Below are 53,465 nucleotides of genomic sequence, written 5' to 3' on the forward strand. Positions count from 1 at the left end.
GGCCGGCAGCATTCTTGATCCAGATCAGGCGCTGTCCGCCGAACATGGAGATGGTGCGGGCTTCGTCGGCGAGTTTCGCCGGATCGGCCTCGATTTCGTCGGCTTCCATGCGAATGACGGCAAACGGGTCATCCAGCGGCAATTTGCTGGCTTCGGCAAAACGGCGCGCGCGTTCGCTCACCAGGCCCTTGTCGGGGCCGTAAAGCAGCACGACCGGGAAAGAGCTGGGCGGTCTTGCCAGAAAACTATCGACTTCATTTGCTTTCTTCTGCGCCATGCAAACTCACTAGCGCAATTCGCCTTCAAACAAAACAGCCGCCGCTCAAACTGAACGACGGCTGGGAAACAAAGCTGTTTGCAAAACCTGAGTTCTGTTTGAGCCTGTCCTATTCGATCAGCAGCGCGTCATCGTCCAGCGTCTGGCCGCGCACCTTGCGGAACATGTCGATGAGGTCCTCGACGCCCAGCGTCTTGCGCTTGTCGCCGGTGACATCGAGCAGGATCTTGCCACCGTGCAGCATGATCGTCCGGTCGCCATAATCGAGCGCCTGACGCATTGAGTGCGTGACCATCAGCGCGGTCAGCTTGTTTTCGGCAATCAGTGTGCGGGTCAGTTCCATGACGAATTCGGCCATGCCGGGGTCAAGGGCCGCCGTGTGTTCGTCGAGCAGCAGAACCTCCGAGCCGGAAAGCGTCGCCATGATGAGCGACAGGGCCTGACGCTGGCCGCCGGACAAGAGCTCCATGCGGTCATGCATGCGGTTTTCAAGCCCGAGATTGAGGCTTGCCACCCGCTCGCGGAACCAGGCGCGGCGTTTGGAATTGAGTGCGTGGGTGAGGCCGCGCGACTTGCCGCGCGAAGCTGCCAGCGCAAGATTTTCCTCGATGGTCAGCGTGCCGCAGCTTCCGGCCAGCGGATCCTGGAACACGCGGGCCACCAGCCCGGCGCGGTCGGCGGTGGATTTGCGGGTCACGTCCTGCCCGGCGATGACGACCTTGCCGGCGGTGGGGATCACATCGCCCGCAAGAACGCCGAGCATGGTCGATTTGCCGGCACCGTTCGACCCGATGACGGTGACGAAGGAGCCCTTATCCATGGTCAGGCTGATCTTGTTCAGGACCTGTTTTTCAAGCGGAGTGCCGCGACCGAAGACGACATCGAGATTGGAAAGTTCGATCATGCCGATGCTCCTCCGCGACGCAGGCGCGGCAATATCAGGGCGAAGGTGACGAGAAGGGCGGTCGCGATGTTGAGATCGGATGCCTGCAAGCCGAATGCCGATCCCTTGGAAAGCGCAAACTGGATGGCGATGCGATAGATGATCGAACCGAGCACGCAGCCAAGCAGGATGACCAGGATGAACCGGCTGCGCAGCAGCGTTTCACCGATGATGACCGCCGCAAGACCAACCACGATGGTGCCGGCACCCGACGTCACATCGGCAAAGCCGTTGGTCTGCGCGAAAAGCGCGCCGCCAAGCGCCACCAGAGCGTTGGAGAGCGCCATGCCGAGATAAATCTGCCGGTCGGTGCGCACACCCTGCGCGCGTGCCATTTTCGGATTGGCGCCGGTTGCTCGCATGGCAAGCCCCATGTCGCTTTCCAGAAAGCGCCAGACGATGAACACCGCAATGGCAACCAGCACGAACAGGAACAGCGGACGCACATAATATTCGGGGATGCCGTGGCCGAAGAACGGCGTCAGCATGGTGTCCTGGCTGATGAGCGAAATGTTGGGCGCGCCCATGACGCGCAGATTGACCGAGAACAGCGCGATCATGGTCAGAATGGAGGCAAGAAGATTGAGAATCTTGAAGCGCACATTCAGCGTCGCGGTCACGAGCCCGGCGGCGGCACCGGCAATCATGGCGATGATCGCGGCGAGCCATGGATTCATGCCTCCAAGGATCAGCACGCCGGTTACGGCGGCGCCCAGTGGAAACGAACCGTCAACCGTCAGATCGGGGAAATCGAGGACACGGAACGCCAGATAGACGCCGATGGCTACAAATGCAAAGACGAGGCCCAATTCGACCGCACCCCAGAAGGCGATCTGACTCACAATGTCATTCCTTGTTTCTCGCCGTGACCAAACGAACGATTTCCGCTTCGGCGCGGCATCGATCATCGGCGTTGCGGAAACCGGAAATCCGGGTGTTCCGCTCGGCCAGCTTCAGTCACGACCGGTTTGTTCTGAGTTCGCTTCCGGTGTTCCTGCCACCTGAAACATTTCCCCGGTTTATGCTTGCAGCGAACCCGCATCCGACCGGGCGCAGCGCACTGCAAATTCCATTCACCGCATTGCTTGCGGTTTCTTGCTATATCGCTCTGGCGATACAACGCAAAACGCGGCAGCGCGCAAGCATTATCGCTGCAAGGCCGCTAAAAAGCGCTATTCTGTGGGAGTGATACAACATCTGGCCCGGCTGATTTGGGTCACACTTCGGCGCGCGCTCGCCACAGCTCCCATGCGAAACGCGCCCGCACGCCGAGATCGAGGAAAGGCCGTGGCGGCAACCCGGTCGGGCTGCCGAGCTTGAGCATGTCGTCGATCAGCGGATTGTCGATATCGCAAGCCATGTCGGCGGCAAGAATGCCGCCTATCGTGCCCTTGGTGATGCCGACGCCGTTCTGGCAGAGTGATGTGTAGACATTCTTCGCAATCTGTCCGAAACCCGGTGCGCCGTTGCGCGACAGGCAGATGAAGCCCGTCCATGTATGTTCCATATCGACATTGGGCAGCATGGGAAAACGCTCGTCGAAGAGGCGCTTGTGCTCACGCCCGACCGTTTCACGGCGCGCATCCGACTGGCGGAGCGACGGGCAGAAATGCACGTTCTGCCGCACCAGTATGCGCCGGTCCGAGGTGAGGCGCATGGTGATGCCGGAAAAGGAATTGGCGGGCGTCAGCCCCCATGGCGCGATTTCGCCAATGGCCTTGTATTCGTCGTCGGAAAGCTTGCGGCTCAAGCTGGCATGGGCGGCGAAGTTGAGGAGCTTTCGCCTGAAAAAGCCGAACTGCTCGCCAAAGCCATTGACCGTCAGGATCATGGCCGACGCCTGAATGCTGCCCTTTGCCGTCGTGATGTGGATGCGCTCGCCGTAATCGATCCTGGTGACCGCGGAATTTTCGTAAAGCGTGACATTGCCGGGCAGGCTGTCGGCGAGGCCGCGCACCAGGGCAGCCGGGTTCAGAAGCGACGTGCCATAGGTGAAGATTGCCGCCTTGAAATGGTTCGTGCCAAGCCTTTTGGCCAGTGCATCGCCTTCGAGCCAGTCGAAGGGTTCCTTGAGGCGTTCCAGTTCCCTGACGGTCGGCTCAAGAACCTCGCGCATGCCCTGATCGGAAACCGCTGCGTGAAATTTTCCATCCTGCCGCCAGTCGCAGTCGATCCCATGCCGGTCGATCTGCTGTTTCAGATGATCGATGGCGGCGCGGGCCAGCGCACGATAGCTTTGCGACTTGGCCAGTTCCTCCATCGAGGAGCTGACATTGTGCGGCAGGTCGATGGCAAAGCCCGCGGCGCGGCCCGATGTGCCTTTCCCGACCTCCTGCGCATCGATCAATGCAATCCGGTCATTGGGACGGTTCCCGGCCAGCCGTCGCGCGGCCGCCACGCCCGCATATCCCGCGCCGAGCACGATCCAGTCGGCCTTGATATCGCCTGCCAGCGCCGCCTTCGGCGTGCGGACTGGCAATATCCTGCTCCAGCCATTGGTATTGTCGTCTGCGGGAAGAATGCGGATAGCGGGCATTTCGAAAACTCTGATCAAATCCTGTCAAAGAAAAAGGCGGGGAGCGACCCCGCCTTTTTCCGTCATGCTGTATGTTTAGTCGATCTTGCTGGTGGCGCGGTCGATCACGGCCTGCGGGAATTCGACGCCCATCTTCTTGGCGGCGCCAAGATTGATGACGAGATCGGTGCCCTTGGCGATGTCGACCGGAATGTCGCCCGGCTTTTCACCCTTGAGAACCTTCACCACGACGGCGCCGGTCTGCTTGCCGACATCGTAATAGTTGAAGCCGAGCGCTGCCAGCGCGCCGCGCTTGACCGAATCCGTATCGGCGGTGAAGAGCGGCAGCTTGCTTTCCTCGGCGACGCCGACGGCGCTTTCCAGGGCCGAAACGATGGTGTTGTCGGTCGGCACATACATGGCATCGGCACGGCCGACGAGGGCACGGGCCGCGCCCTGGACTTCCGCCGACTTGGTGGCGGCCGATTCAACGATTTCGATGCCTTCGGCGGCAGCGGCTTCCTTCAGTGCCGCCAGCAGCGACACGGAATTGGTTTCACCGGAATTGTAGAGATAGCCGAGCTTCTTGATGTTCGGCATCACTTCCTTGATGAGCTTGATGTGCTCAGCCACGGGCGACATGTCGGACAGGCCGGTCACGTTGCCGCCGGGCTTCGCCATGTCCTTGACGAGCTGCGCGCCGACCGGATCGGAAACGGCGGTGAAGACAACAGGAATGTCGCGGGTGGCCGAAACGACGGCCTGCGCCGACGGCGTGGAGATCGGCACGATCACGTCCGGAGCTTCGCCGACGAACTGGCGGGCGATCTGCGCTGCGGTCGCCGGGTTGCCCTGTGCGGACTGATAGACGAATTTGAGATTTTCGCCTTCCTTGAAGCCGGCTTCTGCCAGCGCGTCCTTCACGCCGTCGCGGGCGGCGTCGAGGGCTGGATGCTCCACGATGGCGGTCACGGTGACGGTGACGTCTTTGGCCTGTGCCGAGGTGGCGAGGGCCGTTGCGGCCAGCAAGCCCAGAAGCATAGCCTGAAATTTGGAACGCATGAAAATCTCCCCTGTTTTGGTGCGTTGCTTATCGGCAAACACCTTTTCTCCAATAACCTCAGATTGAAGGTTTATCCGCCTGTTTCGAGGCTTAATCCGGTCTGTTTGGGCTGTCAACGTACGTGCCAGGCAATTTGTGGGCGGTCGATGAAGGGCGAACTCTGCCTCTTTTTACCGGCACCGTTCTGCGGGTGGTACGGGTGCAATTCCCTGATGTTATTTGATTTGCTTCGTGAATGCTACAACGGCGTTGACGAGGTATTGTTTCTCTGAAGGATATAATCTCCGTGGAGTAATCGATGCCTCTTCAACAGGCAGCTCGTTTCCGATACTTATAACGACTGTTCGATTTAACAGGGATAATTTCCTCAGGCGGTGTGTACTGTTCCTCAGCGAAACCAATTGATGTGGTGACGCGTAACAAACATTAATTTTCAGAGGAAACCATGGCAACGTCAACGTACTTTTTCAATAACAATGAAAACATAAAATATAATGATGTATTGGATAAGATGGTAGAAGGATTTCCTTTCAGGACCAGTATTAACTGGCAATCTCTGCCTCTCGCTTTTCAGAGTAATATAGACGATATCATCAATGCGAATGACTATCTGTATTTGTTCAAAAAGGATAAATACATCAAGTTCTCGCTTATCCATGAAGAGGTTGTAGCAGGCCCTGCGCCGATCACTGACGGTTGGCCTGGTCTGGCTGGCACGGGTTTGGAGGCCGGTATCGATACGGCTGCGGAATGGCCTGATGCTGACGACAGGAGCAGTATCAAGACTGTATTGTTTACAAAGGGGGCAGTTTGCATACTATATAATTTAAATGATAATACTATTAATAAAACGAATATAGCAACCCAGTTTGCAGCGAGCAATTACCCGGAATTTTGCTCCAATCTAGATACTATTCTTGTATGGAAGTCTTTAGATGCATCTTTTGTGTATCTGTTTAAAGGGAATTATTATATCAGGTATAACCTCAATAGTAATATTATTGATAAAGGGAAACAGGTTATTTCTGCATATTGGCATGACGTTACTTTTACTCAAATTCAAGCCTCCGTTTCAGTCGATAATGAAGTCATGGGAAGCGGCTGTCGGTGTGGCGAGGTCGAAAACGGCCAATATAATTTCCAGATTTCACCAGATACGGAATTCGGTTTGATTGCCTATGCTAACAGCGAGCGCCTGCAGACTGTATCTATCTATGTCGATGATCTGCCCGTGGATGCGTTTTCAGGAAAAGGAGATGGCAATACCGTCATAGGTATCCGGACCTATCTATCAGGCACCGGAAAGATCGGCATCCAGATACAAAAGGAGGGCGCTGAACCGGGGAGGGTGAATTTCATTTATGGCCGACTGGAAAGCAAAGCCAGTTCTATTATGGTCAGTTCGGAAAGCGATACCGATAATGGCGCACCGGATTGCACGGTCGTGATCAATACGCCCCTATCTTGATAGGAAGCTCAGACTGGGCGGCAGACTCCCAGCCTGGGCGCGACCGCAAATCCTGAATTCGTAGGGAAGCATGTCGGGTAGGAAATGCTGAACAGTGTGTTCCTTTCCGCGCCCTTCCATTCCTGGCGCGCGCCGCCATATTGGGCAGGAACAATCCTCTTGCCCGAATTCAGGGAACATCAACATGAAGAAGATCGGCTTTCTTTCCTTCGGCCACTGGTCGCCGTCTCCCCAGTCGGGAACCCGCTCGGCCAGCGACGCGCTTCTCCAATCCATCGATCTGGCGGTCGCCGCAGAGGAGCTGGGCGCGGATGGCGCCTATTTCCGCGTGCACCATTTCGCGCGCCAGCTTGCATCGCCCTTTCCGCTGCTTGCAGCCATCGGCGCGAAGACCAGCAGGATCGAGATCGGTACCGCCGTCATCGACATGCGGTATGAAAACCCGTTCTATATGGTCGAGGATGCCGGTGCCGCCGACCTGATTTCCAAGGGTCGCTTGCAACTCGGCATCAGCCGCGGCTCGCCGGAACAGGTTATCGATGGCTGGCGTTATTTCGGCTATGCGCCGGGAGAGGGCAAGAGCGATGCCGATATGGGCCGCCAGCATGGTGAGGTGTTCTTCGAAGCGCTGAAGGGGCAGGGCTTTGCACAGCCGAACCCGCGTCCGATGTTTCCGAATCCTCCCGGCCTGCTGCGGATCGAGCCGCATTCGGAAGGTCTTCGGGATCGTATCTGGTGGGGTGCGGCTTCGGATGCCACGGCTGTGTGGGCGGCAAAGCTCGGCATGAATCTGCAAAGCTCGACCTTGAAGAAGGACGAGTCAGGTGAGCCGCTGCACATCCAGCAGGCGAGGCAGATCCGCGCCTATCGCGAGGCCTGGAAGGAAGCCGGACATACGCGCACGCCGCGTGTTTCCGTGAGCCGCAGCATCTTCGCGCTGGTCGATGATCGCGACCGGGCCTATTTCGGCAATGGCGGCAAGGAGCAGGATTCCATCGGCTATATCGAGGAAGACCTGCGGGCCGTCTTCGGACGGTCCTATGCTGCCGAGCCTGACCGGCTGATTGAGGAACTGGCGAAAGACGAGGCGATTGCCGAGGCCGATACGCTGCTTCTCACCGTGCCGAACCAGCTTGGCGTCGAGTACAATGCCCATGTGATCGAAGCGATCCTCAAGCATGTTGCACCGGGGCTTGGCTGGCGGTGATTTGGCGGGACAGGCGGCAAGAGCCGCCTGTCTTTAAGATATGCCATGAACGGCCAGAAGCTGCCTCATGCGGTGGATGGCCAGCTCCGGCTGGTCGAGCACATCGGCCTTGTCGGCAAGGCGGAATATGTCGGCATAATGCAGGATGCCGCGTGCTGACTGCATTCCGGCAGGCATGGTGAAATGTCTCTGGTGGCCGTTCAGCCAGGCGAGGAACACGACGCCCGCCTTGTAATATTGCGTCGGTGCTTCAAAAATCTTGCGCGATAGCGGTACGGTCGGCTCGATGATTGTGCGGAAGCGGGCGTTGTCGTCTGCGGCCAGCGCTGCAAGCGCGCTGGATGCCTGCGGGGCGACCGCATCGAAAATGCCGAGCAGCGCATGGCTGTGCCTGTTTCCGTCGCCTTCGATCAGCGGCGCATAGTTGAAATCATCGCCGGTGAAACACAGCACGCCTTCCGGCAGGCGGTTGCGCAAGGCGATTTCGTAGCGCTCTTCCAGCAGCGAAATCTTGATGCCTTCCACCTTGTCGCGGTTGGCCTCGATGATGCCGATGACGGTATCCAGGGCTTCATCGAAATTTTGTGAACCCCAATAGCCTTTGAGCTGTGGGTCGAACATGTCGCCCAGCCAGTGCAGCACGACCTTTTCGCGAGCCTGCGCCAGAATATGCCCATAGACTTTGGCATAATCGTCGGGCGATCTGGCGATGCGTGCCAGCGCCCGGCTTGCCATCAGGATGAAACGCCCGCCGTGCTTTTCGATGAAGCCGGCCTGTGTCTCATAAGCCCTGATAATGTCATCGAGGCTTTTGGCTTCCGCCGGATCGAGGTGGTCGGTGCCAGCGCCAGAGGCAAGATCGGCACCCGCTACGCCTTTCGCTTCTGCCAGCGAGCGGCGGATCAGTTCCTGCGCGCCAGCCCAGTTCAGGCCCATGCCGCGCTGTGAGGTGTCCATTGCTTCGGCGATCCTGAAACCGAGGCACCACAGGTGATGGCGGAAAGCCATGGTCGCGTCCCAGTCGATGGCCGGGTCGTTCCACGGGCGGGCATCTTTCAGCGGATCGGAAACCACATGCGCTGCCGCATAGGCGATGCGGTTGAACTGCGGCGGGCTTGCCGGGCGCGGGGTTGGCGTGCCGCTCAGCGTGTAGGAAACAAGGCTGCCGTTGCCATCCGGCAAGATCAGTTGCTGGTCGTTCATGCCCATGATCGTTCCTCCGCTTGTTAGCCGATTTTTAGTTTAGAACGTTCCAAATGGCAATCCCGTCGAAAAAGGCGGCAGAAATGTGATTTGGGAGTGTTTGCACCTGAAATACGTGTTTCGGCAGAAAATCTGCACTAAAAACCAACGCGAATTGTGGCGAACACATGGCAAATGGCGGCTTTCCGCTCTGCTCTTGACAGTATTGGAACGTTCCAATTTAATGAACGGGATAAACCGGAGCAGGTCATGAGCAAGAGCAGCGTCACCGTTATCGATATTGCACGCGAGGCTGGCGTGTCGAAATCGACCGTGTCGCTGGTGCTGCGTGACAGTCCGCTGGTTCATGCTGAAACCCGGGTCAAGGTGCAGGAGGCGATCGAGAAACTGGGTTATGTCTATAACCGTTCCGCCGCCAATCTGCGCCAGGCGAATTCAAGGATCATCGGTCTTGTGGTCAATGATCTGACCAACAGCTTCTTTGCCGAACTGGCTGTCGGCGTGGATCGCGTCATGCAGTCGGCTGGCTATGTGCAGTTTCTGGCCAATACGGCGGAAAGCATCGATCGCCAGCGCGAGGTGATTGCCTCGATGCGCGAGCATGGCATTGCCGGGCTGATTGTTTCGCCAGCGCGCGGGACCGAGGCGAACGATCTGAAACCATTGGCGAAAAGCGGCCTGCCGGTTGTGCAGATGGTGCGCGATGTGCCGGGATCGGGTGTTTCTTCCATCGTTTCGGACAATCGCGGCGGCGTGGCAAGGGCGGTCGAGCATCTGGTGTCGCTGGGGCATCGCGCCATCGCTTTCATGGGCGGTTATGCCGATACGGCGGTGTTTGCGGAGCGTGTCGCGGGGTATCGCGCCGGACTGGAGCAGGCCGGAATTGCCTTTGATGATGCGCTGGTCTTCGCCAGCGCTCCATCCCGCGCCGGCGGCGTTGAAGTGGTGGAGCAGATGCTGCGGCATGGCATGAAGCCCACGGCGGCGGTGTGCTTCAATGATGCGGTTGCTTTCGGCGTCTGCGATGGGCTGCGGGCCGCCAATCTTGAGCCGGGCCGGGATTTTGGCGTGGTTGGTTTTGACGATGTGATCGAAGCCAAAACCGCTGTTCCGGCGCTGACGACTGTGGCTGTGGATCCGCAAGGTTTGGGAGAACGTGCGGCGCAGCTTTTGCTGAAGCAGATCAATTCGGAACGGGTGGAGGCGGAGGCGCAGCGCCTGTCGGTGCGCCTTGCGGTGCGGGCAAGTTGCGGTGCGCCGTTGCGAAAACAGGAGGAGAAACTCGAATGGCAAAGTGGGGCCTTATAGGCGCAAGCACCATTGCAAAAGAATGGGTGATCGGGGCCATTCGCGCCACCGGGGGCGAAGTCGTTTCCGTTTACAGCACCAATGCCGTGCGCGGTGAAACTTATGCCCGCGAAAACGGCATAGCCCGCTCGGTGACCAGCCTTGAAGCGCTTTTGTCCGACCCTGAAATCGATGCCGTTTATATCTCCACCACCAATGAACTGCACCGCGATCAGGCGATTGCCGCAGCACAAGCGGGCAAGCATATACTTTGCGAAAAGCCGCTGGCGCTGACGATTGATGACGCACACCAGATGCTGAAAGCCGTGCGCGAGGCGGGTGTCGTGGCCGGCACCAATCATCATTTGCGCAATGCTGCAAGCCACCGCGCAATGCGGGATGCCATTGCTGCGGGCAAGATCGGCAAAGTGCTGGGTGCGCGGGTTTTCCATGCGGTTTATCTCCCGCCGCATCTGCAAGGCTGGCGCATCGAGCGGCCCGATGCGGGCGGCGGCGTGATCCTCGATATCACCGTGCATGATGCCGATACGCTGCGCTTCGTGCTGGGTGAAAACCCGGTTGAGGCGGTGGCTTTTAGCCAGCAGGGAGGCCTAAGCGGTCACGGGCTGGAAGATGGTGTGATGGGTGTCCTGCGTTTTCCTTCCGGCGCGATTGCCCAGTTCCACGATGCCTTTACCACCAAATATGCGGAAACCGGCTTTGAAGTGCATGGCAGTGAAGGCTCGCTGATTGCGCGCAATGTCATGACGCAAAAGCCGGTTGGAAGCGTCATCCTGCGCGATCAGAACGGCGAGCATGAACTGCCGCTCGACCAGAAAAATCTCTACGAAACCGCCTTGCATTCTTTCCACAATGCCATCGAGGGCAGGGGCCAGCCATCGGCCACTTTGGAGGATGGCATCTGGTCGCTGGCGACCGGGCTTGCCGTCATGCAAGCCGCAAAGACCGGCAAGGCAACCGCCGTTCATTCAGGACTTTGAGAATTATGAGCAAGCATATTTCATTTGCAGAAGCCGCCTCACTTATTCCCGACAATGCCGTTGTTTCGGTTTCTTCATCGAGCGGGCTCGGCTGTCCGGATATGATGCTGAAAGCCATTGGGGAGCGGTTCGATGAAACCGGCCATCCCAAAAACATCACCACGCTGCACCCGATTGCGGCGGGCGACATGAGCGGCATCAAGGGTGTCGATTACATCGCCAAGAAGGGGCTTTTGAAAAAGATCATCGGCGGTTCCTATCCGTCCGGGCCGTCAAGCGCCGAGCCGCCGCTGATCTGGCAGATGATCACCAATAACGAGATTCCGGCCTATAATATCCCGTCCGGCATTCTGTTCGACATGCATCGCGAAGCTGCTGCCAAGCGCCCCGGCGTGTTGACCAAGGTGGGGCTCGATACATTTGTCGATCCCAAGCGTCAGGGCACGGCGATGAACGACAAGGCGCGTGAGGAACCGGTCGTCAAGCATGTCAGCTTCGAGGGTGAGGACTGGCTTTATTTCCCCAATATCGTGCCGCATGTCGCGATCATCCGCGCCACCACCGCGGATGATCGCGGCAACCTCACCTATGAACATGAGGGCGCTTATCTGGGCGGTCTGGATCAGGCGCTGGCGGCGCGCAACAATGGCGGCATTGTCATTGCGCAGGTCAAGCGCATCGCCAAGGAAGGAACGCTGAAGCCGCATGATGTGCGGGTGCCGGGCGTTCTGGTCGATTATATCGTGGTTGACCCCGACCAGAAGCAGACGACGCAGACACTTTATGATCCGGCGATTTCCGGCGAGATTTTCCGCCCGCTCGATACGTTCCGTCTGCCTGAATTCAATATCCAGAAGGCGATTGCGCGGCGTGTCGCACAGGAGTTGCAGGCGGGCAGCGCGGTCAATCTTGGTTTCGGCATTTCCGCCAATGTGCCGCGCATTCTGCTGGAAGAGGGCCTGCATGGTGCCGTGACATGGGTGATAGAGCAGGGGGCGGTCGGCGGCGTGCCGCTTCTGGATTTTGCCTTTGGCTGCGCCTCCAATGCCGATGCCTATATGCCGTCGCCCTATCAGTTCACCTATTTTCAGGGCGCGGGCTTCGATGCTTCGCTTCTCTCCTTCCTTGAGATCGGGCGCGATGGTTCGGTCAATGTGTCGAAGCTGTCATTCCGTCCGCATGTGACGGCGGGTGCGGGCGGCTTTGTCGATATTACATCAAGGGCGAAGAAGATCGTCTTTTCCGGCATGTTCAACGCCGGTGCGAAATTGTCGGTCGCTGATGGAAAACTGGTGATCGAGAAGGAAGGCAAGCTCAAAAAGCTGGTCAATGAAGTAGAGCATGTCACTTTCTCCGGCCCGCGCGGCGTCGAGCAGGGACAGGACATTACCTATGTCACCGAACGCGCGGTTCTGAAGCTTGCGCCGGAAGGCATTGTGCTGACCGAAATCGCGCCAGGTGTGGATTTGCAGGCGCATATTCTGGATCAGGCCGAGTTTCCGCTGATTGTTTCGGACAAGCTCAAGACCATGGATGAGGCGCTATTTCGCGAAGCGCCAATCGGGCTTGAATTGCCGCAAAAGCCTGCGCGAAAGCTGGAGGCTTGAGATGGCTCAACGGATAGAAATATCGGTCGAAAACCACATCGCGGTCATGACGATCAGGCGACCCGAAAAGTTCAATGCGTTCGATATCGAGCTGTTGCAGGAATTGTCTGCGGCCTGTGACCGGGTGGAGGCTGACAGCAGCGTCCGGGTTGCGATCCTGACCGGCGAGGGCAAGGCCTTTTCCGCCGGCGGCGACATCAAGGCATGGGGCGGCATGGAACCGCAGGAGTTCGGCCATGCATGGGTGCGCTATGGTCATCGTGTGTTCGAGCGGCTGGCGACTTTGCGCATGCCGATGATTGCGGCGATGAACGGCCATGCGCTTGGCGGCGGGCTGGAACTGGCAGGAGCTGCCGATATCCGCATTGTTGAAAAGCAGGCAAAAATCGGCCTGCCGGAAACATCGCTTGGCATGGTGCCCGGCTGGTCGGGCACGCAGCGCCTTGTGCGTCGTTTCGGTGCGCAGATCGTGCGTCGTATGGTGCTGGGCGGCGAAATGTTCACCGCCGAAGAAGCGCTTTCTCACGGGCTCGTCGATCATGTGGTGGAGACGGGCGCGGCCTTGCAGGCAGCAAAGGATTATGCGGCGCGGGTGGCAAAACGCGGGCCGGCTGCGCTCGAAATTTCCAAACTGATGCTGTCCGTCGCCAATGGCGAGGACAATGGAACGGCGGTTGAGGCGCTGGGTTCCATCCTTGTCGCCAAGACCGGCGATTTGAAGGAAGGCGTGCGCTCCTTTGCCGAAAAGCGCGAAGCGAATTTTGAAGGGAAATGGTAATGAGCACGATCGTAAAGCCGCAGCCGTTGACCGGGCTGGAAGTCCGCGAATTCTCCATGCTGATCGATGGCAAATGGGTGCAAAGTGAGAGCGGCCAGACGATTGACCGCGCGGCCCCCGGCCATGGCGTTACCGTCAGCCGTTATCCGGCGGGAAACAAGGCCGATGTGGAACGCGCCGTGGCGGCTGCGCGCAAGGCGTTTGACGATGGGCGCTGGTCTTCCAAAACCGCCTCGCAGCGTTCGCTGGTGCTGCTGAAAGCTGCCGATCTGATCGAGGCGCGGGCGGAAGAGCTTGCCTATCTCGATGCGATTGAAGCCGGCAAACCAATTTCGCAGGTGCGCGGCGAGATTGCCGGTTCCGTCGACATCTGGCGCTATGCGGCAGCGCTTGCGCGTGACCTCCATGGCGAAAGCTACAACACGCTGGGCGATGGCACTCTGGGCGTCGTGCTGCGTGAGGCGATCGGCGTTGTCTCCATCATCACGCCGTGGAATTTCCCGTTCCTGATTGTCGGCCAAAAGCTGCCTTTCGCGCTTGCCGCGGGCTGCACGGCGGTGGTGAAGCCGTCCGAACTCACTTCCGGTTCGACGCTGGTGCTGGGCGAAATTCTGGCCGAGGCAGGGGTTCCCGACGGCGTGGTCAATATCGTCACCGGAACCGGTACCGATGTCGGCCAGCATATGAGTACGCATGCGCAAGTCGATATGGTGTCGTTCACGGGCTCCACTGGCGTGGGCAAGCTCACCATGGCCAATGCGGCGCAGACGCTGAAAAAAGTGTCGCTGGAGCTTGGCGGCAAGAACCCGCAAATCCTGTTCCCGGATGCGGATATGGATGCCTTCATCGATGCGGCTGTGTTCGGCGCCTGGTTCAATGCGGGTGAATGCTGCAATGCCGGGTCGCGGCTGATCGTGCATCGCTCGATTGTCGATGAGATTGTCGGGCGGGTGGCCGATCTGTCTAAAAAGGTGATCGTTGGCGATCCGCTCGATGTCAGCACGCAGGTCGGCGCGATCATCACGCCGCAACATCTCGCCAAAGTCGGCGCCTATGTGGATCAGGCCAAAGAGGCGGGTGCCGCAATCGCCCATGGCGGCGATGTGCTGGATCTGGGCCTTGGCCAATATATGGGGCCGACCATCATTGCAGGCGTGAAGGCGGATATGGCCGTGGCGCGTGAGGAAGTGTTCGGGCCGGTTCTGTCGGTGCTTTCCTTCGATAGCGTGGATGAGGCGATCTCGATTGCCAATGCGGTCGATTACGGCTTGTCAGCGGGCGTGTGGAGCCGTGATTTCGATACCTGCATGAGCATCGGCCGCAAGGTGCGGGCGGGCACTGTCTGGATGAACACTTTCATGGACGGCACGCCGGAATTGCCTTTCGGCGGCTATCGCCAGTCGGGTCTGGGCCGCGAGCTGGGGCGTCATGCGGTGGAGGACTATACCGAAACCAAGACGCTCAACATGCATATCGGTGCGCGAACGGGCTGGTGGATGCCGCAGGCTAAGTAGGAGTGACGGCTTTGGGAGGACAGCCGGATATCGTCATCATCGGATCGGGTATCGGCGGCGCAACCATGGCCGCCGGGCTTGCCGCATCGGGTGCTGACATTCTCATTCTGGAAGCGGGGGAGCGCTTGCCGGACAGGCCGGAAAACCGCGATCCACGCGCCATTTTCCAGCGCGGTTTCTTTCGTCCGCAAGAGTTCTGGTATGAGACCAATGGTGCGCCGTTCAACCCCGGCAATTATTACAATGTCGGCGGCAATTCCAAATTCTTCGGCGCGGTGCTGATCCGCTATCGGCGCGAGGATTTTGAGGAGCTTGCGCATCTGGAAGGCATGTCTCCGGCATGGCCCTTTGCCTATGACGTGCTGGAACCATGGTATTGCAAGGCGGAAGAACTGTTTCAGGTGCGCGGTGAACTGGGCGATGACCCGACCGAGCCGCATCATTCAAAGGTTTATCCTTATCCGGCTGTCCGCGATGAACGCCCGATTGCCGATGTGCGGGCGCGGCTGAAGAAGGCGGGCCTGCATCCGGCATCACTGCCGCTTGGCGTCGATATTGACCGTTGGCTTGCCAAGGCAAAAACGCCGTGGGATGCGCATCCCAATTGCGATGATGGTAAGATGGATGCGGAAAGCTGCCCGCTTGCGCAGGCGCTCCAATATCCGAATGTCCGGCTGGAAACCTCGGCGCGGGTAACGCGGGTGGAAGCGGGGCCGGACGGCAAGGCGATCACCGCCGTTCATTATGTGAAGAATGGCGAAGTGTTGGTTCTACGGCCGAAGCTGGTCATTCTTTCAGCGGGTGCGGTGCAGTCGGCGGCAATCCTGCTGCGTTCGGGGCTGGCGAACAGTTCCGATCAGGTTGGCCGCAATTTCATGAACCATAATTCCAGCGCGGTGATCGCTTTCGACCCACGCTATCGCAATGACAGCGTCTATCAGAAGACATTTGGCTTCAACGATTACTATCTGTCGGATGGGGCAGGCGGGCCACCGCTCGGCAATGTGCAATTGCTGGGCCGTGTATCGGGCGCGATCCTGAAATCCAACATGCGCCATGTGCCGGAATGGCTTTTGCACCGCATTGCCGGACACACGATCGATTTTTACGCCATGAGCGAAGACCTGCCCTCGCCGGAAAGCCGCGTGAGCGTGGATGGCGACCGCATCGTCCTGCATTGGGTGCGCACCAACTGGAAAGCGCATCTGATGCTGGTGGAAAGGCTCAAATCAGCTCTCAGGCAGGCAGGTTTCCCGGTGGTGCTGTCGCGGGCCTTTGACCGGCGCACGCCGTCGCATCAATGCGGCACGGTGCGCATCGGCAATGATCCGGCAACCGCGCCGCTTGATCCCTGGTGCCGAGCCTATAACCACCCCAATCTCCATGTGGTCGATGCGTCCTTCCTGCCAACCTCGGCGGCGGTCAATCCGGCGCTGACCATTGCCGCGCAGGCCTTGCGCGTCGCAGACCATTTGAACCGGGAGGTGCTGGCATGAACCGTCAAAGACCTGTTGCGCTGGTTACCGGCGGGCGACGCGGGATCGGGCTTGGCATCGCCCGCACGCTCGCCGCCAAGGGTTTCGATCTGGCGATCACCGACCGCGAGCGTGACGATGCCGTCATTCATGAACTGCGGGTGCTGGGCGGAAAGGTGGTCTTTCTTGAAAGCGATCTTGCAGCTGTTGGAAAACATGAGGAGACGGTTGCCACGGTGATGAAGGAATTCGGCGGCATTGATTGCCTGGTCAACAATGCGGGCATGGGTTCGGTCGAGCGCGGCGATTTTCTCGGGCTGAAGCCTGAAAACTTCGACACGATCATGGATGTGAACCTGCGGGGCACGGTGTTTTTCACGCAGGCAGTCCTGAAAGCCATGCTGGCGGCAAATGAAGTGCAGTTTCCGCGCAGCATTATAACCATCAGCTCCGTTTCCTCCGTGATGACGTCGCCGGAACGGCTTGATTACTGCATCAGCAAGGCGGGGCTGACCGCCTTCGTGCAGGGGCTGGCGCTGCGGCTTGCCGAAGCGCGGATCGGCGTGTTCGAGGTTCGCCCCGGCATTATCCGCACCGATATGACCGCAAAGGTCGCAGAGCGTTATGACGGGCTGATCGAAGGTGGGTTAGTGCCGATGAAGCGCTGGGGCGAGGCGGGCGATGTCGGCGCCATCGTTGCCGGGCTTGCCGGTGGCGATTTCATCTTTGCGACGGGTTCGGCAATCAATGCCGATGGCGGCCTGTCGATTGCAAAACTGTAGGGGTAGGGCGATGGAATACGATTATATCATCGTGGGCGGCGGGCCTGCCGGTTGCGTTCTCGCCAATCGCTTGAGCGAAGATGCGTCCGTAAAAGTGCTGCTGCTGGAGGCAGGCGGCAGCGACTGGAATCCGCTGTTTCACATGCCCGCCGGTTTTGCCAAAATGACCAAGGGCGTCGCAAGCTGGGGTTTTGAAACCGTTCCGCAGAAGCACCTGAAAAACCGCGTGCTGCGCTACACGCAGGCGAAAGTCATCGGCGGTGGCTCCAGCATCAATGCGCAGATTTATACACGCGGCAATGCCGCCGATTATGATCTCTGGGCTGGCGAGGATGGCTGCACCGGCTGGGATTATCGCCATGTGCTGCCCTATTTCAAACGCGCCGAAGACAATCAGCGCTTCAACGATGATTTCCATTCCTATGGCGGGCCGCTTGGCGTTTCGATGCCATCCGCGCCACTGCCGATCTGTGATGCCTATATCCGCGCGGGTCAGGAACTGGGCATTCCGTATAATCCAGATTTCAACGGTCGCGAACAGGCGGGCGTCGGCTTTTATCAGCTCACGCAACGCAATCGCCGCCGTTCCTCCGCGTCGCTTGCCTATTTATCCACGATCAAAGATCGCAAGAACCTCACCGTGCGCATGAATGCGCCGGTGCGCAACATCGAGGTGGAAAAGACCCGTGTAACCGGCGTAACACTGATGAGCGGCGAGGTCTTGCGCGCTGGTCGTGAGGTGATTGTTTCATCCGGCGCCATCGGTTCGCCGAAACTTCTGCTGCAATCGGGCATTGGCCCGGCCGATCATCTGAAAAAGGTGGGCGTCGCGGCCAAGCACGATCTGCCCGGCGTGGGCGAAAACATGCAGGATCACCTCGACCTGTTTGTCATTGCCGAATGCACCGGCGATCATACCTATGACGGCGTGGCGAAACTGCACCGCACGCTTGGCGCGGGCCTGCAATATATATTGCTGCGCTCCGGCCCGGTGGCGTCGAGCCTGTTTGAAACCGGCGGCTTCTGGTATGCGGACCCGGATGCGCGCTCACCGGATATACAGTTCCATCTGGGGCTAGGTTCGGGCATCGAAGCCGGCGTCGAGAAGCTCAAAAATGCCGGCGTGACGCTCAATTCCGCCTATCTTCATCCGCGCTCGCGCGGGACGGTGCGGCTTGCTTCCAGAGATCCGGCTGCGGCGCCACTGATCGATCCCAATTACTGGAGCGACCCGCATGATCGCAAAATGTCGCTGGAAGGGCTAAAGATCGCCCGCGAAATCATGCAGCAGGACGCATTGAAACTCTATGTTATGGCCGAGCGCCTGCCGGGGCCGAAAGTGGTCACCGATGACGACCTGTTCGATTATGCCTGCGCCAATGCCAAGACCGACCATCATCCGGTCGGCACCTGCAAGATGGGAACCGACGCGATGGCGGTTGTCGATCTCGATTTGAAAGTGCGCGGTCTCCAGGGCTTGCGGGTGTGCGACAGCTCGATCATGCCGCGCGTTCCTTCCTGCAACACCAATGCGCCGACCATCATGATCGGCGAAAAGGGTGCAGACATTATTCGCGGCCTCGACCCGCTGCCGCCGGTCGTCTTTTCATGGGAGCGCAACGCACGCAAGGTGATCGGACGCTAGACCGAAAAATCCTAAAGCGGGATCGCCATCCCGCTCCGGTTTTTTGACTGTTTTCGGCCGCAGGCGGTTCCCGCGTTGCGGAACCGTGCTCTAATCGTTTTCGACCGGCTCGAAGCGCAGATAGCCGACCACGCCCGAGCCTTTCCGGTTCGGGTTGTCGGATGGGTGGTTGACGCCATCACTCACCGCGACGGCCGCGAAATCGAATGGCGATACGCCTTCCAGACAGGCAGCGTTCACGCCGTACTGGCGCGGATTGGAGCGGCGCTGGTGGAAGGTGTAGATGCCGCATTTCGAGCAGAAATAGTGTTTCGCCACGCGGGTATTGAACTGGTAGAGAGTCAGCGCATCCTCGCCTTCGAGAATCTCCAGCCCGTCCAGATCGGCGGAAACGGCGACGGCCCCGCGCATCCGGCAATAGGAGCAGGTGCAGCGCCGTGCTGTGCGCAGGCCATTGGATAGTTTGACGCGAAAACGCACGGTGCCGCAGTGGCACGCGCCATTGGCTTCCTTGATATCGGGATTCATTTTCTCACCTCGCATTTGCACGAAGGCTATTTTGTTTTTTGCCGGTTTACCACTGCCGAAAACCGATTAAATTCGGTGCGGGAAATATATCCGGGAGGGAGTTGGCCATGGGTGAATTCGCAGTCGTGACGGGAGGCAGCACCGGCATCGGGAGGCATCTTGTTTCCGCCTTTGCGGAAGCGGGCTACACGGTGGCGTTCAGCTACAGGCACGACGACGAAGCTGCGCAATCGCTCGTGGAAGCCATAGAGGAGGCAGGCGGTCAGGCGCTGGGACTCGGCTGCGATGTCGGACGGCGCGTCGAGGTCGAAAGCTTTTTCGACGAGGTTTGCGACTGGTTCGGCGATGCGCCGGACGTGCTGGTCAACAATGCGGGCATCCAGACCTGGGCGCCCTTGCTGGAACTTTCCGAAGAGGGCTGGGACGATGTCATCCGCACCAATCTGAAAGGCTGTTTCCTCAATACGCAGGCCGCTGCCAAGCGCATGGTTGAGGCGGACAAGGACGGCGCCATCGTCAATATCGGCTCCGGCTGCAACAAGCTCGCCTTTCCCAAGCTCGTTTCCTACACGGCATCGAAGGGCGGGATAGAGCAGTTCACCAAGGCTTCGGCGGTGGAGCTCGGGCCGCACGGCATCCGGGTGAATTGCGTTGCGCCGGGTGCGATCCTCAATGAGCGGACGGCGGAAGAGCAGCCCGACTATGCGGGCACCTGGGCCCGCATCACGCCGCTGCGCAGGGTGGGAACGCCGGAAGACATTTCCGGCCCTGTCCTGTTCCTTGCGTCCGACGCAGCGCGGTTCGTGACCGGCCAGACCATCTGGGTCGATGGCGGCGTCTTTTCGCAGGCCAACTGGCCGTATGAGGGGTGATGGTGGTTGGTTCGGAAACCAAGCGAAAATTTAACGTTGAGAAGCGGAGGCTGGTTCAACGCCAGATGTCGCATCAATGTTGCGCGACACATCTGCAGCCGTGAAGCTCGAGAACCATGCGTTGGCTTGCGGGCCGTTTTCCAAATGATAGATGCGGCCTATCCTCTCCTCGACGTTCGGGAGGCTGGCAACGAAGTCGTTTTTTTTGCCTTTCCACATCTCACGCCATTTCAAAACAAGCTTGATTTCGTGAGGTTCGGACATCGCCACGTTCTCCAGATTGATGTGAACATAAAGAGAACAAAATAGGCTGCGTAACATAAAGGTGTCAAACTCCAATTGAGATGATTTATCTCGATTTGAAGTGAGTTGCCTGCATCTCGGCTTCCCGTTTTCCGAAGCCTTCGGGCGACAGGTGAAGGCAGAACGCGTTAACCCAAATTGCGCTGTAGCTAGGCTAAGACTGTGATAAAATGAATCACATGTAACGTGGGGGTACATATGCAGCGCTGGCAAGAACAGCTAACCAAACATCCGCTGAATACTGTCTTGAACCGGCTCGAAGAACTGGCGTCACGAGAGTTGGACGATATTGATGATTTAGCATTTATAGAAAGAGCCAGGTTTTTAAAAGTCGTCAAGCTCGCAAAACAAGTAGTTAAAAGCATTGATCCAGAGATAGCGCCGATGGATTTGCTGGATCAATTTCATAATCAGATAAAAGCTCATGGCGTTACCAACACTATTGAACAATTCGCCAGTAACTCGGATCCAAGACTTTTTAACGCATTAAACGAGCAAATCAATCCTGCACTCAGTTATTTGTATCAATTGAGTTCTTTGAAATTTGCTCGTTCTACACGCAAAGCAGACATTGACGCTGCAACCTCCTCATTTGAGAGCTTCGCAAAGAAAACCAAAGAGAGTTTTCATGCGTTTAAAGCTGAAGCTGAGGCTAGTTTAACTGAAGCAAAACAATCTGCCGATAGGGTCACGTCTATAAGCGCTAAAGCGGACGCTATTGAAGCCGAAATCAACAAATCAATTGATGAATGGAATAGCAGTTCGTCAAGTATACTAACCAGCCAGAAATCGGACTTTGCTAGTGATAAGCAGCTTCGTGATGAGAAATTCGCGAAGGAAATGGACGAATTCAGGGAGAAATTTAGGACTGAGAGCGAAACATTAATTGAATCAAACAACGTTGCGTTGATCGAGAAACAATCTTTATTCGATAAAAATATTGAAGCAATCAACATAGATGCCAAAAAAAGGCATGAAGATATCATAAAGCTACATAATCTCGTGGCCCACGACAGCGTAACGGGTGGTTATAAAAGCATAGCTGACAGAGAATATGACGCCGCACAACTTTGGCGAAAAGGCGCGATTGCTTGCATTATCGCAACGATCTTATGGCTCCTCGCAAGCCTGTTTTGGTTTACGCCAGTACTTTATCCAGAAAAATTATTTTGGATGCAAGTCGCGAAATCCGTATCGCTTACCGCGTTATTGCTGTCGTTCGCAGTGTATGCATCCAAGCAATCTACCCTACATCGTATCAACGAAAGAAAATCGCGCACGTTTTTCCTTCAAGTGCAGGCGTTTGATCCATTTATTGCTAACCTGCCGGAAGAAGCAAAGAGAACCCTCAAAGAAGAACTTAGCAAGCGCATATTCGGCGCTGACGACCATTCGCAAGATAGCAATCTGATGGAGAAAGCTGAGTTTAAAGGCATTGAGCGAGGTATCGACTTGCTCGGCCAACTGCACAAGATTGTGGGCAAAGGCTGAGAAGTTGTAACGCGGTGACCGATTTATGGCGTTCAGGGCGAATGTGGATAGTCGCTTAGCGACTATCCCTGCCCTTTGCGCGGGCGTCTGCCGCGTACTGCGTCAGGGATCTGTCGGCGCGGAAGTGCCTATAGGCTCCACAAGTAGCTTGAGAGGTCCCCGCAAAGCGCTGAGTTCGCTGAGAGAGGCGTAACCGAGTTCCGGGCTTCCGTGGCCGAGATCGCACAAACCGAAAAGCTTATCGTCGTCTGCTACGAGTTCGGCGACAAGCCATGTCGCGCCTGCGTCGGGCGTGAAGAACTTCACCACGGGTTTATGATCGCCTTCGCCGCCATCGGAAACGTCTGGGTTGTGACGTAGGTGGGTGCGGATTTTGCGAGTGAGCAGAATATCAGGCTCCTTCTTGGTCGCGGGATTGCGACCGTTCTAGAAGCCATTGAGGGGAGGTTAGGGAGGTAGCTGGGTGCCCTGCACGCTTGCGCTTGACCATGAGCGTTAGCGACCGCCCGACCTACGAAGGCAAAAGAACGTGTATCGATTCGTTGGGACTGACCTAGAGTCTGAATTTTAATGCTGAATCCGTGGCTTATCCGCCTTGATCCGCAGAGAGACAAATCAGTGGACGGCAGGCGGTTGTTTGAGAGATTTCGGTGGTGATCCCGACAGGATCGCCAAGTACGAGTAAAAACAATAGCTTATCGGAATTTGAGACAAACGGAAAACATAATGAAAATCAATGTCGAGAAAACGGAAGTGTCTCACTCCAGCGGCAGAAAGAGCGGATAGCAGAAACGAAAATTGCTGCCCCGACCGTCATCGGGAGCAGCAATCAATCAAGTCGCGTTATCACAACGGCTGAACAATATCAGGTAGCAGAATCGGACGCAATACGTACGGCTGCGCTTTGGTATGCAGCGAACCATTCTAAGCGGTCTGGCGCGCTCATTCCGTTCATCCGCACTACGTTCCATCTATCGCCGCTGGAAGCAATCCGCGCCTTGCAGCTTGGCCGGAAACTGGCGCAGGAGGCGCGTCAGTCATGAGTGCGCCTCGCAGTGTCCGAAAGAAGCTCAACAAACTCAGAAAGGCGCAACAGGCGGAGCGTGACGCGCTCCTGCTGGATAATGCTGCCAAGCGCCTACCGAAGGACAAAGCCGCTCTGCTGGCTGCACAGAGAAGCCGCGAGGATCGTTCAAAATGAGCCTCGTGAAAGAGAATGACATACTGTTTGCTTACAAGGCCCTCAACATCGTTGAGGGCTTATCAGCTAATGCTCGACGCGTTGCGGGCGCTATCATTGACCATTTCAACCGTAAGACAGGCCAATGCGATCCGAGTATAGATCGTCTTGCCACATTACTAGGTGTTAATCGTGCGACCGTTCTACGCGCCACGGCAGAGCTGTGCGGCGACAAGGATAGCGGTTCGCCGTTCTTCTTTCGTAAGAGCCATGGCGGCAAGTTTCACCGCGCCAGCTATTCGCCGAACTGGTCAAAGTTCCGATCAATCGTGAAGGCGTGGGAAGCCAAAATGGAGGGGCGAGAAAACCCTAAATCGGACGTGTCAAACGTCGCAGAAGTGCGACCTTGTACGTCGCAGAACTGCGACGTTAATAGTCGCAAAACTGCGACCCAAACCAATAGAAGGAACCAATCTAAGAAACCAATGGTGCAGGTGGATGGGTCGGCTGACGTACCTCCAGCCGCACCGCAAGCGGACAAGTCGCCGGGGCTTTGGAGAGGGAGAAAGCCGCAAGGGCAGCACCACTTCCTGCTGCCGTTTGCAGGCGGAAAACAGCCATCGCACAGTCAGGCAGCGAAGGCAGGCGCAGAGCGGCGATGGTACAGTGAATTGCAACGGATGGATGCGAGGCTGACAGTCCAGATCGTGGATGCGCTGGGTGATAGGCCGGACGTGTATGCGGGCGCAACCGAAGCGGAGTTACGCAAGCGTGGTGATGGATTGCCTTACGTGTTGGCTGCACTGAACGACGCCTTGAGGCAAGCGAAGTATGGCTGAGTGAGTGAGAATTGGCGATTTGCGATTAATCGCAAACTGGGGAACGAAGTGTCCCGTTTCTCGACATCAAATGATGCAGAAAAACGGGACATGCCACGTCGAATCACCATGGGCCGGGGGTGGTCTAGAACTTTCGCGGGTTGCCGGGGACCGGCGCGGGGAGAAACGCTCTATATTTTTCCTAATTAGGAAGTTTTTTGTTTAATTACAAAGAGATAGGGTAAAACATATGACATTAAGTGACGTCGATCTGCGGAAATTCAAGAAAAAGCTGCGTTGCCAACTTGTCCTTTCTTTGTACTTCTTTGCAAATTTACGAACAGACATCTCATCCGCATGCTTAGTGCATGCTGAAAAATTTTCGCCTCTCCGGACTGTTCTCCAAGCGCGACAAGGCGCTGACCGATGAGCAAATTCTTGAAATGCTCGGCGGCGGTTTGCCGACAGAGACAGGCGTTTCCGTTTCCATCGAAACCGCGCTGCGCGTTCCTGCCGTCGCGACGGCTGTCCGGACGATCGCGGAAGCTGCGGCCAGCCTCAAATGCAAGGTTGTGCAGATCAATGACGATGGTTCGGAGACGGAAGTTACCGGCCATCCGGCCATGGCGCTTCTGCGCGGCGAGGCGAACGAATGGACTTCCGGTTTTGAGCTTGTCCGCCAGATCATGGTTGATGCGCTGTGCCGGGATCAGGGTGGGCTTGCTCGCGTAACGCATAGCTCGGACGGTCGCCCGCTCGAAATCATCCGCTATCGTCCCGGCTTCATTCAGGTCGATTATCCGGATGACACGCTGCAGCCGCGATATCGGATCAACGGTATCTTGCAGCCGGCTTCCGAAATCATCCATCTGAAAGGCGCGTTCGACAAAGCGCCGTTGACGCTGTGCCGTGAGGCTATCGCGGTTGCCATCGTCATGGAACGTCACGCGGCCCCGGCTGTTCGGCAAGGGCGCACGTCCCGGTGGCGTCATCGAAAGCCCGAAACCGCTGGGCGATGAAGGCGCAAAACGCATGTTGGCCGCGTGGCGCGCAGCCATGGACGGGGCCGACAATGCGGGCAAGTCTGCCGTTCTCTGGGATGGTGCGACGTGGAAACAGATGACGCTCAACAGCGTCGATGCGCAGTTTCAACAGCTGCGCCTTTTCCAACTTCAGGAGATTGCCCGCGCCTTCAACCTCCCGGCCACGTTGCTGGGCGATCTCACGAAAGCCACTTGGTCGAACAGTGCCGAGATGCACCGCCAGTTTCTTCAGCTTTGCCTTGAGCCTTGGCTGCAGGCGCTGGAAAGCGCGTTGCGCCGCGCCCTGTTCACCAAGGATGGGCGCAAGAATTACGCCGTTCGTTTCGATCGCGACGATTTTACCAACGTCGATCTGACAGCCCGCGCCACCGCTATCAGCTCCCTGCGCTCTTCCATGGTGCTGACGCGTAATGAGGCGCGCAACTGGCTCGATCTCGCGCCGGTCGATGATGGCAACACCTTTGAAAATCCAAACACCGGATCGAGCCAGCCGGGCACGGACCACAACGGCGGGCCGAAGCTCGATGACCCCGAAAAGGATGAGCTGCGCCGGGAAATCGAAAGGCTGAAAAATGGACCTGAGTGACATCCTCGCGAATGTTGCCGATCAGGACCGGGGCCGCGAATGCGAGCTGCGGGATCCTGTGACCGGAGAACCGACGGGTATCAAATTATGGGTTGTCGGCCCGGACAGTAAAACTGCGCATGACGCTCGCATCGCCATGGCGGATGAGCTGATGGAGCGATCCCGCCCGGATGGCACAGTCAGCGCCGAGGATCGCGAACGCGCCCGGATCTCCAGTCTCGCACGTTTGGTGCAGCGCTGGGAGGTCAGCGAAGCGGGAAAGGTGCTGCCGTTCAATCACAAGAACGTGCTGCGCCTTCTCGCCGTTTCGTGGGTGGAAGCGCAGATCGATGCCTTTGCCGGCAACCGCGCCAACTTTCATGAGGTGGCATGATGGAGCGGCTGTTCGTTGAAACCAAGATGCTGGCCGACGATAGCGGCCTTGTTTCCGGTCTGGCTTGGAAGTTTGGAACGCCGGATCGCATCGGTGACTGGGTGGAACCCGGCGCGTTCAAGTCGATCAAGCTGCCCGTTCCCATGCTGTTCGGACACGACATGAATGATCCGATTGGCACATGGGACGTTGCCGAGGAAAAATCTGACGGCCTGCATATCACCGGCAAGTTGTTGGTCGATGACGTTGCCCGCGCCCGCGAGGTTCGTGCCTTGGTCAAGTCAGGCGCGGTGCGCGGCATATCCATCGGCTTCATCACCAAGGCATCCAGCCCGCGTTCGGGCGGCGGTCGCTCAATCAAATCTCTCGAACTTCTGGAAGCGTCCCTAGTGACGATTCCGATGCATCCCGGCGCGAAGGTGACTTCGGCCAAATCGGCAGTTCTGGCGCTCAACATCGCCGCTGCCATCAACCGCGCAGCTGCGCAGATAGGAAAGTAACTGACATGCAGCATGTCATGAAACAAGCGCTGCTCGGCAGCGTGGCAATCACCCGCAAGGGCGAAGAAGATGATCCGGTTTCCATTGTTACCAAATCGCTTGACGATCTGCGGGCCTCGCTCGACGAACGCCTCAAGAAGGTCGAGGGCGGCGGCGTTGATCTGAAAGCCATCACGGATCGTCTGGATGAGATCGAGAAAAAGGCCGGTCGCTTCAATGGCGGCAAGGCGGATCCGGAAGAACAGGGCAAGATCGAGCGCAAGGCGCTTTCATCTTACCTCCAGTCAAACAATGCTTCCGCCATCGAGGGCGCAGGCGGTGCTTTCGAAACCAAGGCGGCAGCATCGGACAACGATCCTGCAGGCGGCTATTTCGTGCTTCCGACTGTGGATCTGACGATCCGCAATCTGATGACGGATCTGTCACCGATGCGCGGTCTGGCCGAGATTGTCTCGATTTCGACGGATAAGTATGAGCGCTTCTATTCCAAGGGCAAGCGCGGTGCGAAGTGGGTTTCGGAACGCGGCGAGCGCCCGCAGGATACCGATCGGCCCGAACTGATCAAGCATTCCTACGGCGTGGCCGAACTCTATGCGGCCCCGGTTGCCACCCGTCATCTGCTCGATGACGCTGCAACCGATATCGCGTCCTGGCTGATTAACAACGCCACGCATGACTTTGCCGAAACCGAAGGTGAAGCCTTCATGACCGGCGATGGCGTTGACGGTTCTCCGGTGGGCCTTCTTACCTATCCGACTGCTCCCGAGAAGGATTTTACCCGCGCATGGGGCAGTTTCCAGCATATCCCGACCGGCGCGAATCCGGATGATGCGAAGCTGGCTGATACCCTCATCCGTCTGGTTGCCACGTTGCGCAAGCCATACAAGGGCAATGCCGTGTTCGTCATGAACAGCAATACGGCAATCCGCCTGCGCCAGATCAAGGACAGCACGGGCCGTTACCTCTGGGCACCGACCGGCAATCTGATCGAGGGCGTCGATCATCCGCTTCTCGGCCAGCGTGTCGAGATCGATGAAACCATGCCAGACATTGCCGCAAACGCTCTGCCTGTTGCGTTCGGTGATTTCCGACAGGGCTACGTCATTGTGGATCGTCAGGGCGTTCGCATCAATCGCGACGAACTCACCCAGAAGGGCCGTGTTGTCTTCGACGTTTACAAGCGCGTCGGCGGCGGTGCTGGCGACTTCAACGCGATCAAGTTCATCAAGATCGCAGCGGCCTAACGGCTCATCAAGTGGCGAACTTCGCCACTTGATTTTCTGGGGAGTGCAAACTTGCACCCCCACTTTTCAACGGAGTGTCGATCATGAACAGCGAATTCAATCAGCGGGATTCTTTCTATCTGCGAACTGCGCAGGCCGCTGAGAAACTTCATGCAGAAATTGATGGTCGTGAGCCGCGAGAAATCTCGCTCGATACCCCGATCACGCTCCGCATGCTGGCTGAGATCCTGCGGGATCCTGCAGGGCGAGTGCTGGCAGCACGTTAGTTCGATCAAGTGGCCAGCTTGGCCACTTGATTTTCCGGGTCGACAAATTTGTCCACCCGCCACCCAATGGAGATGCAACGATGCGTGACACGTATCATGGTTTTAAGGCGGTAACAGCGTTGGCTGCTGCTGTCTTGTCTGCAAATGCGAACGGCGTTGCCGTCGATCTCAAGGGATATGACAGCGCCCTGTTCATCGTCGGAACCGGCGCAATTGAAGCGGCTGGCGATTTCACAGTGAAGCTTCAGGAAAGTGACACCGGCACAAGCGGCTGGGCTGATGTGGGCGAGGCCGATCTGCTTGACGGTGTGCCGGACAAGTTGGAAGCGGATTCGGCATATCGTATCGGCTATATCGGATCCAAGCGTAAGCGCTATGTCCGTGCCGTTGCGGTAAAGGGCGGCGGCACAAGCATTGTCTTGAGCGTTGTTGCCCTTTTGGGCCATCCCGCTATCGCGCCGGTCGCCTGACATGCCGGTTAGCGCGCCTCGCATCTGCGGTCAGTGTGGCGGTGTTCATGCACACGGTGAACGTTGCCCGAAGCGGGCTGCAAATGACAAGGCGCGCAAAGCCCAGTTCGACAAGAAGCGGCCTTCTGCTCGCGAACGCGGTTACACCAAGGAATGGGAACGCGAGCGCAGGGAATATCTCGCCGCCTATCCGTTCTGCCGCCGCTGCGGCGCACCGGCTACGCTTGTCGATCACATTCAACCACACAAGGGCAATCAGGCGCTGTTCTGGAACCGTGCCAACTGGCAACCGCTTTGCCAGCCTTGTCATTCGAGCGCCAAGCAATCGGAAGAGCGGCGCAATCAGAGAAAGGATTGATCCATGAGTATCTTCGCAACCGCTGGCGCGAAGCTTTTTATTGGTACGGCGCTGGCATCGAAGGCGACGGATTTTGTTGCCGCTGACTTTACCAGTCAGGCATGGGTGCAGATCAACAATTGCGAGAACATCGGGTCTTTCGGTGATACCGCCGAAGAGATCAAGTTTAACGATATCGGCAAGGGTCGCACCCAGAAACTCAAGGGTACGCGCGATGCTGGCAGCATGGCTATCGTTTGCGGCATCGACTATGCCGATCCGGGCCAGATCGCCCTGCTTGCGGCGGAAAAGTCGATCCATGACTATGCGTTCAAGGTCGAGTTCAACGATGCGCCGGAAGGCGGAACGCCATCGCAGCGCATGTTCGTCGCCAAGGTGATGAGTGCTGCCGAAGCGCTCGATGAGGCCAATAATGTGATGAAGCTCAATTCGTCGCTTGGCATCAACTCCAACATCGTCCGCGTCAACGCTGCCGAAGCATGATCGAGGTGGCGGGTGGGCAAATTTGCCGACCCGGTTCCCGGCTTTTTTGAAAGTTCTCCAGCATGATCGTCACCGTCGAAGAAATGAAACAACAGCTCGGTTTTACCGACGACATGGGCACGCTCGATGACGAGCTGCTGGAGCGCAAGATCGAGGCCGCGCAGGCGCATATCGAGCGTCTGCTTGGCTACAAGCTGGCAGATGAATTTCCCGGCAATGCCGTTCCTGCGGATCTGAAAGAAGCAATCCGCCTGTTGACGGCGCACTGGTACGAAAACCGCGAGGCCAGCCTTATCGGTGTTTCGGCGCAGGAAATCCCCTACGGCATTCGCGACATCATCCGCGAACATCGCAACTGGAGTTTCTGACATGACCGACGATGGCGGATTGTCCCGGTTCCAGCGCCGTATGGCTGCTATCCCGAAAGCGGTTCGCGAGGCTGTTATTCCGGCTGTGGTGAAGGGTGCTGATGAAATGGCGGACGGCATGCGCAGTCTCGCTGAATCGTCCCGCGATACTGGCGCGTTGATCGACAGCATCACCGTCACTGGGCCGGGGCAACAGACGCCACCTTACTCCCAGCCGGGCGGCAGCTACACCACGAAAGAGACGGAAGCCGTCATCACTGTCGGTAATTCGGACGTTCGTTATCCGCATCTGGTCGAGTACGGCACCCAGAAGGCGCAAGCGCAACCATATTTCTGGCCTGCCGTCCGCACGCGGGGGAAGCGCGCCCGCGACCGCATCAAGCGCGCTATGCGCAAAGCCATCAAAAACAACTGGGGGAGCTGATGACGCCGGAACTTACCCTGCAGAAAGCCATTCGCGAGCGCCTGATTTCCAGTGCCGGCGTTGTTGCGCTTGTGCCTGCCGACAACATCCTTGATCGCAATCAGCGTCCGAATCCAGATCCTTCGATCATTTTGGGCGAGGGGCAGAGTGTCGATGACGGTGACAGCATTTCCCGCAGCCTGACGCGGATCTACATGGATTTGCATCTTTGGAAGAAAGAGCTTTCCACACAAGGCGTGAAGGCGCTCGCGGGCGCAATCCGTTCCACTATCAACGGCGGTCGGCTCAAGCTTGATCCCGGCTTTCACTGTGTCGATTGCCGTGTGTCCTCGATGCGCTTCCTTCGGGATCCGGACGGTGAAACAAGCCATGGCGTCGTGACTGTGGAAGCGAAGGTGCAAGAGCTATGAGATCTGGCAGGCTGCGGCACGTTATCGAAATTGAACGTTTCACATCAACGGTGAATGAATATGGCACGCCGGTTTCAATCTGGGAGAAGCTTGCCACGCTTCGGGCGCAAGTTCTTCAAGCCTCTACCGATGAATTTATCCGCAACGGTGCGGTTGACGAAAACGTCATCATTTTCCGCACCCGCGCCTTGGATGGCATCACGAATGCCGACCGCGTGCAGTATCGCGGCCAGACCTTCAACATCAAGGAATTGAAAGAGATCGAGCCGCGTGGGCTGGAGATCCGGGCCGTCTCGATTGGGGGTAGTCAATGAGCACACGCGGGCGCAAGGCAGAACTACAGGTTATCGAAGGCGGTCTGGAGGAAATTCCGGGCGAGGTTCCGGCACATATTCCATCTGCCATGCATACGGAATGGCTGGCAGTTGTCGAGGATCTGCGCGACCGACAAATGCTGACAGATGCCGTTCTCGGCACGGTTGATGCCTATGTGCTTGCCATGTGGAACGCTCGCAAGGCGCAGGAAGCAATCGACACGCATGGGCCGCTGATTGATGCAGGCAAAGGCATCCTGAAGCAAAACCCGGCAGTGAGCCTGCTTGGAAAATCGCAAAGCACGATAATGCGACTGGCCGCTGAGCTGGGCCTTACCCCCGCAGCCCGCTCCCGCAAGAAAATGAGCGGAGATGCCCCTGACGAGGGTGGAAGTTATGACCTTTTCAATTTTTGACGATACGCCGATTCCGGATCCTTTTGGCTACGGTGACAGGGCCGTCAGGTTCCTGCGGGCGCTCAAGCATCCTAAATCGACTTTGCCGAATAAGCAGTTTCAGCTTGATCCGTGGCAAGAGCGTATCGTGCGCGCCATCTATGGTCCACGCCACGAAGATGGCCGGCGTATCGTTCGCACCGTTGCAATCATGCTTCCACGCGGCAATCGCAAGACTTCGCTTGGTGCAGCTCTAAGCCTTCTGCATGTGTTCGGACCGGAATCGATGCCGGGTGGCGAGTGCATGGTTGCCGCGTCTGATCGCTCGCAGGCGCGTATCGCCTATGAAGAATCCTTCAATATCATCCAGTGCGATAAATACATTGAAGGAAAGCTTCGGCTTGTCGATTCCAAAAACCACATTCGCAATCAAAAGACAGGCGCATTTCTCGATGCGATCTCGGCGGACGCGAAAACAGCGCACGGTCATACACCTGTTTTTGCTCTTGCCGATGAACTGCACGTCTGGCCGAAGCGCGACCTTTGGGAGGCTATCAAGTCCGGTCTGGTCAAGGTGCCCGGCTCCCTTCTGGTTGTCATCAGCACAGCCGGTCGCGGGCAGGAAAACGTTGCATGGGATTTTTATGATTATGCGCGCAAGGTGGCGCGGGGCGAGGTCGATGATCCGAGCTGGCTTCCGATCCTTCTGGAAACACCTCGCGATGCGGACTGGCGGGATGAGGATGTCTGGCGGGCCGTCAACCCCGGCATTCCTCATGGCTATCCTGATCTGGAAGGCTTGCGCCAGCTGGCGCGTGAAGCCGAGAACATTCCGGCAGAGCGTGAGGCATTCCGCCAGTACAATTTGAACGTCTGGCTCGATCACTCGGCAGATCCGTTCGTAGACATGATGGTTTACGACAAAGGGAAAGCGGAAGTCGATCTGCTTGATCTGGAAGATAAGCCTTGCTGGCTTGGTGTAGACCTTTCATCGAACCGCGATCTTACGGCTGTTGTCGCCGCATGGAGCGATGGAAACGGCGGCTATATCGTTCATCCATGGTTCTTCTGCCCTGCCGATAATTTGCGACAGAAGGCCGATAAGGATGGGGTTCCATATCCTCAGTGGGCTGAGGAGGGTTTTATCACCCCCACGCCGGGTAATGTTGTCGATTATCGCGCTGTGGAAGATCAGATCCGCGAACTCTGCGCCCGTTTTGATGTTCGCGAGATTGCCTTTGATCCTCATCTGGCACGAAACCAGATCGCTAATCTGCTTGAGGACGGCTTGCCAGCGGTTGAAATGCGGCAGGGATGGATAACCATGGCTCCCGCAATCAAAGAGCTTGAGCGTGCCATAGTTGGCGGAAGATTCCAGCATGGCGGGCATCCGGTGTTGCGCTGGAACTTCGATAACATTGCCGTCGAAACTGACAAGGCGGGCAATAAGTCCTTCCACAAGGGGAAAAGCAAAGACCGCATCGACGGCGCTGTGGCTGCTGCAATGGCTGTTGCACGCTGTGCGGCCGGCGACACCGGAATTTCATCTTATGACACTTTCGAGGGTGAACTCGATGAATGGAGCTTCGCATAATGGCCGATGATACCGAACGTCTATTTGTTGCTCTGGAGGCTCGCGTCACTCAGTTTGAGCGAGAGTGGAAGCGGGCCGGTCAGACTGGTACCCGCACATATCAGCAGCTGCGCCAGAACTCGTCACGCGCAACCCGTCAGATGGAACAGGACGCCGAACGCTCGGCCAGCCGTATCAATCAGTCGTTCGCGACCATTGGAACTAAGGTTGGAAACTACGGCAAGGCTTTCGCGGCTGGCATCTGGAGCGGCATTGCAGCTGGCGGCATAGCCGGTGTTGCCGCTGCGGTTCGCAGTGTGGCCGCTTCGTTTGCCGAACTGAGTAATGAAGCCAAAACAGCCGGGATCAACGTCGAGGATTTCCAGCGCTGGGGCTACGTGGCCGAGCAGAATCGTATCAGCGTTGATGCTCTGGTTGATGGCTTCAAGGAACTCAATCTGCGCGCCGATGAGTATATCCAGACCGGCAAAGGCTCTGCAGCTGAGAGTTTCCAGCGCCTCGGCATGTCACCGGAAGAGGTTAAGCAGCGCATCAAGGATCCATCTGCATTTATGCTGGAGCTGATCGACCGCACGCGCCGGCTGAAAGATACGGCTGCGGGCGTCCGCATTTTCGATGAGCTTCTCGGTGGATCCGGTGGCGAACAGTTTGTTCGCTTGATCGAGCAGGGGCGTGAGGGGATCACCGCAACCTTGACGGAAGCGGATAAGATGGGCGCTGTAATGGATGAGAATTTCATCCGTAGGGCCGAAGAGGTCGATAAAAAGTTCAACCAGATCGCCCGAACGATCGGAAGCACTCTGAAAAGTGTCATTGTGGATGCCGTCACTGCCTTGCAGGGATTCATATCGCAGTGGAACGAACTGAGCGAAAAGAGCATGTCGGGGATGCGGGCCGAGCTGGAGATTCTTAAGCAGTCTCGCGAACGGCTTAATGAGACACAGCCGACAGGTGGCTTTGAGGACACAATTGCCGGTGTATTCGGCCAAGACCGGGAAAGCCAGCTCGCACGAATTGCCACCCGTGAGAAAGAAATTACTGACGAGATGGAGCGCCGCAAGGCGATCATCATCACAACTCCCGATAAGCCGCCTGTCGCGCCATATGTTCCGCCGAAGGATCCCGATAAAAAGCGCGGCAAGAACAAAGGTACCAAGGAGCGCGCCGACGAATATCAGCGCCTGACGCTGCGGATCCGCGAAAACATGGCGGCATTGCAGGCGGAAACCGAAGCGCAGGGCATGCTCAATCCTGCAATCAACGATTATGGTTATGCGGTCGAAAAGGCCCGCATGCAGCAGGAATTGCTGAATGCAGCAAAGCGGGCCGGAAAAGAGATCACGCCCCAACTCAAGAAAGAGATCGAGGGGCTGGCGCACGAATATGCCAACACCCGCGCCGAGGCTGAGAAGATGGCCGAGGCTCAGAACAAGGCGCTGGATGATCTCGATTTCCGCAAGGATATCGTTCGTGACGCTCTGGGCGGTCTGAGATCCGCACTGGAGGACGGAAAGATTAGCTTCGAGGAACTGGGCGATATTGCGCTCAGCGTTCTGGACAAGATCATCGACAAGATTCAGACAGATCTCATCGACGCCATTTTCAGCATGAACAACGCTGCCAGCGGTGGCGGCGGTGGAAGTTGGCTTAGCGGGCTGTTCGGCGGCATCTTCGGCGGTGGCGGTTCGGCGGATCCGTGGGCGGGCTTGCGCGTGCCTGGCTATGCCAATGGCACGAACTTTGCGCCCGGTGGCGCGGCGTGGGTAGGCGAGCGCGGGCCGGAGCTGGTCAATCTTCCTCGCGGTTCTCAGGTCATCCCGAACCATAGTGTAGGCAATCATCTCTCCGGCGGCGCATCTGGCGGTCAGGGGTTGGCCGAAGTTGGCCGAACCGTCATTGAAGTGCGTCTGGCCGAAGGCGTGGTGGGTAGCATCCTTCAAGAAGCCAACAATAACAGTGTGAAATTGCTGAATACTTACGACAAGGACCAGCAAAACGCCCGTCAGAACGGGAGACAATTCTGATGACCTCTCTGATTTCGCTTCCCTTGGTGCCATTCACGTCTTGCGAGTTTGATCCGGTCCAGCCCCAAAATGTCGAGCGCATGGAAGGTCGCCGGGTCGAGGCGCAGGCATTTGGCACGGCATATTGGACCGCCAAGTTTACGACCGGATATCTGACGCCGATCGAATACGGTCTGATGGATGCCTTTTTGATGCGGTGCGCTGCTGGCGGTGTTGTGTTCCTCGGCTATGATGCGTTCCGGCCCCGGCCCATTCTGCACAATCAGAATTTCTCGCCATTGTTGGGCGAAAAGGCAGTCGGCGGCGTATTCGTCGGTGACGCCAAGCTTCGCCAAATCCTCAATTCCACAACCGTCATTGTCGAGGATCTGCCGGCAGGATTTCAGTTGTCTGCCGGAGACTATTTGGAAATCCGGAAAGCCGAGCTGGTCAGATCGCTGCACCGTATCATGGTCCCGGCAACTGCGGACGCGAACGGGCGCGTAACGCTCTCGATCCAATTCGCCCTTGATCTGCAGCACTTCACCTTGCCGTGCACGGCCCATTTCGAGAAGCCCAGCTGCACCATGCAGATTGACCCCGGATCCGCCCGCTCTCCGAAATCTTGGGAAGATCGCGGCGTCACGTTCACGGCGACGGAGATGTTTTTCGATGCATGATGCTGCAGCTCGGCTTAAGATGGCACTTGTCGCCGCGTTGAAGAGAAACCTTGAAACCAAGCAGGCCGTGCACATTCCGGATGCTGGCCGTGTGCTCTGGCAGATTTACAGCGATCTGGCCGAGACGCGGACTTGGCATATGAACGGGCCAAACCCGATCAGCTATGAGGAAATCAGAAGCTTTTGCGCGCTGCAGCGCTGGAGCCTGCAGCCGCGTCATGTCGCTATCCTGCGCGCCATGGACGGCGCGTATCTGGAATACGTCTATTCCCGTCAGAAAAAGAAGGATGAAGGCGTAAAGACGATTGGCAAGCCGACGGGCGACCTGTCACCCGCTCTGTTTGATGCGGTGTTTCGATGAAGGTAGCAAGCGACGACAATCTGCAATATCTGCGCTGGAGAAACATTGTCTCACGCCACAGCTGCGAAAGGATCCGCATTAAGCGGCAACAGCCGCAGCGAATTTTTCATGGTGAAAGGCGAAAGCATATCGTTAGCAAGGTGTTCGATGCCTTGTCCGACTGGCGCTATTCGCCTTTTCAGCGCGAGGGTGAATTAAGGGCAGCGCTTCGCTCCACGCTCTGCCTGACCAGAGCAAGATGGGCTGACGCTGATTATGAGGCTGCGTCATTGATCAGTGAAGGTCTCAAACTGATTGGTGCTGTTCGCCCGGACTGGATCGAGGGGCAGCCTGACTATGCGATACGGGGAGATCTATGCAGTTGGTGTCGAAGGCCATTATCGGATCTCAGTCAGGTGGGAGGGCGAACGCGTCATTACTGCTCGGTGGAATGTGCTCAGGCGGCTTTTCAAGGCAAGGCTTTCCAGCGTCGGGATCAGTCAGATGAAGCATATAGAACGGCTCACAAGGTCATTGTGGCGGCACGTCTGGGCAGTAGAGAGTGCGTTGAGTGCGGAAAGTCGTTCGTGCCGATAGGAAAACGCATTGATCAGAAATATTGCTCAACGGCCTGCCATGGGAAAAGCAGAATCGTCATCGAGAAGCGCTCATGTGTGCAATGCGGTAAGCTTTTCACGCCGCATAATCGCCAAGGCACATATCGCTATTGCTCAACTGAATGTTATCACGCGTTCAGATCTGCTGATGCGAAGGCTCGGCGTATCACGAAAACCTGTCTGTGCTGTGGCGAAACGTTCGTACCGCAGCGGCCCACCACGATGTTTTGCTCAAAGGTTTGCGTCGGTCAATCGCAAAGAAAGCCACGCATCATTCCGCCGCCGTTGCGTTTGGTGCCCACAATGCGCTCAGCAATTATCGTTCCACTAACGCCAATCATATTCGATGAGGTATTCAAGCAGGCGGCTTAAAATGGTCTTCTAAATTAGTCGTCAATAGATTTCACGATCAACTTCGCAATCGTATGAATTATGTAGCTCGCAATAGCCGCTGCCGCAAAAATGAACAGGCTCATAAAGGCTTGCTTCGGTCTGTTTAAGCTCAGGGCTATCACGGGTGACAATCCGCCTACAGCAAATACGCTTACCGCGATGGCGTTCCAGTAATTTGCACGTAGCTTGATTTTCTCTTTTTGGCCGTCTGTCATCGTTCGTTCGTCAGTTTTTCCACCCAACGGTCAATCTCATCTGATCGCCATCGAACACAAGTTGAACTAATCTTCAGTGGAGCAGGAAAATCACCCGCTTTAATTTTCTTATATATTGTTGCTCTCGCAATACAGGTTATCCTAACCACTTCTTTCAAAGAGAGAAGGCGCATTGCTTGACTGTCGAATAGTAAACTGTTGGAATTCCTGTAAGGCAATGGAGCGCCTTTCATCTATGTAATGGGCAAGGTCTACTAAGTGCACGCCATATGTAGATTTCTGGCTCTCTTCGAGCTTTATCAACGGCATTCTTATTTTTCCAGATGTCACTTTCTGAATAAACTTTTCGACCGATAGATGCGTGAAATAATCCCGGCATAAGTCTGATACAGAAATAATTGCCTTACCGTTATATTGTGCGAGTAAAAGAAAGACGGTTTGCACAGTTGGTTTGGCGTCAGTAATCGCCTTTTTCAAATTTATCCAGCCACTCCTGAAGCGCCAATTCAACAACGTCGCTAATAGGCTTACGCCCAGCTATATCACGCAACTTTTCCTCAACGTCTTTGGGCACTGAGATCATTAGCGGTCGATCTCGAATACGCCGGCTCGTTGTCAACAATCCATAAGCCTCAGCCCATTCCGCAAAAGCGAATCTTAGAGCTTCTGGGCGTGTCGATGCTGTCTCTGCGGCGAGAGAGTCCAAAATAGCGAGCAGATTTGGTGGTACACGAACGGTTATTGGTGTGGCGTTCACCCGCGGACGACCGCCCTTGTTTTTAATGGTTTCTGACATTGACAACCTCTAATAGGGTTAATAATGTCAGAAACTGTCGGATCGAGCAAGTGCTACCAACACTCACTCGATCCTAACCGAAACGAGATCGTATGAGGATCATCGGATGGCTACAAAACCGTCTATCACGCGGCGTTCATGCATTAAAGGCGCTTCTATGGCAACACTTGCAGCATCGCTCGCAGTGGTTACCAAAACGTCAATGGCTGTCGCAGCCGAACCAGCAGCGGCATCGGACGAGGAATTCAGGCAGCTATTTAAACGGCTCAGCCCAGACGAACAGCGCGACTTTTTGGAATTCATGCGCAGTCTGTCGGATCCTGAAACTCATGGAATTTGGAATGGACCGGCGTTCTACGAAGTATTTGAGAATAATAAACTCATATGCTGCTGGATTGATCGTGTCTGGTGCGAAAAAGAACGCGATCTCGTTTATGAGTGTCGCATTTACTGGGATGGATATCTGCTGGCTCCTGCTGAGAGGTTTAGCAAAGGTAACCTTCTAATTGTCAGAAAGCTGACAGATTTAAAGTTGCGCAGTCCCAAGTATCAGCGCTCGGCTTAGGCGACGGTAATAGCGTCAAAATCCCACTGAGTAAAGCTCCGTGGATTGCAAATCTCCTTCGACTGTGTAATTGTCGGTCGAAGGAGATTCTAGCGCGATGAACGTTTCGAAATTAGCAGAGAATTTAGCAGAATTGCTTTCGTTTCCTGTTCCTACGGCCCAAATGATTGCCCGCTCTGGTCGAGAGCAAGGGGTGCTGTCTTCCGGTGGCCGCGGCAGAAATGCAGCCAGGGCAACATCTAAGGACGCAGCCTATCTTCTAATTGCGATGATGGTAGCTAAGACACCGGCGCGCGCGACGGAATATATGAATGATTTTGGTGATCTGCTGAAACGGAGCGTTTATCCAGAGCCGTTTGAAGGGCAGTATAAGGAAGAAATTCAACCACTCTTTGTCGCGGGAAGTAGCTTTGTAGATGGGATTGCTTCTCTTTTGGATGCGCTGGGGAGCGAGGAATTCTTTGATAAAATCGCCCCGAAGTTTCGCGTACAGAAAGCGTCTAAAGAGGGGTGGGGTCTGCCCGATCATTGCCCCGAAATGGCGATTGAAATCTTCGAAACAAAATATCATGCGGGCATAAGTTTCGATAAGAGCTATATGCTCTATTTGTTTGAAGGTAAGTACATTACGGATCGCGCCGGACCTTTCCATGATGAAGGAATCAGTCGGTGGAAAGATGTTTCGAAAAAGTATCATCGGCTTATACATTCATCCATTTCAGTTGGACCAGAAGTGATATTGGCTCTGGCGGGTTGGTTGAATGGTATTCGGTTTGATGAGCGTTTGATCTGTCAGACGAAGAGTATCCTTTCAAAAAGAGGGGATAGTTAGCCAGATGCAATCCGAAAGAATTCTTGTAACCAAGGAGATTGCTTCGCGATTGGGCTGCTCCGAACGTACTGTTAAAAGGATGTTTCAGGCGGGGAAGCTGCCCGGAGCGTTTAAGCTTGGAGAGCGCGGCTCGCCTGTAAAGATGAGTGAGGGGCATTTGCACCGGCTTATTCTAGCAAGCACTGCAAAAACGGAGGGTGACTGATAATGTCGGCACAATCACTCCGTGAAGTCTCGTTGCCGCGCCTCGCTCTTCGAAGGGACGAGGCGGCGGCAGCTTTGGGGCTTTCAGTTGGAACTTTTGATAAATGGGTGAAGGATGACCTTCTGCCCAGAGGCCATAAGATTGGCGGGGTGGTTCTATGGGATATGTCCGAACTCAGCCAAGCTTGGTATTCTTTACGTGATGGCGTCCTAACTGACGGCGACAATCCATTCGATGGTGTGGTGGCATGATTAAAACCCGGCTGAGGTATTGCGTGTTCGATCCGGATCCAAACGGCAACGATCGATATTACGTTCGAAAGCCGGGTCAGAAAAAAATACGGATCCGCGAGCGCTTCGAAGACGAAAACGGTAATATTTCCAAGGAATTTATGGCCGCCTATTGGGCGGCTTTAGCTTCGAAACCCGATACAACCGTCAAGGTGATACGGGAAGAGACGTTTAACTGGCTGGTCGATCAATATTATCGGCATGAAGCATTCACGGGGTTGGATAAAGGCACCCAAAAAGCCCGTCGGAGCATTCTCGACCGATTCTGCGACACAGCTGGCGATCTGCCATTCAAGAAGTATCGCCGGGAAGATCTTATACGCAGTCGTGACAAGCGCAGAGAAACGCCTGCAGCCGCTGATGTTTTTGTTAAGACGCTGCGCCGATTGTTCAACTGGGCGATTGAAGAGGGACACACAACTGCGAACCCCACGCTTGGCGTAAAGAAAATCCATCGTTCCGACGGGTGGCATACCTGGACACGCGCCGAGATCGAGCAATACCGCGCGCATTATGAGATGGGTTCAAAAGAACGGCTGGCGCTGGAGTTGATGTTGTCTGTCGGCGCTAGGCGGTCTGATGCTGTGCGCTTGGGCCGTCAACACGAGCATGAGGGCTATCTACGATTTAATGCGTGGAAGAACCGGAAGCATCATTCTACGCCGATCGATGTGCCAATTCTGCCAGAGCTGGAAAAATCCATTAAGTGTACTAAAACTGGCGATTTAACCTATCTCGTCACAGAGCAAGGCGTCCCATACACGGTTGAGGGTTTTGGCAACGTTTTCCGTTCTTGGTGCACTCAGGCCGGCTTGCCGCACTGCTCGGCCCATGGGTTGCGAAAGGCTGCTGCCGTGGATCTAGCGGAGCATGGGGCATCTCACGCAGAAATGTGCGCAATCTTCGGCTGGAAGAAACAAGAGATGGCGGACGTTTACATTCGGGCTGCACAAAAACGGAAACTTGCAGCGAATGCGTTCGCCCGCCTCGATGAACGATCAGGGAACAAAAGTGTCTCATTTTTAAGACCTGAAAAAGCCAATGAGACAAAACGGAGAAAAAACCATGCAAAATCAAAGTGAAAGAAGATGTATGGTGATCCCGACAGGAATCGAACCTGTGACCTACAGATTAGGAATCTGTCGCTCTATCCTACTGAGCTACGGGACCAACCGATGCGCATTCGCCGGTGATTCCGGCATCGTGAACGCTTTCAGACACATACTGTTTTTCATGGCGGTCGCCAACCCCGCAAAAAGCGGGGAAGGCGGATTTATTCAGTTTCAGGCGGCAAGCGCCGTTTCCACCAATGATGCGAAATAGCTGACGCCATAAGGAATGGCGTCGTCGTTGAAGTCATAGGCCGGGTGGTGAAGGCCGGGCGTGTCGCCATTGCCCAGGAAGATATAGGCGCCGGGGCGCGCTTCCAGCATGTAGGAAAAATCTTCCGCCGCCATCATCGGCTCGACATTCTCGTCCACCTTGCCTTCGCCTGCAACCGAGCCTGCGACGCGGGCGGCAAACTCCGTCTGCGCATCGTGGTTGAAGGTGACCGGATAATTGTTCTTGTAGCGCACGGTGATTTCAGCACCAGTGGCTGCTGCGATACCGGCGGCGGCTTCGCGGATGCGGCGTTCGGCAAAGGCGCGGGTTTCCTTCTTGAGCGTGCGCACCGTGCCCGAAAGCGTCGCCTTTTCCGGGATCACATTATAAGCCTCGCCCGCGATGAACTTCGTCACCGAGATCACGAGCGAATCGAGCGGATCGGTATTGCGCGACACGATGCCCTGCAAGGCGATCATGAGCTGCGAACCGGCCAGGATCGGGTCGATGGTGCGGTGCGGCTGTGCCGCGTGGCCGCCGCGCCCGCTGATGAAGAGATCGAATTCATCAGTCGCCGCCATGATCGGGCCTTTTCGCATCGCGAATTGTCCGACCGGCAGGCCCGGCATGTTGTGGACGCCATAGACTTCCGAAATGTTGAAACGGTCCATCACGCCGTCCTCGACCATGGCGAGGCCACCGGCGCCGCCTTCTTCGGCAGGCTGGAACAGAAGGGCCACCGAACCGCGGAAATTGCGGGTCTCCGCCAGATATTGCGCCGCGCCGAGCAGCATGGAGGTGTGTCCGTCATGGCCGCAGGAATGCGCCTTGCCCGGATTTTGCGAGGCCCATTCCACGCCGCTCGTTTCGGTAATGGGCAGCGCATCCATGTCGGCGCGCAGGCCGATGGCGGGGCCGTCGCCGTGCCGTCCCTTTATGATGCCGACCACGCCGGTGCGGCCGACGCCGGTTTCCACATGATCGCAACCGAAGGAGGTGAGCTTTTCGGCGACAAATTTTGCGGTTTCGTGCACGTCATAGAGAAGTTCGGGATTCTGGTGCAGTTTTCGCCGCCATGCGGCAATTTCCGCTTGCGATTCAACGGCACGATTCAGCACTGGCATTTTTGGATGACTCCCCGGATTGGGCCGGAATGGACATGATTTGATCCTGCAAGGATATGACGTTTCGGTGAAAGCGGGCAATCCCTGTTTGCCTTTTCATCGCCACATGGCATAGATAAAGAAATCGTTAATCTCCCATTATGGCGCAATTCGAATCCGCAGAAGTCGCAAGCCGTTTCGATTGGAACTACGGAATGATGTCGAAATCACTGAAAATCTGGTTTGCAGCTGCGGGCCTTTCCGCTGTCGCACTGACGTCGGCTGCGGCTAATCCCTCGATTGCAGTGGATGTGGCAACCGGCAAGGTCTACGCACAGCAGGATGCGTTCCAGCGCTGGTATCCCGCATCCCTGACCAAGATGATGACGGCCTATGTGGCATTCCGCGCGCTTCAGTCGGGGCAGATGACGCTCGAGTCGCCGGTGCGCATGACGGTCAATGCCGCCAAGGAGCCGCCGAGCAAGATGGGCTACAAGCCGGGATCGGTCATGACGCTCGATTCGGCGCTGAAGATCATGCTGGTGAAGTCGGCCAATGACGTTGCGGTCGCGGTTGCCGAAGCCGTGGGCGGCACCGAATCCGCCTTTGTGCAGCGCATGAATGCGGAAGCGCAGCGCATCGGCATGGTCGGTTCGCATTTCGCCAATCCGAACGGGCTGCACGATCCCCAGAATTACACGACGGCGCGCGATCTGGCGGTTCTGGCCGTACAGCTTCGCCGTGAATTTCCGCAATATGCGCATTATTTCGCGACCGAGGCGATCGATCCGGGCGCAGGCAAGAAAGTGCAGGCCAATTACAACATCCTGCTCGGCCGCTATGACGGTGCGGACGGCATGAAGACCGGCTTCGTCTGCGCATCCGGCTTCAATCTTGCAAGCTCGGCCACGCGCAATGGCCGCACCGTTCTGGCAATCGTTCTGGGCGCCGACCGGCAGGAAGCGCGCGCGGTTCAGGCCGCGCAGTTGATGACCGATGCTTTCCGCGCCAGTGCCGGCGGCGGCGCGACGCTGGCGACGCTGCGCCCGACGGGGGGCGGCAATCTCAATCAGGCCACCGATATGCGCAAGGCGATCTGCAGCCAGGAAGCGATGGCCGATCGCTGGGATGGTCGCGATGTCGAGGGCAAGCTGAAAATCAATTCGCCCTATATCCATGCGATGGATCGCGATCCGGTTCCGGTTCGCGTGGGCCTGGTGTCCGAACCGGGGCCGATCACCCGGCCGAGCCAGCTCGATATTTCACAGGTTCCGGTGCCGATGCCGCGTCCGCAGCGTTCGGCGGGCGCCACGACCACCGCGATCAACTGATATGCCAAATCCCATTCCTGTTTCCGTGCTGACCGGCTTTCTCGGTTCAGGCAAGACGACGCTCCTCAACCGGCTTCTGAAGGATCCGGCGCTCAGCGACACGGCGGTCATCATCAACGAGTTCGGCGAGGTCAGCATCGATCATCTGCTGGTCGAGCAGGCCAGCGAAGGCGTGATCGAGCTTGCCGACGGGTGCCTGTGCTGCACGGTGCGCGGCGAACTGGTGGATACGCTGGCCGATCTGATCGACCGGCTCCAGACCGGGCGCATCAAGGCGCTGAAGCGCGTCATCATCGAAACCACCGGCCTTGCCGATCCGGCGCCGGTGCTGCATTCGATCATGGGGCATCCGGTGCTCATGCAGGCTTTCAGGCTGGACGGGGTTGTGGCGACGGTGGATGCCGTCAACGGCATGGCGACGCTCGACAATCATGAGGAAGCCGTCAAGCAGGCGGCGATGGCCGACCGCATCGTGCTCACCAAGACCGATCTGCCGGAAGCGCAGGCGGGACTGGCGGCGTTGAAGGCGCGTCTTCGTGCGCTCAATCCCGGGGCGGACATTCTGGAAGCCGGTGAACAGCGCACAGGCTATGCGGCGCTTTTCGAATGCGGCCTCTATAATCCGGAAACGAAATCGGCCGATGTGCAGCGCTGGCTCAAGGCGGAAGCCTATGAGGATGCGCATCATGACCATGATCATGTTTGCGGGCCGGATTGCGATCACGACCATCATCACCATGATCACCATCACGGGCACCATCATCATGGGCACACGCATCATCATCACCACGACGATGCGATCCGGTCCTTCTCACTGCGTCACGATGCACCGATCCCGCTATCGACCTTCGACATGTTCCTCGATCTTCTGCGTTCGACGCATGGGGAAAAGCTTTTGCGGGTGAAGGGCATCGTGCAGATTGCCGAAGACCCGGATCGTCCGGTGGTCATCCACGGGGTGCAGAAGATTTTCCATCCGCCTGCACGCCTGCCGCAGTGGCCGCAGGGCAAGCAAGAGACGCTTCTGGTGATGATCGTGAAGGATCTGCCGGAAACCTATGTGCGTGAGCTTTTCGATGCGTTTCTCGGACGTCCGGGCCTCGACCGGCCGGACCGGGCCGCGCTGACCGAAAATCCGCTGGCCATTCCGGGCTTTTCGCCCCCGAACTGATAGTCACTTCCTGCGAATGAGAAAGCGGTGCAGCGGGCCTTCCCGCTCCTGCGTGATGAGGGCGTGGCCTTCCTGCGTGCAGAAATGCGGCACATCTATGCCTGACAGGGGATCGGTCGCTTCCACCCAGAGAAGCGCTCCGCTCGGCATTTTTTCCAGACGATTGCGGGTCTTCAAAACCGGAAGGGGGCATTTAAGCCCCCTCAGATCGTAGACAGGAATCTCTTCCTGCAAGGCGATCAATTCCCGATGATCTTCCACCACGGCTTCTTCGGTTCGGCGGCTGCGACAGGGGCTGTCTGTTCGACATTCTGCGCCACCGTGCTGGCGGTCGTCATTGACGAGATCTGGGGTGAGACTTGCTGTGAAGCCTGTGGGGCAGCAGCCTGCGCTGCTGCCGGGTTGGGCTGCGGTGCGGGCACGGCTGCGGTCTGTGTCGCGGGCTGTGCCGGAACGGCGACCGGTTGCGGCGTTGCAGCAATGGCTGTCGGCTGCACGGACGGCGTTGCCGGGCGAATATCGGGCGCACCGGCTTTTTCAGCCGAAGCAGGCGTAAGCGACGGCGGTTCGCGCGTTACCTTTTCGCCGCGCGCGCGGGCCGCAGACCATGCGGAGACGAGCTTGGCTTCGGCAATGCCCTGAATGGACGGTGCCGGTGCCTTCTGCGCAGCGCTGAAAGCGGACTGGTAGGTCTTTTCATAAGACGCATAGGACATGGCCTCGCCGCCAACCGAGGGCGGGCAGGCATCGGTCGGCGAAAGCGGCTGGCCGTCCGGCGTCGATACGTTGAAGACGTAGCGCTTCTCGCAGACGTCGACCTTCGGTGGAACCTTGGTGGTCTCGAAGGCGTCATAGCCCTGCTTCAGCATCTTCCAGAACGAATAATTCGGATCGCTCTTGTAGCGCGCCATGTTGGCGGCGGTCATGCGGAACGGAAACGCCTGGATCTGGAAGTCGCGCTGGCCGCCCTTGAAGGCGTCGCGACCGAAGGCGTAAATCTCGGCGACCTGCTCGTCGGTCATCGAATAGCAGCCTGACGAGGAACATGCGCCATGCACCATCAGGTGCTGGCCGGTGCGGCCATTGGCGCGGTCATAGGCGTTGGGAAAGCCGATGTTGAAAGCCAGGTAATAGTTCGAGTTGGGGTTCATCTGGGCGGGACGGACGGTGTAGAAACCTTCCGGTGCCTGACGGTCGCCCTCGATATATTTCGGACCGAGCTTGCCCGACCACTTGCAGATTTCGTAGGAAGCGATCTGGTCGTATTTGCCGTTGTTCTTCTGCTTCCAGACTTCGAGCACGCCTTCTTCCTTGAAGATGCGCACCATGATCGGCGAGGTACGGGTCATGCCCTTCGCCTTCATCTTGGCAACGACCTTTTCGGGAAGCGGCTTTTCGGCCCGCAGACTAAGGTCGGATACGGACGAACCCTGACAGCCCGCAAGAAGCGTGGTTGCCAGTAAGGAGCCTAGAATTGCGGTTCTGATCTTCATGTCGCATCAAGTCTGTTAGAGCTACGCCAGAGACTTTATGAGCAAAAGTCGATTTCCTGAAGGTCCGATCCTATAAATGAAACCTTACGGTATCGTTTATAAATCCTTGCCCAGATAGCTAAAACCCGGCGCGTCGGCAATATGGCCGAATTTGCAGCTTGATGCAAATGCGGGAGGCGCCTGGCCTCCCGTACGGTTTTTCACTTTGTCTTGAACCGCGCATCCTGTCCTGAAAACCGCGCCGAGTTTGCGGGGATGCGCGCCAACTCCCGGCGAAAATCAGATATTGCGGCCGATTTCGAGGAATTTCTGGCGGCGCTCCTGCTTCAGCGTTTCGCCGTCGATATCCTTCATCGAACGCAGCGATGCGGTGATGATGTCGCCGGTGGCGTCGATCACGGCTTCCTTGCCGCGATGCGCGCCGCCCATCGGTTCGGGAATGATGCCGTCGATGACCTTGAGGTCGAAGAGGTCCTGCGCGGTGATGCGCATGTTGGAAGCGGCATCCTTGGCGCGGGTCGAATCATGCCAGAGGATCGAGGCCGCACCTTCGGGCGAAATCACCGAATAGATCGAATGCTCGAGCATGTAGACGCGGTTTGCGACGGCGATTGCAATCGCGCCGCCGGAGCCGCCTTCACCGATGATGATCGAGATGACTGGAACGCGCAGCTTGAGGCACTCCGCCGTCGAGCGGGCGATGGCTTCGGCCTGGCCGCGTTCCTCGGCGCTGACGCCGGGATAGGCGCCCGCAGTATCCACGAAGGTGATGAGCGGCAACTGGAAGCGGTCGGCCATTTCCATGATGCGGACAGCCTTGCGGTAGCCTTCCGGGCGGGCCGAGCCGAAATTGTGCTTGAGACGGGTCTTGGTGTCGGAGCCCTTTTCCTGCCCGATGATGGCGACGGGCTGACCGTTGAAGCGGCCGAAACCGGCCTGAAGGGCTTCGTCATTGGCGAACTTGCGGTCGCCGGCAAGCGGCGTGAATTCGGTGAACAGCCGCTCGATATATTCCAGGCAGTGCGGGCGGTCCGGATGGCGGGCGATCTGCGCCTTCTGCCACGGGGTCAGCTTGCGATAGATGTCCTTCAGCGCATCCGCCGAACGCTTCTCGAGGCGACGAATCTCGTCGCTCATCTCGACGCTGCCCTGTTCCTGCGCGAGCTTCTTCAGCTCGAGAATCTGGCCTTCAAGGTCGGCGACGGGTTTTTCAAAATCGAGATAATTGTACATCGGGCCTGACTGTTCGTGCGTTTTACAAAGGGACGTGCCGCTCTATGACCAGCCTGAAAAAGGCTGTTTTACGGCGCCTTACATATTCACTACTGGCTCATCTTGCAAATTTTCGGTTTTCTCATAACCGTAGAGCGGCTAATCGGCAAGCGGATGATGCTCGCTGACAAGCTTATGCAGTCTTTCCTCAAGCACATGCGTATAGATTTGCGTCGTTGAAATGTCGGCATGGCCGAGCAATTGCTGCACGGTGCGCAGGTCAGCGCCGTTCTGCAGCAGATGGCTGGCAAAGGCGTGGCGAAGCACGTGTGGCGAGACGGCAGAGGCCGACAATCCCGCGCGGGCGGCAAGGCCCTTCAACTCGCGGGCAAAAACCTGGCGCGCCAGATGGCCGCTTTCGGAAAATGCCGGGAACAGCCAGGGATTGTCATCGCTGCCGGGCAGGGAATCCCGCAAAGCGAGAAAGCGCTGCAAGGCTTCCCGCGCCTTGGGTGAAAGCGGAACCATGCGTTCCTTGGAACCCTTGCCGCGAACCAGCAGAAATCGGTGATCGGTGCGGGCGACGGTGACGGGCAGGCCGACGAGTTCCGAAACCCGAAGCCCCGTCGCATAAAGCGTTTCAAGAAGCGCATGAAGGCGCAAGGCCTTGATGAGATCAGCCCGTTCGCCGGGCTCATCGGCTTCAAGCACTGCCCGGTCGAGAAGCCGCGTCACGTTTTCGACGCTCATGATCTTCGGCAGCGGCTTTTGCTTTTTCGGCGCATCGACGGTGCCGGTCGGATCGTCCTGCCGGTAGCCTTCCGAATAGAGAAAGCGGAAGAACTGGCGCAGCGCCGACAGGCGCCTGGCCTGCGAGGTCGCGGCAAAACCTTCCGCGGCCATGGCATCGATGGCGCTGCGGACATGGTCCGCACCGGCCTCGGCAAGATTGACGCCCCGCGCCGCCATGGCTTCCGCCACTGCTTCAAGGTCGCGCCGGTAGGATTCAAGCGTATTGCGGGCAGCACCCCGTTCGGCGCTCATCATTTCCAGAAAGTTTTCGATCGCCAGCGATGCGCGCATCCTCACTCCTGCGGTGCCTGGGGCGGTTCGGGGGCGGTGTCGGCAGTTTCCGCCGGATCGGGCGTGGCCACGGGAGGCGCAATCGTCACCGGCTTCAGCTTCGAGGCCGGTATTTCGACGGTGATCTCGCGCGTGTCGGGCTCCACGAAATTGGCAAGCGCGTACATCGCGCCATAGACGATGGCGGCGACCAGAGCGAGAAAAAGGACAAGGCGCGTCAGGGTCGGCATGCATCACTTATGCTGCGGCATTTGGACGAAAGCAAGGACGGCGACGAAGGGAACCCGCGGGCACCATCTTGCAAAAAAGCCGTGCTTGCGGCCCCGCGCGCCTTCAAAACCAATCAAAGCAATTGACGTCGAACCGTTTTTCATGTGGAACCGGAACAAATGGACGAGGACAATGAGCAGCACGGCAAAACAAAACAATCTACATGAGAAAGCGGAACTGATCCGCGATCTGCTCGGTTCGAAAGTCGTGGTGCTTGTGGGGCTGATGGGCGCGGGCAAATCCACCGTCGGGCGCAAGGCGGCGAGCCTTCTCGGCTTGCCGTTTCGCGATGCCGATACGGAGATCGAAGCGGTTTCGCGCATGACCGTCCCCGAACTGTTCGAAGCCTATGGCGAGGTGGAGTTCCGCGATCTCGAACGCCGCGTCATCATGCGCCTGCTCGAAGACGGGCCGATGGTTCTGGCAACCGGCGGCGGAGCCTATATGAACGCCGAAACGCGGGCGGCGATCGCGCGTGCAGGCGTTTCCATCTGGCTCAATGCGGAAATCGATATTCTGATGGAGCGCGTATCGCGCCGCCAGAACCGCCCGCTTTTGAAAAACAGCGATCCGCGCGGTGTCATGCTGCGGCTGATGAACGAGCGTTATCCGGTCTATGCGCTGGCCGATCTCCAGCTCATGACGCGTGACGACAAGAAGGAAGTGATCGCCGCCGAACTGCTCGATGTTCTGGCCGGTCATCTCGAAGGATTAGAGGCTTAACGGCTGCCTGCCTCGCTATATGTATCGGAGACTATGCATGAACGCGCCTTCCATCGCCGGTGTCACCACCGTTCCTGTGTCGCTCGCCGACCGTTCCTACGACATATTGATCGGCAAGGGGCTGGTTGACCGGGCGGGCGAGGAACTGGCGAAGCGTCTGAAAGGCGTGCGCGTGGCGGTGGTGACGGACGAGAATGTCGCCAGGGCGCATCTGGAGCGCCTCACCGAAAGCTTCGTCAGGGCCGGTATCGATGTAACGCCGGTGATCGTTGCGCCGGGCGAGAAATCCAAGTCATTCGGCACGCTTGAAACGGTCACCAATGCCGTGCTGGCGGCGCGGCTGGAACGCGGCGATGCGGTCGTGGCGTTTGGCGGCGGTGTGGTTGGCGACCTGTCCGGTTTCGTTGCCGGTATCGTTCGGCGCGGCATGAATTTCGTGCAGATGCCGACCTCGCTCCTGTCGCAGGTCGATTCCTCGGTCGGCGGCAAGACGGGGATCAATACGGCGCACGGCAAGAACCTCGTCGGCGTCTTCTATCAGCCGCAACTCGTTCTGGCCGATACGGAAGTCCTCGATACGCTGAGCCCGCGCGAGTTTCGCGCCGGTTACGCGGAGGTCGCGAAATATGGCCTGATCGACCGCCCGGACTTTTTCGAATGGCTGGAACGGAATTGGCAGGAGGTTTTCTCCGGCGGCGCGGCGCGGACGCAAGCCATCGCCGAATCCTGCCGCTGCAAGGCGGCTGTCGTTGCGCGCGACGAGCGCGAGACCGGCGACCGGGCGCTGCTCAATCTCGGCCATACGTTTGGCCACGCGCTGGAAACGGCGACGGGCTACGATTCAACCCGCCTCGTGCATGGCGAAGGTGTCGCCATCGGCATGGCGCTGGCCCATCGCTTCTCCGTCAAGATGAATCTGTGCGGCATCGAGGATGCGGAGCGCGTCGAGGCGCATCTCAAAACCGTCGGCCTGCCATACCGCCTGTCGGATGTGCCAGGCGGCTTGCCGTCTGCGGAAAAACTGATGGATTATATTGCGCAGGACAAGAAAGTGGCGCGCGGCGCGCTCACCTTCATCCTGACACGCGGTATCGGCCAGTCCTTCATTGCCAAGGATGTGCCGCCGGCAGCCGTGCTGGAATTTTTGAAAGACCGTCTGGTGGACTGAATTTGACGTTTGAATCCCGCCTGAATGCGATGCTGTTTCAAAGGTCAAATTCGAAAATCCACTAGATACGAAGCAAGAGGACAAGGCGAATGGCTTTCGAGCTCTGGGTTCTGTGCGGCATTATCCTGCTCTGCGTCATTCTTTCCGGATTCTTTTCAGGCTCCGAAACGGCGCTGACGGCGGCGTCGCGGGCCCGAATGCTCACGCTCGAACATAATGGCGACGAGCGCGCGGGACTGGTCCAGCGGCTCATCAGCCGTCGCGACCGCTTGATCGGCGTGCTTCTGATCGGCAACAACCTTGCCAATATTCTGGCCTCCTCCATTGCCACCAGCATTTTCCTCAACCTGTTCGGCGATGCGGGCGTCGCCTATGCGACATTGGCGATGACGGTCATTCTGGTCATCTTCGCTGAAGTGCTGCCGAAATCCTGGGCGATCTCCGGTCCCGACCGGTTTTCGCTTGTCGTTGCGCGCAGCGTTTCGCTGGTGGTGCTGATCCTCGGGCCGGTTTCTGCCGCAGTGAACTGGATCGTGCGCGCGATCCTGAGGCTATGCGGCGTCAATCTCGCCGCGGGCCGGTCGATGCTGAGCCCGCAGGAGGAATTGCGCGGCGCGGTCGAGGTGCTGCATCGCGACAAATCGCTCATCAAGGAAGACCGCGATCAGCTTGGCGGCCTTCTCGACCTCAAGGAGCTGGAAGTCAGCGACGTGATGGTGCACCGGACCTCGATGGGCACCGTCAATGCCGATGCCGCGGCGGAAGAGATCGTGCGCGATATTCTGGCCAGCCCGCACACGCGCATGCCGCTCTGGCGCGACGATATCGACAATATCGTCGGCATCATCCACACCAAGGATTTGCTGCGTGCGCTTTACGACGTTGACAATGATTTTACCCGCATCGACATCATGAAGGTCGCGCGCAAGCCGTGGTTCGTGCCCGACACGACGACATTGCAGGACCAGCTCGACGCTTTTCTCCGCCGAAAGGCCCACATTGCCATCGTTGTCGACGAATATGGCGATGTGCAGGGCCTGGTGACGCTTGAGGATATCCTGGAGGAAATCGTCGGCGATATTGCCGACGAGCACGATATCGACATGCAGGGCGTTCGCCTGCAGCCGGACGGTTCGGTGATCGTCGACGGCTCGCTGCCGATTCGCGATATCAACCGCGCGCTCGACTGGCACCTGCCGGATGAGGAGGCGACCACAATCGCCGGTCTGGTCATTCATGAGACGCAGACAATCCCGGAAGTGAAGCAGGCCTTCACCTTTTACGGGAAACGCTTTTCGGTCCTCAAAAAGGAAAGGAACCGCCTGACGCGGTTGCGCATCGTGCCGCTCGACGCCGATGGAAAACCGGCCCCCATCGTTGCGGCGGTGCCGCGCCGATAGAAGAGACGGCAGCAGGAAGACAGTAATAACAAATATTACTAATAAACGCTGGTCTTTCTCTATTTAAGCATAGAATATTTCATTTGAAATATCGCCGGATTTATGTATTACTAGGGTTGTATTGCGGCAGGCATGTTCACCTATAAGCATGCGATGCCGTTCATTGTAGATAGCTTATGTTCTGATACGAAAACTGCGGAGAAATTTCATATCGCATGCTTTATAATGAGATAGATACAGCCTTCTCTATTTGTGCCAACATCGGATGCTATTCTGAAATTGCTTTTCTCCGCGAAGTTCGATCGATTTGATCGCATGGCATTGGATGCATAGCAAAAGCGCCCGAAAGGGCGCTTTGCATGTTTTGGGGCGGGCTCTGGATAGCCTGTTTCCTGATAGGGCTCAGCGAAGTTGCCCTCCCGGTTCTGGCGAGCCACAGCCGCAGGTTCCGGCTCCAGAGTATTTCCGTTTCGAATGAATCGCGGAGATGCTCCATCCGACCGGCTTTGCGCCTGGCTTTACCCGAAACGATTTCCGCTTTCGGAAGACATGTCTTTCCGAAAAAATCTTCAGCGCCGCGTTGCTTCACCGGGGGCGGAAGGCTCAAGCGCCAGCGCGTGGACGCCGCTCTCCAGTTCTTCCTTCAACAGCGCGTTGATGGCGCGGTGGCGCTCGATGCGACTCATTCCGGCAAAGGCGTCAGCAACGATGCGGATGCGGAAATGCGTTTCGCCGGTGCCGTCATAGACTTCATGATGACCGCGATCCTCATGGTGATGGCCGGCGTGGAGGTGGCTTTCGTTAATGACTTCAAGGCGCTGGGGAGCGAAAGCCGTGGTCAGTTTCGCTTCCATCGCGCTTTGTTTGCTATTGTGAATGGACATTTGAGCCACTTCTCCCCATATAGACGCTGTGCCTCATATAACGCTGCTTCGGCGGCAAAAGGTGGGGCAAATCCGCACAGGAAAGCACTCCGCTTCAAAATTTCGCCCAGTTGAAATGGCCAAAAGCCCGACCGGACGAAATGTCAATTCTTGTTCAGCAACTGATAATCCGCATAATTCGATTCGATGACAACGAACTCAAAATTTTTCGACAGTATCCGCATCAAGCCCAAGAAGACCGCGGAAGCGAAGTCTTCAGCACCCTGCTGCCAGTGGGATGGTTGCGACAAGCCGGGCACGCATCGCGCGCCTGTGGGGCGGATGCGTGAAGGCGAATATTTCCGCTTCTGCATCGACCATGTGCGGGAATATAACAAGAATTTCAATTACTTCTCCGGTCTTTCCGATGGCGACATCGCGAAATTCCAGAAGGATGCGATCACCGGCCACCGCCCGACCTGGTCGACGACGGCGAATTCCACCGCCAAGGCGCGCACCTCGCCCGACGTGGCCAAGATGCGGTCCGGTTCGGCCTCCTATCACAACCGCATCCGCGACCCCTTCAATCTTTTCAAGGAAGCCA

Annotated in this window: 66 protein-coding genes and 1 tRNA gene (2 of these 67 cut by a window edge); 46 read left to right on the forward strand and 21 right to left on the reverse strand. The window is 57.3% G+C overall.

Annotated elements, in window-relative coordinates:
* The 3 genes from holA to ABWW28_RS14880 all read right to left on the reverse strand — a co-directional run.
* Positions 1-277 carry the 5' end (the start) of a DNA polymerase III subunit delta gene (gene holA, locus ABWW28_RS14870; RefSeq protein ID WP_353391243.1) on the reverse strand. Its footprint begins 767 nt before the window's first position, so 277 of the gene's 1,044 nt are visible here — the first part of the coding sequence; its start codon is at positions 275-277; its stop codon lies off the left edge, out of view.
* Between the two features lie 109 nt (positions 278-386).
* Positions 387-1,181 carry an ABC transporter ATP-binding protein gene (locus ABWW28_RS14875; RefSeq protein WP_021587534.1) on the reverse strand — a complete coding sequence of 265 codons (795 nt, stop codon included), beginning with the start codon at positions 1,179-1,181 and terminating at the stop codon, positions 387-389.
* Complete coding sequence (locus ABWW28_RS14880) at positions 1,178-2,062, reverse strand: ABC transporter permease (RefSeq protein WP_006468035.1); 885 nt, start codon at positions 2,060-2,062, stop codon at positions 1,178-1,180. The genes ABWW28_RS14875 and ABWW28_RS14880 overlap by 4 nt, the downstream gene beginning before the upstream one ends.
* An 11-nt stretch (positions 2,063-2,073) precedes the next feature.
* On the opposite strand from ABWW28_RS14880, the gene ABWW28_RS14885 reads away from it, so the two are divergent.
* On the forward strand, positions 2,074-2,409 hold the full coding sequence (locus ABWW28_RS14885; RefSeq protein ID WP_128006136.1) for a hypothetical protein: 336 nt from the start codon (positions 2,074-2,076) through the stop codon (positions 2,407-2,409).
* Positions 2,410-2,436: 27 nt separating this feature from the next.
* On the opposite strand, the gene ABWW28_RS14890 is transcribed toward ABWW28_RS14885, so the two are convergent.
* Both ABWW28_RS14890 and ABWW28_RS14895 read right to left on the reverse strand, forming a co-directional pair.
* Positions 2,437-3,756 carry an NAD(P)/FAD-dependent oxidoreductase gene (locus ABWW28_RS14890; RefSeq protein WP_151658415.1) on the reverse strand — a complete coding sequence of 440 codons (1,320 nt, stop codon included), beginning with the start codon at positions 3,754-3,756 and terminating at the stop codon, positions 2,437-2,439.
* A gap of 75 nt (positions 3,757-3,831) precedes the next feature.
* Complete coding sequence (locus ABWW28_RS14895; protein WP_006470995.1) at positions 3,832-4,797, reverse strand: ABC transporter substrate-binding protein; 966 nt, start codon at positions 4,795-4,797, stop codon at positions 3,832-3,834.
* A gap of 446 nt (positions 4,798-5,243) precedes the next feature.
* Here ABWW28_RS14895 and ABWW28_RS14900 point away from each other — a divergent pair, with 446 nt between their 5' ends.
* Both ABWW28_RS14900 and ABWW28_RS14905 read left to right on the forward strand, forming a co-directional pair.
* Positions 5,244-6,266 (forward strand): fucose-binding lectin II, encoded by a 1,023-nt coding sequence (locus ABWW28_RS14900; RefSeq protein WP_176588060.1) that lies wholly within the window; start codon positions 5,244-5,246, stop codon positions 6,264-6,266.
* Between the two features lie 184 nt (positions 6,267-6,450).
* Entirely contained in the window at positions 6,451-7,473 is a 1,023-nt protein-coding gene (locus ABWW28_RS14905; protein WP_021587528.1) for an LLM class flavin-dependent oxidoreductase, read from the forward strand.
* 33 nt (positions 7,474-7,506) lie between these two features.
* Here the strand turns inward: ABWW28_RS14905 and ABWW28_RS14910 are convergent, their stop codons facing one another.
* Positions 7,507-8,676 (reverse strand): dihydrodipicolinate synthase family protein, encoded by a 1,170-nt coding sequence (locus tag ABWW28_RS14910; RefSeq protein ID WP_031347113.1) that lies wholly within the window; start codon positions 8,674-8,676, stop codon positions 7,507-7,509.
* Between the two features lie 249 nt (positions 8,677-8,925).
* On the opposite strand from ABWW28_RS14910, the gene ABWW28_RS14915 reads away from it, so the two are divergent.
* Genes ABWW28_RS14915 through ABWW28_RS14950 form a run of 8 tightly spaced genes read left to right on the forward strand, consistent with a single transcriptional unit; the run spans position 8,926 to position 18,765 of the window.
* Entirely contained in the window at positions 8,926-9,984 is a 1,059-nt protein-coding gene (locus ABWW28_RS14915) for a LacI family DNA-binding transcriptional regulator (protein ID WP_021587526.1), read from the forward strand.
* A complete protein-coding gene (locus tag ABWW28_RS14920) occupies positions 9,963-10,964 on the forward strand; it encodes a Gfo/Idh/MocA family protein (protein WP_021587525.1) in 1,002 nt (333 codons plus the stop codon). The genes ABWW28_RS14915 and ABWW28_RS14920 overlap by 22 nt, the downstream gene beginning before the upstream one ends.
* A 5-nt stretch (positions 10,965-10,969) precedes the next feature.
* Entirely contained in the window at positions 10,970-12,571 is a 1,602-nt protein-coding gene (locus tag ABWW28_RS14925) for an acyl CoA:acetate/3-ketoacid CoA transferase (RefSeq protein ID WP_151658414.1), read from the forward strand.
* 1 nt (position 12,572) lies between these two features.
* Entirely contained in the window at positions 12,573-13,349 is a 777-nt protein-coding gene (locus ABWW28_RS14930) for an enoyl-CoA hydratase/isomerase family protein (RefSeq protein ID WP_021587523.1), read from the forward strand.
* On the forward strand, positions 13,343-14,863 hold the full coding sequence (locus ABWW28_RS14935) for an aldehyde dehydrogenase family protein (protein ID WP_036593067.1): 1,521 nt from the start codon (positions 13,343-13,345) through the stop codon (positions 14,861-14,863). Before ABWW28_RS14930 ends, ABWW28_RS14935 begins: the two co-directional genes overlap by 7 nt.
* Before the next feature lie 11 nt (positions 14,864-14,874).
* Positions 14,875-16,359, forward strand: a complete 1,485-nt coding sequence (locus ABWW28_RS14940) for a GMC oxidoreductase (protein ID WP_021587521.1) — start codon at positions 14,875-14,877, stop codon at positions 16,357-16,359.
* Positions 16,356-17,120 (forward strand): 3-ketoacyl-ACP reductase, encoded by a 765-nt coding sequence (locus ABWW28_RS14945; RefSeq protein WP_021587520.1) that lies wholly within the window; start codon positions 16,356-16,358, stop codon positions 17,118-17,120. The genes ABWW28_RS14940 and ABWW28_RS14945 overlap by 4 nt, the downstream gene beginning before the upstream one ends.
* 10 nt (positions 17,121-17,130) lie before the next feature.
* The gene (locus ABWW28_RS14950) at positions 17,131-18,765 is read left to right on the forward strand and encodes a GMC family oxidoreductase (protein WP_021587519.1); all 1,635 of its coding nucleotides are present in this window, start codon (positions 17,131-17,133) and stop codon (positions 18,763-18,765) included.
* Positions 18,766-18,855: 90 nt separating this feature from the next.
* Here ABWW28_RS14950 and ABWW28_RS14955 read toward each other — a convergent pair whose 3' ends face one another.
* On the reverse strand, positions 18,856-19,293 hold the full coding sequence (locus ABWW28_RS14955; RefSeq protein WP_021587518.1) for a GFA family protein: 438 nt from the start codon (positions 19,291-19,293) through the stop codon (positions 18,856-18,858).
* 107 nt (positions 19,294-19,400) lie between these two features.
* Between ABWW28_RS14955 and ABWW28_RS14960 the strand changes: the two genes are divergently transcribed.
* Positions 19,401-20,165, forward strand: a complete 765-nt coding sequence (locus ABWW28_RS14960) for an SDR family NAD(P)-dependent oxidoreductase (protein WP_021587517.1) — start codon at positions 19,401-19,403, stop codon at positions 20,163-20,165.
* Positions 20,166-20,195: 30 nt separating this feature from the next.
* Here the strand turns inward: ABWW28_RS14960 and ABWW28_RS14965 are convergent, their stop codons facing one another.
* A complete protein-coding gene (locus tag ABWW28_RS14965) occupies positions 20,196-20,429 on the reverse strand; it encodes a hypothetical protein (protein ID WP_176588059.1) in 234 nt (77 codons plus the stop codon).
* Positions 20,430-20,666: 237 nt separating this feature from the next.
* On the opposite strand from ABWW28_RS14965, the gene ABWW28_RS14970 reads away from it, so the two are divergent.
* Positions 20,667-21,959 carry a hypothetical protein gene (locus tag ABWW28_RS14970; protein ID WP_021587515.1) on the forward strand — a complete coding sequence of 431 codons (1,293 nt, stop codon included), beginning with the start codon at positions 20,667-20,669 and terminating at the stop codon, positions 21,957-21,959.
* A 102-nt stretch (positions 21,960-22,061) separates the two neighbouring features.
* On the opposite strand, the gene ABWW28_RS14975 is transcribed toward ABWW28_RS14970, so the two are convergent.
* Positions 22,062-22,349, reverse strand: a complete 288-nt coding sequence (locus ABWW28_RS14975; RefSeq protein ID WP_308140834.1) for a DUF2958 domain-containing protein — start codon at positions 22,347-22,349, stop codon at positions 22,062-22,064.
* 260 nt (positions 22,350-22,609) lie between these two features.
* Between ABWW28_RS14975 and ABWW28_RS14980 the strand changes: the two genes are divergently transcribed.
* The 22 genes from ABWW28_RS14980 (at position 22,610) to ABWW28_RS15085 (ending at position 36,797) form a co-directional block, all read left to right on the forward strand.
* Positions 22,610-23,002, forward strand: coding sequence for a hypothetical protein (locus tag ABWW28_RS14980; RefSeq protein ID WP_353391251.1), 393 nt, complete (start codon positions 22,610-22,612; stop codon positions 23,000-23,002).
* The gene (locus ABWW28_RS14985; protein WP_353391253.1) at positions 22,999-23,160 is read left to right on the forward strand and encodes a hypothetical protein; all 162 of its coding nucleotides are present in this window, start codon (positions 22,999-23,001) and stop codon (positions 23,158-23,160) included. The genes ABWW28_RS14980 and ABWW28_RS14985 overlap by 4 nt, the downstream gene beginning before the upstream one ends.
* Positions 23,157-23,978 carry a helix-turn-helix domain-containing protein gene (locus ABWW28_RS14990; RefSeq protein WP_353391255.1) on the forward strand — a complete coding sequence of 274 codons (822 nt, stop codon included), beginning with the start codon at positions 23,157-23,159 and terminating at the stop codon, positions 23,976-23,978. The genes ABWW28_RS14985 and ABWW28_RS14990 overlap by 4 nt, the downstream gene beginning before the upstream one ends.
* Before the next feature lie 347 nt (positions 23,979-24,325).
* A complete protein-coding gene (locus ABWW28_RS14995) occupies positions 24,326-24,976 on the forward strand; it encodes a phage portal protein (RefSeq protein ID WP_353391257.1) in 651 nt (216 codons plus the stop codon).
* Entirely contained in the window at positions 24,882-25,586 is a 705-nt protein-coding gene (locus tag ABWW28_RS15000) for a phage portal protein (RefSeq protein WP_353391259.1), read from the forward strand. The genes ABWW28_RS14995 and ABWW28_RS15000 overlap by 95 nt, the downstream gene beginning before the upstream one ends.
* On the forward strand, positions 25,573-25,959 hold the full coding sequence (locus tag ABWW28_RS15005) for a hypothetical protein (RefSeq protein WP_353391261.1): 387 nt from the start codon (positions 25,573-25,575) through the stop codon (positions 25,957-25,959). The genes ABWW28_RS15000 and ABWW28_RS15005 overlap by 14 nt, the downstream gene beginning before the upstream one ends.
* Entirely contained in the window at positions 25,956-26,459 is a 504-nt protein-coding gene (locus ABWW28_RS15010; protein WP_353391263.1) for an HK97 family phage prohead protease, read from the forward strand. The genes ABWW28_RS15005 and ABWW28_RS15010 overlap by 4 nt, the downstream gene beginning before the upstream one ends.
* Positions 26,460-26,476: 17 nt before the next feature.
* Entirely contained in the window at positions 26,477-27,703 is a 1,227-nt protein-coding gene (locus ABWW28_RS15015; protein ID WP_353391265.1) for a phage major capsid protein, read from the forward strand.
* Between the two features lie 83 nt (positions 27,704-27,786).
* Positions 27,787-27,969: a hypothetical protein gene (locus tag ABWW28_RS15020; protein ID WP_353391267.1), complete on the forward strand. Its 183-nt coding sequence runs from the start codon at positions 27,787-27,789 to the stop codon at positions 27,967-27,969.
* Between the two features lie 80 nt (positions 27,970-28,049).
* Positions 28,050-28,439, forward strand: a complete 390-nt coding sequence (locus ABWW28_RS15025) for a hypothetical protein (RefSeq protein ID WP_353391269.1) — start codon at positions 28,050-28,052, stop codon at positions 28,437-28,439.
* A 1-nt stretch (position 28,440) separates the two neighbouring features.
* Positions 28,441-28,797, forward strand: coding sequence for an HNH endonuclease signature motif containing protein (locus tag ABWW28_RS15030; protein ID WP_353391271.1), 357 nt, complete (start codon positions 28,441-28,443; stop codon positions 28,795-28,797).
* A gap of 3 nt (positions 28,798-28,800) precedes the next feature.
* Positions 28,801-29,280: a hypothetical protein gene (locus tag ABWW28_RS15035; RefSeq protein WP_353391273.1), complete on the forward strand. Its 480-nt coding sequence runs from the start codon at positions 28,801-28,803 to the stop codon at positions 29,278-29,280.
* A 62-nt stretch (positions 29,281-29,342) separates the two neighbouring features.
* Positions 29,343-29,648: a head-tail connector protein gene (locus ABWW28_RS15040; RefSeq protein ID WP_353391274.1), complete on the forward strand. Its 306-nt coding sequence runs from the start codon at positions 29,343-29,345 to the stop codon at positions 29,646-29,648.
* A 1-nt stretch (position 29,649) separates the two neighbouring features.
* Positions 29,650-30,072, forward strand: a complete 423-nt coding sequence (locus tag ABWW28_RS15045) for an HK97-gp10 family putative phage morphogenesis protein (RefSeq protein WP_353391276.1) — start codon at positions 29,650-29,652, stop codon at positions 30,070-30,072.
* On the forward strand, positions 30,072-30,482 hold the full coding sequence (locus ABWW28_RS15050; protein WP_353391278.1) for a DUF3168 domain-containing protein: 411 nt from the start codon (positions 30,072-30,074) through the stop codon (positions 30,480-30,482). The genes ABWW28_RS15045 and ABWW28_RS15050 overlap by 1 nt, the downstream gene beginning before the upstream one ends.
* The gene (locus ABWW28_RS15055; protein ID WP_353391280.1) at positions 30,479-30,796 is read left to right on the forward strand and encodes a phage head closure protein; all 318 of its coding nucleotides are present in this window, start codon (positions 30,479-30,481) and stop codon (positions 30,794-30,796) included. Before ABWW28_RS15050 ends, ABWW28_RS15055 begins: the two co-directional genes overlap by 4 nt.
* Positions 30,793-31,212 carry a phage terminase small subunit P27 family gene (locus tag ABWW28_RS15060; RefSeq protein ID WP_353391282.1) on the forward strand — a complete coding sequence of 140 codons (420 nt, stop codon included), beginning with the start codon at positions 30,793-30,795 and terminating at the stop codon, positions 31,210-31,212. Before ABWW28_RS15055 ends, ABWW28_RS15060 begins: the two co-directional genes overlap by 4 nt.
* A complete protein-coding gene (locus tag ABWW28_RS15065) occupies positions 31,193-32,785 on the forward strand; it encodes a terminase large subunit (protein ID WP_353391284.1) in 1,593 nt (530 codons plus the stop codon). The genes ABWW28_RS15060 and ABWW28_RS15065 overlap by 20 nt, the downstream gene beginning before the upstream one ends.
* Positions 32,785-34,809 (forward strand): hypothetical protein, encoded by a 2,025-nt coding sequence (locus tag ABWW28_RS15070; protein ID WP_353391286.1) that lies wholly within the window; start codon positions 32,785-32,787, stop codon positions 34,807-34,809. The genes ABWW28_RS15065 and ABWW28_RS15070 overlap by 1 nt, the downstream gene beginning before the upstream one ends.
* A complete protein-coding gene (locus tag ABWW28_RS15075; RefSeq protein ID WP_353391288.1) occupies positions 34,809-35,468 on the forward strand; it encodes a hypothetical protein in 660 nt (219 codons plus the stop codon). Before ABWW28_RS15070 ends, ABWW28_RS15075 begins: the two co-directional genes overlap by 1 nt.
* A complete protein-coding gene (locus ABWW28_RS15080; protein ID WP_353391290.1) occupies positions 35,461-35,829 on the forward strand; it encodes a phage tail assembly chaperone in 369 nt (122 codons plus the stop codon). The genes ABWW28_RS15075 and ABWW28_RS15080 overlap by 8 nt, the downstream gene beginning before the upstream one ends.
* A complete protein-coding gene (locus ABWW28_RS15085) occupies positions 35,826-36,797 on the forward strand; it encodes a hypothetical protein (RefSeq protein ID WP_353391292.1) in 972 nt (323 codons plus the stop codon). The genes ABWW28_RS15080 and ABWW28_RS15085 overlap by 4 nt, the downstream gene beginning before the upstream one ends.
* A gap of 14 nt (positions 36,798-36,811) precedes the next feature.
* Here ABWW28_RS15085 and ABWW28_RS15090 read toward each other — a convergent pair whose 3' ends face one another.
* The 4 genes from ABWW28_RS15090 to ABWW28_RS15105 are packed head-to-tail and all read right to left on the reverse strand — an operon-like array spanning position 36,812 to position 37,829.
* Entirely contained in the window at positions 36,812-37,060 is a 249-nt protein-coding gene (locus tag ABWW28_RS15090; RefSeq protein WP_353391363.1) for a hypothetical protein, read from the reverse strand.
* Positions 37,030-37,266 carry a helix-turn-helix transcriptional regulator gene (locus tag ABWW28_RS15095; protein ID WP_353391294.1) on the reverse strand — a complete coding sequence of 79 codons (237 nt, stop codon included), beginning with the start codon at positions 37,264-37,266 and terminating at the stop codon, positions 37,030-37,032. The genes ABWW28_RS15090 and ABWW28_RS15095 overlap by 31 nt, the downstream gene beginning before the upstream one ends.
* The gene (locus ABWW28_RS15100; RefSeq protein ID WP_353391295.1) at positions 37,175-37,510 is read right to left on the reverse strand and encodes a pyocin activator PrtN family protein; all 336 of its coding nucleotides are present in this window, start codon (positions 37,508-37,510) and stop codon (positions 37,175-37,177) included. The genes ABWW28_RS15095 and ABWW28_RS15100 overlap by 92 nt, the downstream gene beginning before the upstream one ends.
* Positions 37,491-37,829, reverse strand: coding sequence for a ribbon-helix-helix domain-containing protein (locus tag ABWW28_RS15105; RefSeq protein WP_353391297.1), 339 nt, complete (start codon positions 37,827-37,829; stop codon positions 37,491-37,493). Before ABWW28_RS15105 ends, ABWW28_RS15100 begins: the two co-directional genes overlap by 20 nt.
* A 106-nt stretch (positions 37,830-37,935) precedes the next feature.
* Between ABWW28_RS15105 and ABWW28_RS15110 the strand changes: the two genes are divergently transcribed.
* The 5 genes from ABWW28_RS15110 (at position 37,936) to ABWW28_RS15130 (ending at position 40,803) form a co-directional block, all read left to right on the forward strand.
* Positions 37,936-38,394, forward strand: a complete 459-nt coding sequence (locus tag ABWW28_RS15110; RefSeq protein WP_353391300.1) for a hypothetical protein — start codon at positions 37,936-37,938, stop codon at positions 38,392-38,394.
* 97 nt (positions 38,395-38,491) lie between these two features.
* Positions 38,492-39,226, forward strand: coding sequence for a hypothetical protein (locus ABWW28_RS15115; protein ID WP_353391301.1), 735 nt, complete (start codon positions 38,492-38,494; stop codon positions 39,224-39,226).
* Positions 39,227-39,230: 4 nt separating this feature from the next.
* Complete coding sequence (locus tag ABWW28_RS15120; RefSeq protein WP_353391303.1) at positions 39,231-39,431, forward strand: helix-turn-helix transcriptional regulator; 201 nt, start codon at positions 39,231-39,233, stop codon at positions 39,429-39,431.
* A gap of 2 nt (positions 39,432-39,433) precedes the next feature.
* The gene (locus ABWW28_RS15125; protein WP_353391305.1) at positions 39,434-39,682 is read left to right on the forward strand and encodes a helix-turn-helix transcriptional regulator; all 249 of its coding nucleotides are present in this window, start codon (positions 39,434-39,436) and stop codon (positions 39,680-39,682) included.
* The gene (locus ABWW28_RS15130) at positions 39,679-40,803 is read left to right on the forward strand and encodes a tyrosine-type recombinase/integrase (protein ID WP_353391307.1); all 1,125 of its coding nucleotides are present in this window, start codon (positions 39,679-39,681) and stop codon (positions 40,801-40,803) included. Before ABWW28_RS15125 ends, ABWW28_RS15130 begins: the two co-directional genes overlap by 4 nt.
* Positions 40,804-40,814: 11 nt before the next feature.
* On the opposite strand, the gene ABWW28_RS15135 is transcribed toward ABWW28_RS15130, so the two are convergent.
* Both ABWW28_RS15135 and ABWW28_RS15140 read right to left on the reverse strand, forming a co-directional pair.
* Positions 40,815-40,891, reverse strand: a tRNA-Arg gene (locus ABWW28_RS15135).
* 113 nt (positions 40,892-41,004) lie between these two features.
* Positions 41,005-42,168 carry a M20 aminoacylase family protein gene (locus tag ABWW28_RS15140; RefSeq protein ID WP_021587513.1) on the reverse strand — a complete coding sequence of 388 codons (1,164 nt, stop codon included), beginning with the start codon at positions 42,166-42,168 and terminating at the stop codon, positions 41,005-41,007.
* Positions 42,169-42,362: 194 nt separating this feature from the next.
* On the opposite strand from ABWW28_RS15140, the gene ABWW28_RS15145 reads away from it, so the two are divergent.
* Together ABWW28_RS15145 and ABWW28_RS15150 are read left to right on the forward strand one after the other, a co-directional pair.
* Complete coding sequence (locus tag ABWW28_RS15145) at positions 42,363-43,478, forward strand: D-alanyl-D-alanine carboxypeptidase family protein (RefSeq protein WP_025089901.1); 1,116 nt, start codon at positions 42,363-42,365, stop codon at positions 43,476-43,478.
* A gap of 1 nt (position 43,479) precedes the next feature.
* The gene (locus ABWW28_RS15150; protein WP_151658413.1) at positions 43,480-44,649 is read left to right on the forward strand and encodes a CobW family GTP-binding protein; all 1,170 of its coding nucleotides are present in this window, start codon (positions 43,480-43,482) and stop codon (positions 44,647-44,649) included.
* 3 nt (positions 44,650-44,652) lie between these two features.
* On the opposite strand, the gene ABWW28_RS15155 is transcribed toward ABWW28_RS15150, so the two are convergent.
* The 5 genes from ABWW28_RS15155 to ABWW28_RS15175 all read right to left on the reverse strand — a co-directional run bounded on the left by ABWW28_RS15155 (position 44,653) and on the right by ABWW28_RS15175 (position 48,667).
* Positions 44,653-44,910: a sulfurtransferase TusA family protein gene (locus ABWW28_RS15155; protein ID WP_006470981.1), complete on the reverse strand. Its 258-nt coding sequence runs from the start codon at positions 44,908-44,910 to the stop codon at positions 44,653-44,655.
* Entirely contained in the window at positions 44,889-46,142 is a 1,254-nt protein-coding gene (locus tag ABWW28_RS15160; RefSeq protein ID WP_151658412.1) for a L,D-transpeptidase family protein, read from the reverse strand. Before ABWW28_RS15160 ends, ABWW28_RS15155 begins: the two co-directional genes overlap by 22 nt.
* 279 nt (positions 46,143-46,421) lie before the next feature.
* On the reverse strand, positions 46,422-47,375 hold the full coding sequence (locus ABWW28_RS15165; protein ID WP_021587508.1) for an acetyl-CoA carboxylase carboxyltransferase subunit alpha: 954 nt from the start codon (positions 47,373-47,375) through the stop codon (positions 46,422-46,424).
* A gap of 138 nt (positions 47,376-47,513) precedes the next feature.
* Positions 47,514-48,437: a site-specific tyrosine recombinase XerD gene (xerD, locus tag ABWW28_RS15170; RefSeq protein WP_021587507.1), complete on the reverse strand. Its 924-nt coding sequence runs from the start codon at positions 48,435-48,437 to the stop codon at positions 47,514-47,516.
* Positions 48,438-48,439: 2 nt separating this feature from the next.
* Positions 48,440-48,667 (reverse strand): hypothetical protein, encoded by a 228-nt coding sequence (locus ABWW28_RS15175; RefSeq protein WP_021587506.1) that lies wholly within the window; start codon positions 48,665-48,667, stop codon positions 48,440-48,442.
* A 172-nt stretch (positions 48,668-48,839) separates the two neighbouring features.
* Here ABWW28_RS15175 and ABWW28_RS15180 point away from each other — a divergent pair, with 172 nt between their 5' ends.
* The 3 genes from ABWW28_RS15180 (at position 48,840) to ABWW28_RS15190 (ending at position 51,998) form a co-directional block, all read left to right on the forward strand.
* Positions 48,840-49,430 (forward strand): shikimate kinase, encoded by a 591-nt coding sequence (locus ABWW28_RS15180; RefSeq protein ID WP_006470979.1) that lies wholly within the window; start codon positions 48,840-48,842, stop codon positions 49,428-49,430.
* Positions 49,431-49,467: 37 nt separating this feature from the next.
* Positions 49,468-50,598, forward strand: a complete 1,131-nt coding sequence (gene aroB / locus ABWW28_RS15185) for a 3-dehydroquinate synthase (protein ID WP_021587504.1) — start codon at positions 49,468-49,470, stop codon at positions 50,596-50,598.
* 89 nt (positions 50,599-50,687) lie between these two features.
* Positions 50,688-51,998 (forward strand): HlyC/CorC family transporter, encoded by a 1,311-nt coding sequence (locus tag ABWW28_RS15190; RefSeq protein ID WP_006468010.1) that lies wholly within the window; start codon positions 50,688-50,690, stop codon positions 51,996-51,998.
* Between the two features lie 569 nt (positions 51,999-52,567).
* Here the strand turns inward: ABWW28_RS15190 and ABWW28_RS15195 are convergent.
* Entirely contained in the window at positions 52,568-52,882 is a 315-nt protein-coding gene (locus ABWW28_RS15195; protein WP_006470977.1) for a BolA family protein, read from the reverse strand.
* Between the two features lie 186 nt (positions 52,883-53,068).
* Between ABWW28_RS15195 and ABWW28_RS15200 the strand changes: the two genes are divergently transcribed.
* Positions 53,069-53,465 carry the 5' portion of a J domain-containing protein gene (locus ABWW28_RS15200; protein ID WP_006470976.1) on the forward strand. It continues 233 nt past the right edge of the window, so only the first 397 of its 630 coding nucleotides appear in the window; the start codon lies at positions 53,069-53,071; its stop codon lies off the right edge, out of view.

This window comes from Brucella sp. NBRC 14130, from assembly GCF_040371715.1.
Lineage (GTDB): Bacteria > Pseudomonadota > Alphaproteobacteria > Rhizobiales > Rhizobiaceae > Brucella > Brucella intermedia.

Bases quoted from the DNA above. Each gene is read 5' to 3' on its own strand.
- ABWW28_RS14875 (WP_021587534.1), bottom strand. From the start codon at position 1,181: ATGATCGAACTTTCCAATCTCGATGTCGTCTTCGGTCGCGGCACTCCG.
- ABWW28_RS14890 (WP_151658415.1), bottom strand. From the start codon at position 3,756: ATGCCCGCTATCCGCATTCTTCCCGCAGACGACAATACCAATGGCTGG.
- ABWW28_RS14895 (WP_006470995.1), bottom strand. From the start codon at position 4,797: ATGCGTTCCAAATTTCAGGCTATGCTTCTGGGCTTGCTGGCCGCAACG.
- ABWW28_RS14900 (WP_176588060.1), top strand. From the start codon at position 5,244: ATGGCAACGTCAACGTACTTTTTCAATAACAATGAAAACATAAAATAT.
- ABWW28_RS14905 (WP_021587528.1), top strand. From the start codon at position 6,451: ATGAAGAAGATCGGCTTTCTTTCCTTCGGCCACTGGTCGCCGTCTCCC.
- ABWW28_RS14910 (WP_031347113.1), bottom strand. From the start codon at position 8,676: ATGAACGACCAGCAACTGATCTTGCCGGATGGCAACGGCAGCCTTGTT.
- ABWW28_RS14915 (WP_021587526.1), top strand. From the start codon at position 8,926: ATGAGCAAGAGCAGCGTCACCGTTATCGATATTGCACGCGAGGCTGGC.
- ABWW28_RS14920 (WP_021587525.1), top strand. From the start codon at position 9,963: ATGGCAAAGTGGGGCCTTATAGGCGCAAGCACCATTGCAAAAGAATGG.
- ABWW28_RS14925 (WP_151658414.1), top strand. From the start codon at position 10,970: ATGAGCAAGCATATTTCATTTGCAGAAGCCGCCTCACTTATTCCCGAC.
- ABWW28_RS14930 (WP_021587523.1), top strand. From the start codon at position 12,573: ATGGCTCAACGGATAGAAATATCGGTCGAAAACCACATCGCGGTCATG.
- ABWW28_RS14935 (WP_036593067.1), top strand. From the start codon at position 13,343: ATGGTAATGAGCACGATCGTAAAGCCGCAGCCGTTGACCGGGCTGGAA.
- ABWW28_RS14945 (WP_021587520.1), top strand. From the start codon at position 16,356: ATGAACCGTCAAAGACCTGTTGCGCTGGTTACCGGCGGGCGACGCGGG.
- ABWW28_RS14950 (WP_021587519.1), top strand. From the start codon at position 17,131: ATGGAATACGATTATATCATCGTGGGCGGCGGGCCTGCCGGTTGCGTT.
- ABWW28_RS14955 (WP_021587518.1), bottom strand. From the start codon at position 19,293: ATGAATCCCGATATCAAGGAAGCCAATGGCGCGTGCCACTGCGGCACC.
- ABWW28_RS14960 (WP_021587517.1), top strand. From the start codon at position 19,401: ATGGGTGAATTCGCAGTCGTGACGGGAGGCAGCACCGGCATCGGGAGG.
- ABWW28_RS14965 (WP_176588059.1), bottom strand. From the start codon at position 20,429: ATGTCCGAACCTCACGAAATCAAGCTTGTTTTGAAATGGCGTGAGATG.
- ABWW28_RS14970 (WP_021587515.1), top strand. From the start codon at position 20,667: ATGCAGCGCTGGCAAGAACAGCTAACCAAACATCCGCTGAATACTGTC.
- ABWW28_RS14985 (WP_353391253.1), top strand. From the start codon at position 22,999: ATGAGTGCGCCTCGCAGTGTCCGAAAGAAGCTCAACAAACTCAGAAAG.
- ABWW28_RS14990 (WP_353391255.1), top strand. From the start codon at position 23,157: ATGAGCCTCGTGAAAGAGAATGACATACTGTTTGCTTACAAGGCCCTC.
- ABWW28_RS14995 (WP_353391257.1), top strand. From the start codon at position 24,326: ATGCTGAAAAATTTTCGCCTCTCCGGACTGTTCTCCAAGCGCGACAAG.
- ABWW28_RS15005 (WP_353391261.1), top strand. From the start codon at position 25,573: ATGGACCTGAGTGACATCCTCGCGAATGTTGCCGATCAGGACCGGGGC.
- ABWW28_RS15010 (WP_353391263.1), top strand. From the start codon at position 25,956: ATGATGGAGCGGCTGTTCGTTGAAACCAAGATGCTGGCCGACGATAGC.
- ABWW28_RS15015 (WP_353391265.1), top strand. From the start codon at position 26,477: ATGAAACAAGCGCTGCTCGGCAGCGTGGCAATCACCCGCAAGGGCGAA.
- ABWW28_RS15020 (WP_353391267.1), top strand. From the start codon at position 27,787: ATGAACAGCGAATTCAATCAGCGGGATTCTTTCTATCTGCGAACTGCG.
- ABWW28_RS15025 (WP_353391269.1), top strand. From the start codon at position 28,050: ATGCGTGACACGTATCATGGTTTTAAGGCGGTAACAGCGTTGGCTGCT.
- ABWW28_RS15030 (WP_353391271.1), top strand. From the start codon at position 28,441: ATGCCGGTTAGCGCGCCTCGCATCTGCGGTCAGTGTGGCGGTGTTCAT.
- ABWW28_RS15035 (WP_353391273.1), top strand. From the start codon at position 28,801: ATGAGTATCTTCGCAACCGCTGGCGCGAAGCTTTTTATTGGTACGGCG.
- ABWW28_RS15040 (WP_353391274.1), top strand. From the start codon at position 29,343: ATGATCGTCACCGTCGAAGAAATGAAACAACAGCTCGGTTTTACCGAC.
- ABWW28_RS15045 (WP_353391276.1), top strand. From the start codon at position 29,650: ATGACCGACGATGGCGGATTGTCCCGGTTCCAGCGCCGTATGGCTGCT.
- ABWW28_RS15050 (WP_353391278.1), top strand. From the start codon at position 30,072: ATGACGCCGGAACTTACCCTGCAGAAAGCCATTCGCGAGCGCCTGATT.
- ABWW28_RS15055 (WP_353391280.1), top strand. From the start codon at position 30,479: ATGAGATCTGGCAGGCTGCGGCACGTTATCGAAATTGAACGTTTCACA.
- ABWW28_RS15060 (WP_353391282.1), top strand. From the start codon at position 30,793: ATGAGCACACGCGGGCGCAAGGCAGAACTACAGGTTATCGAAGGCGGT.
- ABWW28_RS15065 (WP_353391284.1), top strand. From the start codon at position 31,193: ATGACCTTTTCAATTTTTGACGATACGCCGATTCCGGATCCTTTTGGC.
- ABWW28_RS15070 (WP_353391286.1), top strand. From the start codon at position 32,785: ATGGCCGATGATACCGAACGTCTATTTGTTGCTCTGGAGGCTCGCGTC.
- ABWW28_RS15075 (WP_353391288.1), top strand. From the start codon at position 34,809: ATGACCTCTCTGATTTCGCTTCCCTTGGTGCCATTCACGTCTTGCGAG.
- ABWW28_RS15080 (WP_353391290.1), top strand. From the start codon at position 35,461: ATGCATGATGCTGCAGCTCGGCTTAAGATGGCACTTGTCGCCGCGTTG.
- ABWW28_RS15085 (WP_353391292.1), top strand. From the start codon at position 35,826: ATGAAGGTAGCAAGCGACGACAATCTGCAATATCTGCGCTGGAGAAAC.
- ABWW28_RS15095 (WP_353391294.1), bottom strand. From the start codon at position 37,266: ATGAAAGGCGCTCCATTGCCTTACAGGAATTCCAACAGTTTACTATTC.
- ABWW28_RS15105 (WP_353391297.1), bottom strand. From the start codon at position 37,829: ATGTCAGAAACCATTAAAAACAAGGGCGGTCGTCCGCGGGTGAACGCC.
- ABWW28_RS15110 (WP_353391300.1), top strand. From the start codon at position 37,936: ATGGCTACAAAACCGTCTATCACGCGGCGTTCATGCATTAAAGGCGCT.
- ABWW28_RS15115 (WP_353391301.1), top strand. From the start codon at position 38,492: ATGAACGTTTCGAAATTAGCAGAGAATTTAGCAGAATTGCTTTCGTTT.
- ABWW28_RS15120 (WP_353391303.1), top strand. From the start codon at position 39,231: ATGCAATCCGAAAGAATTCTTGTAACCAAGGAGATTGCTTCGCGATTG.
- ABWW28_RS15125 (WP_353391305.1), top strand. From the start codon at position 39,434: ATGTCGGCACAATCACTCCGTGAAGTCTCGTTGCCGCGCCTCGCTCTT.
- ABWW28_RS15130 (WP_353391307.1), top strand. From the start codon at position 39,679: ATGATTAAAACCCGGCTGAGGTATTGCGTGTTCGATCCGGATCCAAAC.
- ABWW28_RS15140 (WP_021587513.1), bottom strand. From the start codon at position 42,168: ATGCCAGTGCTGAATCGTGCCGTTGAATCGCAAGCGGAAATTGCCGCA.
- ABWW28_RS15145 (WP_025089901.1), top strand. From the start codon at position 42,363: ATGATGTCGAAATCACTGAAAATCTGGTTTGCAGCTGCGGGCCTTTCC.
- ABWW28_RS15150 (WP_151658413.1), top strand. From the start codon at position 43,480: ATGCCAAATCCCATTCCTGTTTCCGTGCTGACCGGCTTTCTCGGTTCA.
- ABWW28_RS15160 (WP_151658412.1), bottom strand. From the start codon at position 46,142: ATGAAGATCAGAACCGCAATTCTAGGCTCCTTACTGGCAACCACGCTT.
- ABWW28_RS15165 (WP_021587508.1), bottom strand. From the start codon at position 47,375: ATGTACAATTATCTCGATTTTGAAAAACCCGTCGCCGACCTTGAAGGC.
- xerD (WP_021587507.1), bottom strand. From the start codon at position 48,437: ATGCGCGCATCGCTGGCGATCGAAAACTTTCTGGAAATGATGAGCGCC.
- ABWW28_RS15175 (WP_021587506.1), bottom strand. From the start codon at position 48,667: ATGCCGACCCTGACGCGCCTTGTCCTTTTTCTCGCTCTGGTCGCCGCC.
- ABWW28_RS15180 (WP_006470979.1), top strand. From the start codon at position 48,840: ATGAGCAGCACGGCAAAACAAAACAATCTACATGAGAAAGCGGAACTG.
- aroB (WP_021587504.1), top strand. From the start codon at position 49,468: ATGAACGCGCCTTCCATCGCCGGTGTCACCACCGTTCCTGTGTCGCTC.
- ABWW28_RS15190 (WP_006468010.1), top strand. From the start codon at position 50,688: ATGGCTTTCGAGCTCTGGGTTCTGTGCGGCATTATCCTGCTCTGCGTC.
- ABWW28_RS15195 (WP_006470977.1), bottom strand. From the start codon at position 52,882: ATGTCCATTCACAATAGCAAACAAAGCGCGATGGAAGCGAAACTGACC.